We start from the raw sequence: 56,636 nt of genomic DNA on the forward strand, positions 1-56,636 counted from the left end.
GGCCGAGGACTGGTACCACAAGTCTCTGACCATCGAAGAGGAGCTCGGTAACCGGCCCGGCATGGCCACCAGCTACCACCAGCTTGGCGTGGTCGCGCAGGAGCGGGGGCTGCTGGATGAGGCCGAGGACTGGTACCACAAGTCTCTGACCATCAAAGAGGAGCTCGGCATCCGGCCCGGCATGGCCACCAGCTACCACCAGCTCGGCATGGTCGCGCAGGATCGAGGGCTGCTCGATGAGGCCGACGCTTGGTACCACCGATCCCTGACCATCAAGGAGGAACTCGGTAACCGGCCCGGCATAGCCAACAGCTACCACCAGCTCGGTCTTCTCGCCGAATCCCGGAACCAGCTCGGTCAGGCGTTGCATTGGATGATCCGGTGTGTGGCGGTGTTTGAGGAGTTTCCCCATCCCGCCACCGGCCCAGGACCGCGCGACCTCAAGCGCCTGACCGCTGAAGCCGGCCTGCCCGCGCTTGAAGCCAGCTGGGAGAAGATCACCGGCCGGCCGCTTCCCTCCGCCGTGCGGGACTATGTCCTCGCTCCCGACACATGACCGATCTCAGGAGCCAACCATGACCGACCCTGCCGCCGAAGGCGCGCGAGCCGCCGCCCATCGCCTCACCGCCCAGTACGGGCCTGGCCTCGTCACCGACGTCGAAGCCGCCCTCCACACTCGCGACGCCAGCCGCCGGCCCGACCAGTACCTCGATCCCATCTCCCTGAGCTCGCTCATCGTCAGCGTGGCCGCACTCGCCTGGACCGTCTACACCGACCTGAAGCAGAAGACCAGCACCCCGGCCGCGGACGTCGTCACCCGGACCGTCCGTACCGAGCTGCGGCGTACCCGCACGATGAGCGTTCACGATGACGAGGTCATCGCCATCACCGTCCAGGAAACACTCACCATCCTCAGCGCCCAGCCCGAGCCCCCGCACGCCCCGCAGTAGACCGGGCTGCCACCCTCGATGACCTGAAGATCACCACGACCGGCGCCGCGTCTGTCTTGCTGTTTCATAGGCGACCATCCGTGAGACACCGCACGCGGCCGACCAGGTCGAGGGCGAACACCGTTTCACCGGTGAGTGCAAACGGGGTAGGCACGCGAAACGCTCCAATGAATGGTCCCGTGGACGCTAACCCTCGCCGTTGATCTTGCTCACCGTAGGCGAACTTCTGCGATGCTCGCCGCGTGAGTGATGTTGAGCTGTGTCATCAGTTCTCGATTGGTCGCGCGAGCTGCGTCGAGATCGTCGGTGAGGTCGCAGATCTGACTACGCAGGTTTTGGATGAGTGCTTCGAGTTCGGCGACCCGGCTGCGGAGGACATGCAGATCCTCGTTCGGCTGAAGCCCGACATCCTGGGCCACCGACTGTCCGAGGGTCTTGGAGAGGCGGCTTTCCAGGGTGATGACGCGCAGGCGTAGACGGTCACTGTGCTGACGCGCGTTGAGCAGGTCGGCCTGCAGGGAGGCTGCGCTGACCGCAGGGGCTGGTCGTGCCGGAGGTATGGCGGCGGCAGTGTTCAGGACGGCCGCGTGGAGTTCGGAGTGGCGGTGGATGAAGCTGCGATGGACACCGGCGGCGCGGGCGACGGAGGAGATGGTGATGTCGGCCCCGGCCTCATGGAGGATTTGGAGTGCCTGCCGGACACGTTGCTTGCGTGTCTGGGTGTCGCGGTGCCGGGCCTTGACCAGCGGGTTCAGGGTGTCGTCGGTGGAGGTCATGGGCGCATGGTGACGTGTCGGGTGTCGGTAGGGATGGCAGGCATGCCGAGGTGGACGGTGCGGCGGGTGGAACGCACGACCCTGACCGCTTCGGCGATCTGGGCGCGCTCGTCATCGGTGAGCTCGTCCATGTGTTTCTCGACGCGGCGGATGAGTACGCGCATCGCGGTGATCTCCTCCTCGCTCGGGGCGGCTTCGGTACGCGCCCAATCAGTGAGCTCGGTGGCGGCCAGGACCCGCTCGCGATCGGCGAGCAGCCGGTCAAGGTAAGTGCGGAGCTCGGGAAGGTAAGAGGCGTCGGTGCGGAAGTGCCCGCAGCCCAGGCAGCGGAACCGGAAGGGGCAGGCGCCCCCTCCGGCCTGGACGTTGGCGGGTTCCACACAGATCCCGTAGGGGACCGAGATCTGGCCGACGCGCATCCGGGCGCGTTCGCTGTCGAGAACCTGCGCGGTCTGTCGCCAGATGCGGTTGCCGGCACCGTCGAATTGATGGGTGGCGACCTGCTCGACGGCTTCTCGGCTGCGTTTCTCGGTGATGCGGTAGTAGACCTGGGTGGAGATCGTGCTCTTGTGGCCCATGAGCTCGCGCAGCACGTCGATCGGAGTGCCGGCGTCTGCATGCCGCTGGGCGTAGGTGTGGCGGTAGACGGCCGCCACGACGTCCTCCTGCGGGAAGATACCTCCGTCGCTGAGTTGGAAAGGCGGCATGGTGTCGACCCACTCGCGGTGGAAGTTGCTCAGTGACGTGGCGCGAAGCGAGCGCTTCCCGTCGGGGTTGCGCAAGGTACCGGGAAACAGCGCCAGCTCTTTAGGCGAGGTGTCAGGGAAGGCAGCGCGGACAACTGCTTGCTGATCGAGGATGAGCTTGGCGGTGTCGTCGGCGATCGGGAGCCGCCGGTCGAGCCGGTTCGATCGTTATCTTGGGTTCTTGGCCTCTTCTCGCAGGTCAGAGCTCAGATGATCTTTTCAGGCACGTAAGGCACGTTGACCGATCTTGAAGGCATGTTGCATCGATAGCGTGGCCAGGCGTTTGGGCCGATCACGCGATGGCGGCAGAGGTCGATACCGGCGCACGGGCTGGCCGGGGTGCGGCCGTCCGGGCCGAACGCCAGCCCATACACCACGCTGTCGTCGTCGCTACCGACCAGTACGAGACCACGATCACCGAGACGGCGGCCGACGCCGTCCGGGACCACCTTCGGCCCGCCACCGCCTGATGCCTTCCCTCACTACGCCCGGTGTGCAGCCCAGCCGCGGTGGCCGACTGCAATGCCTCGAGTGCGGGCGCTGGTGTCGGTCGCTGGCCGTGCACCTCAACCAGGGTGAAGGCATGACCGCTGACCAGTACCGGGAGAAGTACGGCCTGCCCGTGACGCTGCCGCTCGCCTCCTCCGACCTGAGCGAGCTGTGGCGCGAGCAGGCCAAGGAACGGCTGAACGCGGGCGTGCTGATCTCGATGGAGGAGCAAGATCCGGCCACGCGCAGACGAGCAACCCGGACCGGCAATCGTCATACCGAGACGGCGCCCCGGCCTGGTGTGCGGACAGCGCACCAGGCCGGTTTCGTGAAGGGGCGGACGCAGGCGCACCAGAATGCCCGCGACGTCCTGTGCCGCAAGGCCGTGGAGCTCGGATACCACGATTGGGATGAGCTGATCCGGCAGACGAAGGACGTGAGCGTGTACGCGCTGGCCGAGCTCGTCGGCCGGTACCCGGGCACGGTGGCCTGCTGGCCAACCAAGATTCTCGGACAGGGGTGGAAGACAGCCGGTGGACGGCTCCGGCCCCGGCGTGCTGCGGCCTTCGCCCGGCGGGACTGGCCAGACCTTGAGACCGCGCTGGCCCAGGCCGGGACCATGAAGGCTGTGACGAAGGCGGTTCACAGCACGGCACGAGTCCTTCGTGAATGGAACAGCCACCGGGTCGGCGCTCAGCGAGACATGCTCGGCGGGCGATAACGGGTTTGCGACGTATGCGCGCTGGGCGTGGTTGTAGCCTCACGCTGGAGGAGTGACGGCCTCTCCTCCTCTGCCGGGTGAGCCACGGCCTCGGCGCTGGCCGCGGGCGCTGGCCTGGACGGCGGCCCTGGTGACGCTGCTGGCCGGCGTGGCCGGGTTCTTCCTGGCTGACCCGCTGAACCTCCCCACAGATCTGCTGGACGTTCTCGACAAGCGCGCCAGCGTGATCAGCATGGTGGCCGGGCTGCTGTTCGGTGGGCTAGGGGTATGGCTGCAACGACGTCCGCCTTCCGCTCCCGCGTCCTTACCGCCGGAACCGAGCAAGGCCCTGGAGCCAGTGGACATGACAGCGCCACGGACGCCTGCTCGACCGTTCCACCTGATGCCGCGCCCGCTGCACCTGGTCGGCCGTGATGAGACGCTGCCCAGCCTGCACGACCGCCTGACCAACGCCTCGACGTTGCCCTACTGGGTGGCGGTCCATGGCCTGGGCGGCATCGGCAAGACTAGCCTGGTAGCCGAATACAGCCACCGCTACCAGCACGAATACCAACTGGCGTGGCATCTGCCCGCCGAGGATCCCACCATGTTGTCGGCCGCGTTCGCCGAGTTAGCCGCCCACCTCGGCGTGCAGCAGGCTGACCAGGCTGATCCCGTACGTCAGGTGCACGCTGTACTCAACGCCCATCCTGGCCGATGGCTGCTGATCTTCGACAACGCGCCCGACGCCGACGCCCTCCACGGCCTCCTGCCGCCCACCGGCTCCGGGCATGTCCTGATCACCAGCCGGTCGGGAAGCTGGCCGGACCCGCACGGCCTGGAGCTGGCCGTTCTGGACTCCGGTCCGGCCACCGCCTTCCTGCTGGAGCGCAGTGGTCGCGAGGATGCGCAGGCGGCGGCCGCCGTGGCGGCCAAACTCGGCGGCCTGCCACTGGCGCTGGAGCAGGCTGGCGCCTACATGGCCGAAACCGGCACCGACCCCAGCGGCTACCTCGACCTGCTGACCCGCCACCGGCCGGCGCTGCTCGCCGAGGGCAAGCCCTGGGGTTATGCCGAGAAGGTCACCTCCACCTGGCAGGCCGCCTTCGACCAGCTCACCGGCACCCACCCGCAGGCGATCGCCCTGCTGCGGCTGCTGGCCTGCTACGCGCCTGAGGACATCCCTTACCACCGTTTGCTTGACGATCTCACCGTTGACTCGCTCGTCGGACTCGGTGAGGGCAAGGGCGCCAAGAAACAGCTGAGTCTGCTCCCCGCCGGACGCCTGCAGGTCAACACCGCGATGGCCGCGCTGCGCCGCTACTGCTTGATCAGCCGACCGCATGACGGGCTGGTCTCGATGCACCGCCTGGTCCAGGCCGTCACCCTCGATCGGCTCACCGACGGCCAGCGCAACGCCTGGTCTGCCGTCGCCAACACCATCCTGGAGCAAGCCCTCCCCGGCACACCCTACGTACCTGCCGCCTGGCCTGATTACCGGCGCCTGCTGCCGCACGGCCTCACCGTCCTGCCTCCCGGGTCTGATGCCCTCCACGAAATCTCCACGTATCTCGGCGCCGCCGGCGACTCCCGGACCGCTCGCACTTTGGCCAGGCAGCTGTGCGACCACCGCACCGAGCACCTTGGCGCCGAACACCCCGACACCCTGACCACCAGGCACAACCTCGCCGAGTGGACGGGGCAGTCGGGGGATGCGGCCGCCGCCCGCGATCAGCTCGCCGCCCTGCTCCCCATCCGCCAACGTGTCCAGGGTGCTGACCACCCGCACTCCTTGGAGACCTCGCATCATCTCGCCATCTTCACCGGGCTGGCGGGAGACGCGGCCGCCGCCCGCGATCAGCTCGCCGCCCTGCTCCCCATCCGCCAACGCGTCCAGGGTGCCGAGCACCCCGACACCCTAAGGACCCAACACGACTACGCCGACTGGATAGGGGATGCAGGGGATGCGGCCGCCGCCCGCGATCAGCTCGCCGCCCTGCTCCCCATCCGCCAACGCGTCCAGGGTGCCGAGCACCCCGACACCCTGAGGACCCGACACAATCTTGCCCATTTCACCGGGTGGGCGGGGGACGCGGCCGCCGCCCGCGACCAGTACGCCGCCCTGCTCCCCATCCGCCAACGCGTCCAGGGCGCCGAGCACCCGCGCACGTTAGACACATGGCACCAGCTCGCCTACTTCACCGGGCTGGCGGGGGACGCGGCCGCTGCCCGCGATCAGCTCGCTGCCCTACTCCCCATCTGCGAACGCGTTGAAGGCCCTGAACATCCCGAAACCCTGACCGTTCGACACGCCCTCGCCCGCTGGACGGGGCAGGCGGGGGACCCCGTCGCCGCCCGCGACCAGTACGCAGCCCTGCTCCCCGTACGCGAGCGAGTCCTGGGCGCCGACCACCCCCACACCTTGGCCAACCGACACGCCCTCGCCAACTGGACCGGGCAGGCGAGGGGCGCGACCGCCGCCCGCGACTAAATTAGGCGCCGTCCGCCGCACCAACCGCTCTCTCATCCACACCCGGGCCGGCCACAGGCTCCGCACCGATGCGCCGGCTGTTCGCCGCCGATTGCGGTAGAGCCTGTGAGAAGGTGCTTGCGACTTCGCGTGGCCACGTCGTGACTGAGGGAGCTTTTCTGATGGTTTCGGACGTCTACTTTCTCGCCTTGCATGAGCCCTACCATTCGCCGCAGCATCCAGTGGCGATCAACGCCTCGATCGTGCATGCCCGTACCCTGCTGCATTCGGCTCTGCCGCAGCCGGACGGCGCGCTCATCTACCGCTGCCTGACCGAATTCTCCGATCGCCGGCCGGGCTGCGTCGTGCCGCTGTCGACCTTGACGTTCGAGCTGGACGGTGGCCGGAGCTGGGCACAGATCGGCGACTGGGAGCAGGTCGTCGAACACCTGGTGGGACTCACGCGGGCCGGCCGCTGTGATGCGATGCCGCTTGGGCTGCCGGATGTGATGGCCGCACTGCTGGCCAACGGCCCCATGACCAGCGTCCGCTTCGGCGGCGGAGTACCCGTTGATCCAGCTGGCCGTCAGCGGCACCTGGACGAGCTCGCTGCGCTGGTGAAGCAGGCCAGCAGTCAGGGCGCGTTCTGGCCGGGAGACACCCTGGTGCCTGTGCCGAGGAGTCCGAAGACGCTGCCGTACCAGCTGTTCCGGTCGGGCTTGGCAGGGTTCAGGTTCTCTTGGCAGGGTCCCGGTTCCAGCAGCGATAAATAGGTCGAGTCGAGGAATCGCCGAATGGTCAGAGACGGTGGATGACGGGGTGTGTTCCTGGCGGGGCACGAGGGGAGCGGGAGTGTGCGCAGCCTGGGCATGAGCGATCTGGTGGGCGTCACGTGGGCGGTCATCGACTTCGAGGGGCTCACCCCCGCAAGCCGCTCGCCGGTTCCGATCGAGGTCGCCGTTGTGGCCGGTCGCCTGACCGGCGACGGCGCGTGGGTGGAGAGCGGCCGGTTCACCTCGCTGATGAGCCCGCCCGCCGACGTGCCCGTCACTGCTTTCACCACCGCCCAGAGCGGCATCACCGCGGCGATGCTCGCGGCGGCGCCGCCCGCGGACCAGGTGATGTGCGCGCTGGATGCCTGCTTCGTCGCGCCACCGTACCGGCTGGTTGCCCACTCGGCGCATACCGAGGCCACGCTGATCGGCGGCCAGCGTCGGCACTGCCCGACCGTGGCCGCGATCCCGCTGATCTGCACGGTGCGGATGGCCCGCGTCGTGCTGCCCGAGCTGGGTTCGCACACTCTGGATCGTGTCGCCAGCCGCCTGGGGCTGACGATCCCGGCCGACCGGCACCGGGCCCTGCCCGACGCCGAGCTGACCGCGCAGGTGTTCACTCGCCTGGCTGTGGAGGGCGTGCGGGCGGACCGCTGGCGCACTCTGCTAGAGCTGCAGGCCGTCGGCGGGGTGTACGTCAAACCCGAACCCAGCCGCCAGGCAGCCCGAGTGGTGCAAAGCGAGCTGTTCTGACATCGGTCCGCCAAGGACTCGACATGGTGCGGCCAGCCCGGACGATAGCGCGATCGTCCCGCGCCGGCGATGGAGCCGAAAACAGGAACCCGATCGGATCCAAAGAGATCGAGGCGTCGATGTGATCATTGCGGAAGCGCTCCTCGTGGCCGCGTCGCGACGAGCCTGGGAGTGCGCGCTCCCAAGTGGCGATCGCCAAACTCCTCACCGGCCTGTACCTGCCCGAGGAAGGGTCGGTCACCTGGGACGGCGTCGACACCGCCCACCTCGACCGCGACCGCGCCTTCGACAGCGTGGCCCTGCTGTCGCAGGGCTTCGAACGCTGGCCCTTCACCTTCTCTGAACTAAAAAATTGATCATGAAGTTGGTCAGAAGCGACCTGTTAGCGCATGGAGCGTAGGCGCCGCCTGCCCGTTTGTTCGTTTATGAGTTGCATGAAGGATCTCGCCGCAGCACTCCGCCACTTCGCCCTTCTGGCTCCACCTGCCAACCGGGCGGCCACACGTGCCTTGCGCCCATCGCCGAGGATGTCACTAACGCCCCATCGAGGTTGACAGCCTGTTCCCAGCCATCTCGTGGGAACTCGGCGATACCGCCAAAAGTCGCCTTGTCGAACGTAGTTTCGCCAGTGAAGGTGGCGCCGAGGAATCGGACTTCCTCGGCGAAAGACGCCCCGTTGAACCCCGCGTCGCCGGTGAAGGTCGCCCCGTTGAAACTGGCTGCCCCCTTGAAGGCAGCCCCGTTGAACGCCGCCGTACTCGCAAAGGTCGCTCCTTCGAACCAGGCGTCGTTCATGAAGGTCGCCCCCTCGAACTGAGCAGAGCCCCTGAAGGTCACCGCGACAATGGCGGCGGGAGCTGTGAAGGTCGCTCCGTCGAATCTCGCGCCGTTCATGAAGGTCGTCTGGACGAACTGGATGTCACTCGTGAAGGTCACCCCTTTGAACCAGGCGCTGCCTTTGAAGGTCGCGCCGCCGAACCAGGCATTAGTGAAGGTCGCTCCTTGGAACGTGGTGAAGCCGAAGACCGCCCCCGGGAACTGAGCGGCGTCTGTGAAGGTCGCTCCTTCGAACGTGGTGAAGTCTGTGAAGACCGCCCCGTTGAAGAGAGCGGGCCCGATGCGGCAGCTGCTGAGGTCAAGGTCCACGAGGGTGGCTCCGGTCAGGTCCAGGCGGATGCCGGGCCAGAAGGCGTCAGAAGGCGATGTGGCGGGTCGCCACCAGCGGCGGGCCGCGGGAGCAGGATCGCGGAGATGGGCGGCCAGAATGCGCTGGGCGGTGAGCCGGACTTGGCGTTCCTCGTGCGGATCGCGGCCTTTGGTGCTGTCCAATTTGGTTATCCCACCGATGGCCGCGCGCGGGACCGCGGGGCCCAAATCCTCGTGGTTGCCGTCCCGAGGCGGCGTGTAGGGCATGCGTAGGTAGGCGCAGATCACATCCACGATGGTCTGCCGCATTGCAGGGTTGTTCTGGGCAAGCTGTTCCAACGCATAGAGGCCAGCCAGCCGGACCGGAGCCTGATCGTGGCCAAGCTGCTCGGCTGCCTTGCCGAAGCGGTCGGTGTCATGACCGCGCTCGCCGAGCTGGAAGGTGCGTCGGGCGGTGTCGGCGTTGCGCGCGGTGTAGTAGACCGCGCCGAGGGCGGCCAGGCCGGTGGCGAACGCCAGGGTGCGGCCGCGGACCGCGTCGACCGCGGAGGCGAGCTTCTCGCCGGTCAGGCCGGTCACGCCGTCAACGTGCCCCAGCCACCAGGACGCGCCGGGGCCAAGCATCCAGCCGATCGCCGCGGCTAGCACCAGTCCAACCACGAGGACCACAATCGAGGCAGGCTTCACGTCCATACCGTGGCCCATTTCAGGTATCGCGGCCACGGCTTTCCGGCAACAGGGCGATGCGGCGCTGGCCGACCGCGCGGCGTATGGCGATAACCAGCAGATCGACCTTGTGCTGATCGATTCCAGTCACCGTCTGTCGAAGGTCGACCGGGACGCCGTCGGCCAGACTCGCGATGATGCGCAGCATGCGTTGCTCGCCTGCAGAGCAGGGCAGTGTCCCGTTATCGAGGGCGGTGATGGCGGCAGTCCAGTCGACGGTGGCCATCGGCAGGCCGTCGAACAGGCCGTGCTCGAGGGTCACGAACCGGCCGGTGAAGTCGCTGCGCTGCAGCCAGGTCTGCGCGATGAGCAACTCGGCGGCGGCTTGGAGGCAGTGGACTCCTTGGGCTTGGTGTCGCAATGCGGCAGCCAGCTCGATGGGCGGGGTCATGTGGTCCTCTTCGGGAGTACGGCGGTGCGGCCGGCGATGTCCGGGAAGGCCGGCATGCCCAGGTTGATGGTGGTCGCGCGGCGGGCCCGCTCGTCGAGCTGGGCGAGCTTGCCTTCGGCCGCGGCCAGGCTGACCCGCAGACCTTCGGCCTCGCCGAGCCAGCCCTCACGTTCAGCTTCGGCGATGCGGGCGATCAAGTTGGCGCGGATCTCCTCCAAACGCGGCCGCTGATCCGCCGAAATTCTCAAAAGTGGGCATCTGACGCAGGAGTGTTCGTGCTGGCAACTGGCCCCATAGGCGCGACCGCAGTCGCCCAGCGCGACCTTGCGGCGTTCGAAGTGCCCGAGGAACTCATCCCATTCCTCGTCGGTCGGGGTGCGGTATTCGATGCCAGGTCGCAGCGAGCGGCGGCGGGCGATGAAAGCGCGATGGCCGTTGATCGCTTCCTCGGGATAGATCGCCTTGTAACCCATGGTCGTGTTGATGTCTTTATGTCCGAGCAGGAGCTGGGCGATGTGGGGTGGCATCCCGTTGACGATGGCTTCGGTCGTGAACAGCCTGCGGAAGTCGTGGGGTGAGTAGGTGAGCGGTCGGCCGGAGGCATCGGTCAGGTCGGTGAAGAGCAGGATCTCGTTCAAGGCCCGGCGGATGGTGCCGGGCGAGATCTCTCGGATCTGGCCGCCGCTGGTCCACTGGAGCAGCAGCGGCAGGGGCGGGTTCCGGAGTTTTTCGGAGGTGTCCCAGGAGGAGACCAGGGGGATCACCCCGTCTTCGCCGCGGATGCGACAGACGATCGTGCTCAGAACATCGGCGAGTTCGGGGCTGACGACCAGCAGGCGTTCTTCGTCGGTCTTGGAGGGCGCGATGTGCAGGAGCGGGATCAGTTCGCCGGTGTTGGGGAGTCGGTATTGGGTGATGCTGTGGTGGCTGAGCTCGCGGAGTTCCTCAATCCGGATACCGGTGTGCCGAAGGATCTCGATCGTGGCCCAGCCCCAAAACGCTCGGTTCTCCTCCCTGGCCAGCTCGCGGCGGCGCCCGGTCGAGTCGAAGGAGGTCAGGGAGTCGCGGCGGCCTAAGTGGTGGCCGCGGGCCTTGGTGAAGGTCTCGCCCAAGACCGTGAAGGCCTCGCTTGGGCGGGCCTGCCGCAGAGCGGCCAGCCGTGCTTGAGCATTCCGGAGGTGCTGCTCAGCGGCGCGGACCAGGTCCGGCAGGGTCGGGAGCCGTTCTCGAGTGCGCTGATCCATGCGGGCCTTGCGGCGGGAGAGCTGCTTCTTCTGAGAGATCTCCGCCGAACTGATCGGGCAGGGCGCGGCCCAGGGCCCCCAGCGAGCCGGGTCTTCCAAGGCCCATTGAGCGATGTCGAGGTAGAAGGCTCGAACGCAGGTCAGGGAGTCGATCGCGTTCAAGCGGGGAGCGAGAGTCTCGCCGATCGTTACCTGCTCGGTGAACGTCTTGCGCGGGCACACCGCCGTCGAACAGATCCAGCGCCTCTTGCGCCACAGCAGCTCACAGCGACGCCCGGCAACCGGCAGATCCCGCGGCCGAGTGGTCACCCACTCCTTCACCCGGGTGGCCCGCACCCCGCAGCCGGGGCACACCCTCGCCCGTTCATCCATCGTCGCCAACCATACGATTGGCCCCTGACCAGCGTGTTCATCTCTTGCGATGACCTCGGCGACGGCCAGGCCATCCAAGCCCAGTAATCGGGTCGTATCGTTGACCATGCTCGCGGCTTCTCTGTCGTGATCTTCTGCGTCGACAACAGAAATGATCGACGGAAGCCGCGAGCTCCCTCAAGAGCCGACCGCACCCCAGCCACGCGAGCACGAACGGTCAGGCCTCAACCCCGATCAAGTTCGAAGAGCCGTCATGCCCCGGCGCGGGGCCAGCATTGTCCATCTTTGTGTAATACGGTGGCCTTCTCCCGAGGAGCATGGTGAGTACAGCGAAAGTCATCGTGGTGGCTCCACCCGCGGTCGCATGCGAAAATCCTGCGGAAATGCGATACGGCGGCGTCGAAAGGGTCGCCTGGCGGTTGGTGCGGATGTTGACAGCGCTCGGCTGTGACGTGGTGCCCATTGCCTCCGCCGACAGTGACTTCGGCTCCTCTGTCACCACGCGCGGATTGTCGCCGGTTCCGTCCTGGTGTCGGCCGGATCGGACGCCCCAGGTCTACGCCGAGGACACGACGGCGCTGCTCGACCGCTTCGGTGATCATGTGCGACGAGTTGTCGAGGTGGAACGGGCGGATGCGGTCCTGATGCTGGGCCCTAGCTTTCCGGTCCTGCGGGAGACGTTGACCGCCGCCCGAGCGGCCGATTCCCGGGCGGCAGCAGTCCTGCACAATGGTCCGGTTGACAACGTCGACACAATGCCATTGCTCGCCGCCGCCGATGTCACGCTCTTCTGCCTCTGTGAGGCTCAGCGCTCTTCTTTCGGCGCGTTGGCGCAGCGTATGGAGGTCGTGACAGACGGCATTCCGGTTGATGCGGTGCCATTCTCTGCAGACCCCGTGCTGACGCGAAACCGACTATCCAGTGACCCCGCATATGCCGGCCTGCACCTCCGCGCTGAGCGTCCCCTGGTTGGTCAAATTGACTACTTCCATGCGAACAAGGCCATGCTGACCACACTCCAGATCTTCCTCGACTCGGGGCTGTGGCGCACTCACGATCTGCTGCTCGCCGGCGGGCCTGGGTGGCAGTTGCCGAGCCGGTCGGACTCCGCCGAGGAGCCTTACCTGAATCAGATGCGCGCCTTCGTGGCGCGAAACGATCTCGCCGGTTGCGTGCGCATCCATGGCGAGTTGACCGGCGCCCAAGCTACTGAGCTGTACGGTGCGATGGATGTCTGCGTCAGTCCAGTACGGCTGGAGAACCAGCCGGAATCCCGGGACGCCGAGTCGTACGGTCAAGGACGTGCGATCGCTAACAGCGCTGGCACGCCGGTGCTCATGTCCACTGCCTACGATAGCTCTTTCAGCGCCCGGCCAGAGTTCCGGTTCGAAAGCGCCGAGCAGGGTGCGGAGTTGCTCGGTGAGCTTACCGTCTCCGCCGAGATGCGCCAGGAGATGAGGGCCTTCGCCGAGCGTCGTGATGCGATGGCTCCGGCCCTGGTTCGTTACGCCCAGTTCGTCGGGCTTCACCGCACCCAGGACGACGTGGCGCAGGCTGTCGCGCAGGTGGTGGACAGCGAGGTCAACCGAGGCCGGCGTTGAGTCATTGGTCGTGTGCCCTGCCGCTTGTCGCCGCCTCTCGGGCATCTCGGCCTGCTCGTGAGCTGGCCGGTGGGTCTCGGCAGGTGCCGTCGTCTCGGCTAGAGGTCGCGTAGGAGCAGCTCGATCGCCGCTGGAGTGCTCGATGCCGATTTCGGTCAGCATTCCCAGGGTTTCCTGTATTCGCAATGCTTGCCCACACCAGAGCGCAATGCGTAAAAGTAGGCATACAAATCTGGCAATCCTCGTTTGATCACGAAAATGTCATGTTTTGGGTGGTGATGGCGTCTGGCACCGGTGCTGCAGGCACCGCCGAGATCACCTTGAGGGCGACGAAACGGGAATAAAGGGCGCATATAAGGATAAAAAGGCGCGCGCCTTGCAGGCCTGAGGGGATGAGCCCACACTGTCGTCACGCCATCATTAAGGGGGCCAGCGCGTGTGGGCTCAGATATTGACTCTGGCAGGAGTCTTGATCGGCGCAAGCGTGTCCTTCGTCTTCACATCGCGTGCTGAGAAGGCGCGCAACCAAAGAGAGATGCTCATCCGCTGGGATGTTCGCAGATATGAAGCGTTTGCGGACTATATCGGTGCGGTCACCCAGATGGCCCGGGTGGCCGGCCAGCTCACTCAGGGGCGTGGTTGGGATAAGATCGCCTGCCCGGTCGACCGCGAAGCCGGACTCGCCGCGATGGATCGATTTGAGAGCACTCGCACAGCTGCGTACGAACGTCTGGTCATGCTCGCCAGCCAGGACTGCATAGATGCCGCCGACATTCTTAACAAGGCTGTTTGGCGGCTGGAGTGGATAGCGCGAGAGGCCATTAACGGCTCGACGGAGGAATGGCAGCTAGGCCTGGATGCCTACACCTCGGCGTTGGACATATTCCAGCAGGCTGCCCGGACTTGCCTGGTACTGCCCCTGGCATCATTCGCGCGGCAGATCCATCGTCCCGCGATCGAGTCTCCTTAGGTTGCTAGGGCAGAATAGCCAGACCGTCGCAGCAACATGGCGGTTGCCTACGGCTTGCCGCAACTCATTGTCCTGATCACACAGATCGGGCCGTAATCACGGTACCAAGCAGCGGACCGCGACCTCTGCGGAGCTCGACCCGTTTACGGGACGGGTTCAACCTGTCCGGGGCTTCTTCGCGCTTCTCCAGCTCAGGCGATCACGCCACTCCCGCGATCGTCGCGAAACTCGTCCCAAAATCCTCTACGGACACTCAAAGTCATGGATCTTGCACGTAGAGCGACGATCTCTGATAGCTGTGATCCATGTCTACCTGAATGCGGCGCACCGCCGCTGTCTTCACCCTGCCCCTCGCTCTGGCCGTCCTCGCCACCCCGCCGGCGCCGCTGCCCGCAGCGCTCTGGTCCCCGCGCATCCGGCCGGGCTGCCGACCCCCATCACCGCGGCGGACGCCCGGACGGCACTGGATGTCCTGCTGGTGGCAGAGCCGCGACCAATGACTGGCTACAGCCGCGCCAAGTTCCCGCACTGGAGCGGCCAAGGAGAGGCGTGCGACTCACGCGAGGTCGTGCTGGCCCGCGACGGCCAGGGCGTCGAGCGCGACGAGCAGTGCCGCGCGACGGCCGGCAGCTGGTATTCCGAGTACGACGGCCGTACTCTCACCGCCGCCTCCCAGGTCGACATCGACCACGTCGTGCCCCTGGCGAACGCCTGGCGCAGCGGAGCCGACACCTGGACCACCCCCCAGCGCAAGGCCTTCGCGAACGACCTGCAAAACCCGCAGCTCATCGCGGTCAGCGCGGCGAGCAACCGGGCCAAGGGTGATCAGAACCCCGCGCAGTGGTAGCCCACGCTGCGCAGCTACTGGTGCACCTACTCCCGGGCCTGGGTGGACATCAAACAGCGCTACGCGCTGGCCGTGACGGCCGAGGAGAAGACCGCCCTGGCTGGGATGCTGGACACCTGCCCGGCCGACGGCGCTCGCCGTGGCCGATAACACCTCTTACGAAGACCAGGTCACCGCCGGGTCCGGCGGCGTCATGACCCAGGAGGTCGGGGTGGTGACCGGTGACCTCACTATCCGCACCGAAGCCGCCGTCGACGACGCCCAGGCGGTCCGGGTGCAGGTGCAGTACACCGGAGCCGAGGAGTGGTACACCCTCACCGGAAGCCCCGTCGCACTGGCCGGCCGTTCCGCCGAGCAGGTGCATCAGGCGGCGCTACGGGCCGCCTGCGCGGGCGCGGACGGCGGAGTGACCGCCGCGCACCTGCGGTACTGACTCCCTTGCGCTGCTACGGCGCCCGCAGCCCGGATGGGCTGCGGGCCTTCGTGGGTGGATCAATGAAAACGGGCCCCCGAGCGAACGCCCTGGGGCTTTCCGGCATGAGACGGCCATCGGCCTGCTACCTGCCACCTGCTACCGGGCTGCCCAGGTGCCGTTTGGGCAGCTGCCGGAAGCAGCCCTCCCGACTGCACACCGTGAGTTGCGCATCGTGACGCTAGGTGACTATCGTTGTCGATATAGGGTCCCCGACGACAAGGAGGCGACCCGGTGTGACCACGCCCACTCGCCCGGTACGGCTCACCACGCCGGTACGGCTCGTGCTCAGCGCATTAATGGCCGCCCACGCGGAGGATCCGCCGTGGGGCTACCGGATCTGCGCCGAGACCGAGTTGGGCCCCGGCACCGTGTACCCGATCTTGGAACGCCTCGAGCAGGCGGGCTGGATCACCGGGCAGTGGGAGGCGGACACTCCGCACGCTAGGCCCGCCCGCCGGTTGTACACCTTCTCCTCCACCGGGCGGCAGTTGTACGCCGAGGCGCTGGCTCGCAGCAGCACGCGCCGTGGCGCCCTGCTTCGTCCCGCCTGGCTGCGCTCGGCGGGCTCCCCCCAATGAGGATGAGTGCACTCCTATTCGTTCGTCGACCAGACGCGTCGTCAGCGCCAGCTGGCGGCCGCGGCGCTGTGCTCGGGCGGCGCCTTGTCGGTCACCGGCGCCGTGGTTCTGATCTTCAGCTCCTCCGCCACGCTCTGGTTCGTTCTGGGCCAGGTGGCCACCGCGACGGGCGGCACCGCGGCGGCAGTCGGGGCGCTGGTCATGGTCCACGCCGACGCCCAGCCCTGGTCGCCACGCCCTCTGGCCGTCACGCGCACGCTGTGGCGGCGCTACCCGCCGCGCCAGGTTCTCATCCTTGGACTGTGTGAGATCGCCGTCCTGATCGCCGGCCCGGCGCGCCGCTTTCGCCAGCAGGAATGGCAAGCCGATCTTCGCGAGAGCCGCACACCGCTGCGCTACGCCCTCGGTCTGGTCGCGGCGAGCGTCCGCAGCAGGTTCTGCCGCTGAGACCAATATTGACCTTGCGTGCACGAACGTTCACTGTGAGAGATTGATGCTCGGGGTCGGCGGAAGGAGACGGGCGATGAGGATCGGCGTATGGGTGGTTGGTGCAGCGCTGGTGGCCTCTACCGCAGTGCTGGCGGGTCCGGCACATGCGGCATCCGGCGACCTGACATGTGATGGCGGCTACTTCCAGTTTCAGCTCCAGTCGCCGCTGAGCACCCTCGGCCAGCAGGCCTCCGCGATCGTCAGCGGAGGGCTCGTGAACTGCCACACGGCGTTGCTCTTGCCGTGACCTGCTTGTGGCGTGCACTGCCACAGGTGCACCCGAGTGCCGTTGGTGCGGGCGTTGGGCCTCTGAAACATGCCCCGGGACCACGGGTAGCCCGTGGTCCCGGGCCCGGTGCTGAGGCCCGAGGGCCTCGGCGCCGGACGTCGTTCAGGGGACGTCGACCCCGACGTGGATGTTCATGGAGATGTGGTCGCCCTCGTAGGCGGTCGTGATGCGTTCGTCGCGCCAGTACCCGCCGTACTTGAGTGCTTCGAAATGCACCTCGTGGTGCCCGCTGTCGGCCTCGAAGGTCTGCGTGACGGTGAGGTTGCTGCCGCTCCAGCGTCGATGGAAGGGCTCGGCGGCGACCTCGCGGCCGTCTTTGCGCAGTTTGAAGGCGCCTTTCATGTAGCAGTAGGTTGGGCAGTCGGAGTACCAGGCCGCACCCCAGTAGTAGAAGTAGTCGCCGGAGAGGTCGGCCCTGATGACCTTGGTGCCGTCGTCGCGCTGCTCCACGCTGACGCACAGATTTACGTTGGCCTTGGTGTAGGTGTCCTCGGATGCCATCGTCTGCGTACCACTGCTCGGGGCGCAGGCGCGGGTGAGTACGCGCTGTTGTGCCGCGGCCGGTGTGGGGGCGGCCGTGACGGCGACGACCGCCAGGGCCGCCAGGACCGTTGCGAGCGCTCGCATCCGGCGCTGCGGGTCTCCCTCGCGAGTGATGTTGCCAAGTGTGATCATTCTGTGACTTTAAGTGACGGTAGGTGGTCGCAGGTAATCTCCACTCCGGTTCGGCGAAGAGACACCTCTGCAGGATCGCCCTCCAGTCGCCCGGGCGGCGAGACCGAGGTCGAAGGGCCCCAAGGCCGGGTGTCGCCTGAAGACGGCCGACGAGGCGATGTCCAGCAAGCCGCCTTTGTGTAATCAGTCGAACGCATATAGTAGCGGGATGGGGAAATTCACAGTGAGCCACGACCTCCACGGTGAGCCGGCTGCGTTCTTCGGCTGGTTCTTCGACCGGAGCCGGGCAGAAGATCTGTACCAGGGGCATTTGGGCTACGTCGACTACAGCACTATCAGCCTTGCTGATGCTGACGGGCAGCTGACCCGCACCACCACGTTCGCCAAGCAGATGTCACTGCCCGGGCCAGTGGCAAAGCTCCTCGGCTCGGGCTTCCGCCAGACCGAGGACGGACAGTTCAACAAGTCCGCCCGCGTGTACCAGTGGAAGGTCACGCCGAGCACCATCACCGACAAGCTCCGCGAAGAAGGCACCCTGCGAGCGGAGGAACGCGGCGACGGCTGCCGCATCATCGTGGACTACGAGCTGGAAGCAAAGGTGTTCGGGGTCGGCGGCCTGCTGGAGAGCACCTTCGAGACGAACCTGCGCGAGGAGTGGGATCAGATCGCCGGTTTCTGCAACCGCCAGGCCGCAGCCTAGACATCCTCGACCGTGAGGCCAGAGCCATGGTCCGAGGGCGCCAGGCACCTGCACCCGAAGCCCTCCTGGAAACTGGGCGAAGCCCGGACCTCGGTGAGCACACTCTTGGCCGCGTCGATCAGGGGCCGTATTCGGGGGCCCGGTCGACCGGCTCCAGCCGGTCCAGTTCCCGCAGCGCGTCAATGAGAGCGGCCAGGGTGGTTTCACTTCCTGGTCTACGACGCCAAGTTCGTCCGCCGTCACGACGACGACCAGCCGTGGCTGCACGCCTTCAGCGAGGCCGGGCCGCGCGGGGAGTACGACCACCTGCGGGCCGGTCCGCCCGGCAACTGGCCCACGCCCGAGGAATGGGCGGAAGGGTTCGACCTGACCGAGGCCGATGACCGCTACTCCGAGATCAACCCCTACGACGGGCCCAAGCGGTAGGCATTGCCGAACCGCATGGGCCTGGTGATCGACATGTTCGGTAACACATGGTAACGATTCGGTGACATGTGGTACCCGGCGGGCATGCACCAGCCTTGTCGCCGCGAACAGATACGGAGATCGCCATGCGGGCAGCAACCACACGAACCCACACTCGATCCATACGGTCAATCGCCGTCGTCAAACACGGCCGTCGGCAGCGCACTGTTGACGGCCCTCATGGCCGCACCGGCCTACGCCGGCGGAACGCCGAACGTCTCCGGCAAAGCCCGCGCATCCACGGCCACCGTGGCCTCCCAATCGGGGGGCCAGGAATGGGTCCAGACCGGCCCGCTCACCTTCCTACACGCCCTCGCCGGTGCCAACAATGTCTACGAGAAGGTCTCCGAGGTCCCGGCGCTCACGATCCCCTTTCCCGGCGTGTGGGAGATCTCCTATCACGCCCGCACAGCGACCTACCCAACCGCGAACACGGGACTGTGGGTCACCACAGCGCTGTTCAAGAACGGCGCGCTCATCCCCGCAAGTGAGGCACTGTCCGGCCTCAACACCTCGAACGTCCCGGGAACCCAGAACACCATCGGGCAGACGGTCATAGAAACCTTCGCCGCCGGGGACACCGTGACGCTCCACGCCTTCCGCATCGGGCAGACCGGCACCGCCGGCGTCTACAGCAACTCCGACGGACGGACCACAGTCACGGCGCACTGGGTGAGCCCAACCTGAGCCGAACCAAAGCAACTCCCGCATTGAGGTGATCTCGCGCCGTCGGGGAAGCCGCCTCTCAGCCGTGCATGTTCTCGGAAGTTGTGGCCGTTCCGCTTCCGAGAACATGATCTTCTCGGAAGTCCAATGACCTGCGCGGACCGGCCCACTTTGGGGCTGGGGCCGGGTTCGGGAGGAGAACGCCAGGTAGAAGCTCACTTGTAGGATCCGCAGTTTCGTGTCGGATGGCAACGTCTGGACCTGCGCTTGGTGGACAGTCCGCGTGATCTGTCGGCTGTGCTGGTCCGCGCGGGCGTGTCGAATCCTCACGTCATGTCGGCTCGCTTGGAAGCTTGAGTCGAGTGGACTGAAACCCTGATCTGCCGGTCCGCCTCGGCGATCGTTATCTGGGGTTCTTTGCCACTTCTCGCAGGTTAGAGCGAGATGATCTTTTCAGGCACGTAGGGCACGTTGGCTGGCGCTGAAGGCAAGTTGCATCCAAGGCTTGTCCCGGTGTTTTGGCCGAGCTCGCGATCTGCAGTGGCGGCATCGGGTGAGGGTTGGTCTGGTCAGCGGGTGTGTCGGCGGCGGGCTGGGTCGTGCTCGGCCGTGATGCGGGCCGGAGGTCTTTTCGCCCAGGCGTACGTAGCGGCCGAGACTGGGCAGGTGCTGGTGGGGGGCTTGGCCTGTACTTCGATCGGCACGCTGCAACACAGCGACCATGTACCGATGCAAGCAAGGCGACCAGTCCCACGCCATGAAGGTGAGACGAGCCATTTTCATGGCGCAAGGTGTATGCCGCCCCGGTGAGAATCAGCGAGACGACGTAAGCCGGCACGAGGCGTAGCCTCGACGCTGTTGATGATCAGAATCGTTTCCCGGGGAGGACATGTGATCCAGTGGACCCCTCCCCGAGGCGGCAGATCGAGAAGTCACTCGCCACCGCCGCGCAGCACAAGCCGATCGCCTGGAGGCTGATCCTTCCGCTGGAGCACACCCCGCCCGAGAAGGCGTGGTTCGACGAACTCCAGGCGCAGTACCCGAAGATCCTGCTCGCCTGGCAGGGCATCGACTGGCTTGACGAGCAGCTCGCGCGCCACGTCCAGGCGCCTGGCGGTGGGTGGCGGCGACCGCGGGAGCGTGGCTGGTCGCGCTCGGCGCGTTCACGGCGGTGACCACTCCGTTGTGGCAGCCGGGTCAGCCGGGCTGGCTCATCGCCGTCATAGGGGTGCTCGGCGGTGCGGTCATGGCGGCCACGGTCGCGGCGCTCACCGGTGCCGCTCTGGTGCGCCTGCTACGCCGTGGCCAACAGCTGTAGGACGATGGGGACAGTTCCTCGTCGTGCAAACGTGAGAGCGTGTGCCGTGCACACGGCGCCGAACGCTCGGCACTCGCCGTAGGAGGACGGTACGACGACCGGCCGGGCGGCATGGCGCCTTCGGGTCGGCTCGGTGCGCTCAGTCGCTCGGAGCCACGCCGGCTGACGCGGGGTGCAGGTTCTCCACGATCCGGACGAGCGTAAGGTTTGCCGCGGTCAGCGTCCGGACCAGCTCCTCCAGCTTCTCGACCCGCCTCTTCAACGACAGCAGTTCGACGTCGAGCGCCGACGACTCCATGACCATGCGTCCGCCGATCATGATCGGCTCACCTCCATAAGACGGTACAAGCACATGGTGGGCGCCCGCAGCCGTTGTGCGACAGCGGCGAACGTCCCCGGGTGGCAGGACCAAAGACACTGGCCGCACAGATCCGGTGAGCGGATGCCCGGGGGAAAGGAGGTGACAGTGATGAGGCCGACTTGGATGGACGCCACGGCGACAGTGGTCGCCGGGGCGAATGTCGCCATCTAGGTGGAGGCATGGACGTGATCACGCAGGCCCTTTGGGGCGCTGAACGACGCCGAGGCGGCACGCCTGCCGTTCGGACAGATCGTCCGGGTCGAGGACTACATCGCCGACGGCCGGTACGTGCTGCGCGCTGAGCTGCCCGGAATCGACCCCGACAAGGACGTCGAGGTCACCATGGGTGACGGCGTACTCCACATCCGGGCAGAGAGGACCCGCAAGGTCTCCGAGGCGCACCGATCGGAATTCTCCTACGGGTCGCTGTCGCGATCGGTGACGCTGCCGGCCGCGGCCAAGACGGATGACGTCAAGGCCACCTACAACGGCGGCGTCCTGGAGGTCAGTGTGGGGCTGGCCGACGGCAAGTCTCGCAGGAAGTCCCGGACGGACCGGCCAATGGCCGGCGTAGATGAGGCGGCATCGGCCGGGGTCCGAGCACAGCCCGCTTCTGGGTACGGCCGGGCCTCACAGGCAGTGCCGGACGGCCCGTGGGTTGGTGCCGAAAGTCCCTGCCCAACGCAGGGGGCCGCGGCAAGAGTGGTGGTCATGACCATCCTGTCGCAATCCCGTTGCGGGCTCAGCGCCGTCGAAGCGGCGGAGCGGCTGGCCGCCGCCGGCCCGAACGCCCTGCCTGTGGCTCGCCACGTCTCGCCTGTGGTGTTGCTGCTGCGCGAAATGGTGCATTTCTTCGCTCTGCTGTTGTGGGGCGCCGCCGCGCTGGCCGTGTTGGCCGGGATGCCGCAGCTGGCCGTGGCGATCGCGGTGGTCGTGGTGCTCAACGGTGGCTTCGCCTTCGCCCAGGAGTACCGTGCCGATCGGGCCACGCAGCGGTTGCGGGAGCTGATCCCGGCCAACGTGGTGGTCCGGCGGGACGGCAGGCGCATGCTGATCGGCGCGGCTGATCTGGTGGTCGGGGACGTCGTGCTGCTGGAGGCGGGGGATCGGATCTCAGCCGACCTGGAGCTGGCCGAGGTGCATGCGCTGGCCGTCAACGAATCCATGCTGACCGGGGAGAGCCGTCCCGCCCGGCCACGGGAGGGTGGCCCGGCCTACGCGGGCACGTTCGTGGTCGAGGGGGAGGCCGAGGCCGTCGTGGTGGCCACTGGGGCGCGTACCCGGCTCGCCGCGATCGCCAAGCTCACCCGGGAGGCGATCAGGCCGCCCAGCCCGCTGGCCGTCCAGCTCGGCAAGATCGTCAAGATCGTCGCTGGGATCGCGGTGGCGGTCGGCACCGTGTTCTTCGGGCTGGCTGTGCTGCTGGGGATGGACCCGGGACAGGGATTCCTGTTCGCCATCGGCGTCACGGTCGCGCTGGTACCCGAAGGGCTGCTGCCCACCGTCACACTGTCCCTGGCCCGCGCCGCCCAGCGGATGGCCGCCCGCAACGCCCTGGTACGCCACCTGGAAGCGGTCGAGACGCTCGGCTCGGCCACGTTCATCTGCACCGACAAGACCGGCACGCTGACCCGCAACGAGATGACCGTGGCCGAGGTGTGGGCGCCGTCGAGCTCACCGGCCGAGGTCATGCGCACGGCGGTGCTGAGCTCCACCGGCCGCCTCAGCGGCGGCAAGCCCGTGGGCGACCCGATGGAGGTGGCCCTGCACGTCGAAGCGCTGCGTCTTGGTGCTGACGTGGAAGGGCAGGTCACCCGGCGCTTCCCGTTCGATCCGGTACGGCGCCGCGCCTCCGTCCTGGTGGACGGCGGGCTGCATCTGAAGGGCGCACCGGATGCCGTGCTGCCGCTGTGCCGGGTCGTACCCGGGGCCGATGAGGCGCTGGCCCGGATGAGCGACCACGGTCTGCGGGTGCTCGCCGTCGCGCGTGGCCGCACGGCCGAGGAGTCGGAGCTGGAACTTCTCGGTTTGGTCGGGCTGTACGACCCGCCACGCGAGGATGTGGCCGAGGCGATCGGGAAATGCCGCATCGCCGGGATCAAGCTGGCCATGGTCACCGGCGACCATCCGCGCACCGCCCGCGCCATCGCCGCCGAGGTAGGGCTGCTCGGCCCGGACGAGCTGGTGGTCACCGGGGCCGAACTGCCCGCCGACGATGCCGCACTGGGCGAGCTGCTCGACCACGACGGCGTGGTGATCGCCCGCGTGACGCCCGAGGACAAGCTGCGCATCGCCCGAGCCTTGCGCGGGCGCGGCCACGTGGTGGCGATGACCGGTGACGGCGTCAACGACGCGCCGGCGCTGCGCGAGGCCGACATCGGCATCGCCATGGGCAAGTCGGGCACCGACGTCGCCCGTGAGGCCGCCGACCTGGTGCTGCTGGACGACCACTTCGCCACCATCGTCGGCGCGGTCGAGCTGGGCCGGGCCACCTACGCCAACGTGCGCCGCTTCCTCACCTACCACCTGACCGACAACGTCGCCGAACTCACCCCGTTCGCCATCTGGGCGCTGTCCGGCGGCACCATCCCGCTGGCCCTGACCGTGCTGCAGGTGCTCGCCCTCGACATCGGCACCGACCTGCTGCCCGCCCTCGCCCTGGGCGCCGAACCGGCCAACCCGCGCACTATGCACGGCCCCGCCCGCACCGGAAACCTCATCGACCGGCGGCTACTCATCCGCGTCTTCGGCGTGCTCGGGCCCGCCCAGGCCATGGCCGAAATGGGCGCGTTCGTCGGTGTCCTGTTGCTCGGCGGCTGGCACTTCGGCACCGCCCCGAGTCTCGGCCTGCTCGCCGCGGCCTCGGGGACGGCCTTCGCCGCCGTCGTGCTCGGCCAGTTCGCCAACGCCTTCGCCTGCCGCAGCGAATCCCGCTGGATCGGGCGCATCCGCTTGCGCACCAACCCCCTGCTGCTCGGCGCGATCGCCGTCGAAGCCGTGCTGCTGCTGGCCTTCCTCGGCCTGCCGCCCGTCTCGCACCTGCTCGGCGGCGCCTTCCCACCCGCCGCGGGATGGGCCCTGGCCGCGATGGCGATCCCCATCATGATCCTGGCCGACACCGCGCACAAGGCGTGGCAGGCAAAGCGCGCGCGTGAGGACGCGGGCTCTCCGTCGGAGACGACCGGATCAGCATCTGTTATGGCGGCACCGCCGCCCGTAAGGAGGCAACTGCCATGAACCACATCGTGCTCGGCTACGACGGCTCGGACTTCTCCGTGCAGGCCCTCGACTGGGCGCTGGACGAGGCCGAACTCAGAAGACTCCCGCTGACCGTCGCCCACGCCTGGCAGTGGCCCTACGGCGAAGCCGACGAGGAGACCAAGAACCACCTGCGCAAGGCCGCCGACCACGTACTGTGGCACGGTGCCGACTGCGCCCGCGCGACCAGTTCGGTCGTCGGCATCGAGACCGACCTGCACGAGGGCCCGGCGGCACAGCGGCTCGTCGAACTGTCCAGCGGCGCCGCCCTCGTCGTGGTCGGCTCGCGAGGGCTGCACGGGTTGCCCGGGGCCCTCGTGGGCTCGGTGGCCCGATACGTCGCCGCGCACGCCGAATGCCCGGTGATCGTCGTACGCGGACCAGGCCCGCTGCCCGCCCCCGCGCATCCAGGGCCGATCGTGGTCGCCGACAAGGAACCGACCGCCTCGGTCCTGGAGTTCGCCGTCGGCGAGGCGGACATGCGCCGGCTCGCCCTGGTCACCACCGCCGAACCTCAGACCTGGCAGGAGAGCCATCCGAACGTCGCCTCCAGAGTTCAGGAAGCGCGTGAAACGCCGGCGCTCATCGTGGCCGGTCGCAAGAGGGCTGACCATCTCGGAATGATCGCCTCGCTCCTCCAGCACGCTCCGTGCCCGGTCGCCGTGGTGGGTACCTCTATGGGCAAAGGCCCTCGGGACTGAGGGTATGTCCTGTGCGCCGATCAGCCGGGGGATCAACCTGCGGGCGTGATGTGTGTGTCCGATGGTGGCCCATTCCGGTGCAGTGCGCGGGGGACAGCTAGTTCGAGACCGTCGAAATCGGCGCTGAGAAGAATCACGCGGGGCTGTTTCGCTCACCGGAACAGTCCCGTTGAACGAAACCGGACATTGGCCTGATTATCACCCAATGTCCCTTATTTACCCGTCGTCGTCTCCCCTCCCCGTCTCCGATGCCGACGGTGAACCCCAGCCGGTGGCGATCGCCTCCCCGGCCGAGCCCGACGGGTCGGCGAACAGCGTGCTGGGCAAAGTGCGGCTGATCCTTGAGGCGTTCGGCCCGGATGACGAGAGCCTCGGCCTGTCCGAGATCGTCCGCCGCACCGGCGTCGCCAAGGCGTCGGTCCACCGGCTGGCGCAGGAACTGCTGCAATGGGGCCTGTTGGAGCGGCGCGGCTCCGAGTACTGGCTGGGCATGCGCCTGTTCGAGATCGGGCAGCGCGTGCCGCGCCAGCGGATCCTGCGTGACGCGGCGCGGCCGTTCATGGAGGACCTCTACCAGGCGACGGGCGAGACCATCCATCTGGCGGTGCTGGACGGGCTGGAAGTGATCTACCTGGAGAAGGTGTCCGGTCACGGCCAGGTGTCCAGGCCGTCGCGCATCGCCGGACGCATGCCGCTGCACTGCACGGCGACCGGCAAGGCCCTGATCGCCTTCGGCCCTGGGGCGCTCTTCAGCGACGTCGTGGCCACCTCCCTGGCGCGCGTGACCCCCCGTACGATCACCGCGCCCAAGTTGCTCGCCCAGGAGATCCAGCAGGCGCGCAAGGTCGGGTACGCCATCGAGCGGGAGCAGACCCGCGTCGGCTACCTCAGCGTGGCCATCCCGCTCACCGGGGCCACCGGAACGGTGGTCGCGGCGCTGTCGGTGACGGCGCCGACCTTCCGCGCCGACGTCAACAAGTACGTGGGGCTGTTGAGCATGGTGAGCAGGCGCATCACGAAGTCGATCATGGTCGCCGACGGCGGCAGAAGCTGACACCGGCCACGAAGCGCCCTCGACCGGCCAGGCTCATCAGGGCCGCAGGTTACGAGGCGTCCTCGACCGGCGGGTCCGTCAGGAACATCGTCACGATCTCGGCCACTTCCGCGGCTTTGTGCTCCATGAGCGGGATCATGCCGCCGTCGACCACGGCCGACGTCACGCTCAGCGCCCCGGTGAGGTTCTCCCGGAGCGGGGCCATCGCAGGCAGCGCGAACGGGTCCGCCGCGGCGCCCAGCAGCAGCACGGATGTCTTGACCGAGCCGATCTTGTCCTCCATGTAGTACCGCGCGCACGCCCGATGCCCCTCCGCCGGATCGACTCCAGGGGCCAGTGCGTCGTGGACGAACCGGTCGAGCAGGCCCGTGGCCGGGTCGGGATAGTACGGCTGCCGCAGCCGCCACAGCGTCAGCAGGTGGTCGCCGCCGGGGGAGTGCACGGCCTCGTCCACCCCCGGACCGTCCGCGTGGGACCGGCGGAATCGGGAGTCGGTCCACGGAGTCGACGACAGGACGAGCAGCCCGACCCGCTCCGGCGCGGACGCCGCCAGCTCGACGGCCACCACGCCCCCGGTGTGGTGGCCCAGGACGTCGGCGCACTCGATGTCCAGGGCGTCCAGCAGGGCCAGCGCGCCCGCCGCGAAGAGCTCGATCGTGTGGGGTGCCGGGGCCTTCGCGCTGGCCCCGAAACCGACCATGTCCATGGCGATGACGCGCCGGTGCGGCGCCAGGAGGGGGATCAGCTCCCGGAACTCGTCCCAGGACCTGGGGGTCTGATGCAGGAGCAAGAGAGGGCGGCCCGCGCCCTGCTCGGCGTAGTGCAGCTGGCCGAACGGCGAGTCGGCGTACCCGAATCGAAGGGGCGGCGTAATGTCCAAAACGTCCTCTTATGTCGGCCGGAGGTAAGGTTGGCTTTCCCATCCGGAGTCTTGCCGGGCGCATCGGCGATCACTACCGGAGGGGACCGGTGACCGGACCGGCGTGAAGGAGTCCCGATGTCGTCACAGATGTTCGCTGAGGCGTCCGGCTCCGGCGATGGCGCGGACTATCCCAACTCGGTCCTCGGCAAGGCCCAGCTCCTGCTGGGCGCCTTCGAGTCGGGGGCCTTCGAGCTCCGGCTCAGCGAGCTCAGCCGGCGCTCAGGGGTGCCGAAGGCGTCGGCGTACCGGCTCGCGCAGGAGCTGGTGCAATGGGGGCTGCTCGAACGCAGGGGGGACGTCTACCAGCTCGGCATGCGGGTCTTCGAGCTGGGGCAGCGGGTGCCGGTGGCGGCGGTGCTGCGCCGGGTGGCCCGGCCCCTGCTCATCGACCTGTTCGCCGCCACCCGGGCGACCATCCACCTGGCGGTCCTCGACGGCGGCCATGTGCTGTACGTGGAGAAGGTCGCGGGGGAGGCGAACGTCCACACGCACTCCCTGGTGGGCGGGCGGCTGCCCGCGTCGTGCACGGCGACGGGGAAGGTGCTGCTCGCGACGTGCCCCGACAGGGAGGAGCGGCTCCGCCGCCTCGCGCTGACCGGCTGGCCCTCCCTGACGCCACGGACGGTCGGGTCCGTCGAAGACCTGCGGCGGCAGCTTGAGGTGGTCCGGCAACGCGGTTACGCGGTCGAGACGGAGGAGATCCTGCTGGGGTTCGGCAGCATGGCGGTGCCCGTCGCGCTCGCCGACGGAACGGTCGTCGCGTCGGTGTCGGCCGCGGCACCGGTGGCGCGCCTGGTGACCAGGCGGCTGCTGCCCGAACTCCGCTCGACCGCCGCGGGCATCGCCCTGGCCATCGACCGCCGGACATGACCTGGCCGAGGCCGAGGACTTCTCGGCCTCGGAGGCTCAGGCGACGCGGTCCCGGCCCGGCCTCGCTTCAGAAGAGCTCAGGCGACGCGGTCCCGGTCGGCGGCGAGTTGGAGGGCCACGTCGATGATCATGTCCTCCTGCCCGCCGACATACCCCGCCTCGCCGACCCGCTGCAGGATCTCGTGCGCGGGCACATCGTACCTCAGCGCGGCCCGCTCGGCGTGCAGCAGGAAGCTGGAGTACACCCCGGCGTACCCCTGGGTGATCGCGGAGCGGTCGGCGAACGGCAGGCGCGGCAGGAACGGCTTGACCACGTCCTCGGCGGCGGCGAGCGCGCCTTGAACGTCCACGCCGGTCGGGACGCCGAGCCGTTCGAACGTGGCGACCAGCACCTCGGTTGGCGCGTTGCCCGCCCCGGCGCCGAGCGCGCACAAAGCGCCGTCGATCTGGCGGGCGCCGTTCTGGGCGGCCAGGACCGAGTTGGCCACGCCGAGAGATAGGTTCTGGTGGCCGTGGAAGCCGACCTGCGCCTCGTGGCCGATCTCGGCGACCAGCGCGCTGACGCGCGCCTGCGCCTCGCCGAGCACGAGGGCGCCGGCGGAGTCCACCACGTAGACGCACTGGGCGCCGCCGTCCACCATGATCCGCGCCTGCCGGGCCAGCTCGGCCGGGCCGACGCGGTGCGACAGCATGAGGAAGCCGACGGTCTCCATGCCCAGCTCGCGAGCGGCGGCGAAGTGCTGGAGGGAGACGTCCGCCTCGGTGCAGTGGGTGGCGATCCTGGCCACCGACGCGCCCGCGCCGTGCGCCTGCTTGAGATCTTCCACCGTGCCGAGGCCGGGCAGCAGCAGTACGGCGATCTCGGCGGAGACCGCCTCGTCCACCGCGGCGGCGACCAATTTGATGTCGTCCTCGAGAGAGAACCCGTAGTTGAAGGACGAACCGCCGAGACCGTCACCGTGCGTGACCTCGATCACCTCTACCCCGGCCTGGTCCAGGGCGTGGACGACACCACGTACCTGCTCCTCGGTGAAGCGGTGGGCCATGGCGTGGCTGCCGTCACGCAGTGTGGAGTCAGTGAGCCTGATCTTGTCGCCAATACTCTTGTCGGTCACGCGGAGACCTTTCCGAGCGCGAGCTGCTCGCCCACGCGGGCGGCCGCGGCGGTCATGATGTCGAGGTTGCCGGCCCACGCCGGCAGGTAGTCGCCGTTGCCGCGCACCTCCAGGAACACGGCCACGCGGGCATGACCGTTCCAGACCTCGCGCGGGCCGTCGAACTGGGGATCGGCGCGCAGGGCGTAGCCGGGCACGTACGCGGCGACGTCGGCCACCATCGCGTGGATCGAGGCGGCGATGGCGTCGGTGTCGGCGTCGGCGGGGATCGCGCAGAACACGGTGTCCCGCATGATCATCGGCGGGTCGACCGGGTTGAGAATGATGATCGCCTTGCCGCGGTCCGCGCCGCCGACCTGTTCGACCGCGCGGGCGGTGGTCTGGGTGAACTCGTCGATGTTGGCCCGGGTGCCCGGCCCGGCCGAGCGGGAGGCGATCGAGGCGACGATCTCGGCGTACGGCACCGGCACCATGCTGGAGACCGCGTGCACGATCGGGATCGTCGCCTGCCCGCCACACGTGATCATGTTGAGGTTGGGCACGTCCGACAGACCGGCCAGGTTCACCGGAGGGCACACGAACGGTCCGGCGGCGGCGGGCGTCAGGTCGATGGCCTTGATCCCGGCCTCGGCGTAGCGCGGGGCGTTGGCCAGGTGCGCCTTGGCCGAGGTGGCCTCGAAGACCAGGTCCGGCAGCCGGTCCTGGGCCAGGAGCCAGTCCACACCGCCCGCGGAAGCCTCGACGCCGAGGGCGCGGGCACGGGCCAGGCCGTCGGAGGCCGGGTCCACCCCGACCATGGAGTGCACGTCGATCGCTTCGCTGCGCAGCAGCTTGACCAGCAGGTCGGTGCCGATGTTCCCGGGGCCGACGATGGCGGCGCTCAGCCTGGTCAAGCGATCTCCTCCTGGAAACGGGCGGTCACGGTGCCGATCCCGGCGAAGGTGGCGCTGACGATGTCCCCAGCGGTGACCGGGATGGCCACGGTGATCGAGCCGGGCAGGACGACGTGTCCCGCCTCCAGGGCGACACCCTGCTCACCGAGGGTGTTGGCCAGCCAGACCAGCGCGTTGAGCGGGGAACCGAGCACGGCGCCGCCCGCCCCCGTCTGGACCAGGTCGCCGTTGCGGTGCAGCAGGCAGCCGGCCAGCGCCAGGTCCACGGTCTCCAGCCGGATCGGGCGGGTGCCGAGCACCACGCCGCCGCTGGAGGCGTTGTCGGCGATGGTGTCGGCCAGGGTGATCCGCCAGTCCGCGATCCGGGAGTCGATGATCTCCAGAGCGGGCAGCAGGAAGTCCACCGCCGCGACGGCCTCGGCCGTGGTCACCCCGGGCCCGGACAGGGGGCGCTTGAGCACGAAGGCGATCTCCGGCTCGATTCGCGGCTGCAGGAAGCGGCGGGTGTCGATCGGGGCGCCGTCCAGGTGGAACATGGAGTCCAGCAGGTGTCCGTAGTCGGGCTGGTCCACGCCGAGCTGGCGGCGCATCGCCGCCGAGGTCAGGCCGACCTTGTGACCTTTGACGACCGCGCCGTCCGCGACCAGGGCGTCGATCTGGTGGCGCTGGATGGCGTACGCGTCCGCCACCGACAGCTCCGGATAAGTGGTGGTAAGTGGCTGGATCGGGTCGCCGGTACGGTACGCCGCCAGCAGATCGGCGGCGGCCTTCTCCACGGAGCCTGGCTCCACAATCGCTCCTCTCGCAGTTCTTGACATGGGTCGTTCAGAAGTGCCGACGCGGCCGGAAGGGGGCCGCGCCGGCGGTGGGCGTCAGCCCTGGGTCTGCGAGGGGAACGTGCTGTGCATCCAGCGGGCCGACACCTGAGCGCTCTCGTAGGGGTCGGCGATGTCGGGACGGTCCACCTCGACCATCAGCCACCCGTCGAAGTCGCCGGGCAGGTTGCCGATGATGCCGGGCAGGTCGAGCTCACCCCGGCCGGGTTCGACCCACAGCCCGGCGAGGACGGTCTGCTGGTAACCCCAGTCCTTCTCGCGCCCTTCGGCGGCGACGCTGAGCCGGCAGTCCTTCACGTGCACGAACGGGATCCGCTCGGCGTAGTCCTTTACGAACCGGCCGACGTCGGCGCCGGCCCACGCCAGGTGCCCCGTGTCGGGCAGGAAGCCGAGCCGGGACGCCGGAATGGCGTCGAGCACCGCCCGGCCCTCCTCCTCGGTCTCGATCCAGGTGCCGACGTGCGGGTGCAGCGACGGCCGGACGCCCTCGGCGACCATGGCGTCGGCGATCCGTCCGATCAGCGCCGTCACCGCCTCCACACGGGAGTCGTCGGCGTCGTACGCCTGCGCGGGGTGCGCCACCCGCGGCTTGTCCTTGCCCATGCCCATGCCCAGACCGATCTCGGTCAGGCCGAGCCGGGCATGCTGGCGGGCGGTCTCGGCGGCACCGGCCACGACGTCGTCCTCGGTGCCGTCCCTGCCGTCCGAGCGGCAGACGAAGTAGCCGGGAGCGAGCGTCAGGCCGGTCTCGTCCAGGAGCGCCTGGTACTGCTCCACGGTCCAGCCGGCCGGGACCTCCGCCATGACGACGTCGAATCCGGCCTGCTTGATCAGGGACAGCCGCTGCTTCGGCTCGGGCGCGAGGGACGGGTCCAGCCATCCGTCGGCGCTGGCCATCCATTGGATCGGGTTGAGCGCGATCTTCGGTGTGCCGGACATATGGCTTCCTTTCAATAGATGGGGGGTCAGGATGTGGGGGCGAGTTCGCCGGCGAAATGGCAGGCGGCCCGCTGGCCGGTGGCCGTGAGGGTGAGCTGAGGGTCGACCTCGGTACAGATCGTCCGCTCCGGGTTCGCCAGCGGGCCGATCGGGCACCTGGTACGGAACCGGCATCCGGAGGGCGGGTTCGCCGGGCTGGGCAGATCACCGGGCAGCACGATGCGCTCGCGCGAGCGCGCCGAGACCGTGGGGACGGGCGACGACGACAGCAGGGCCGCGGTGTAGGGGTGCTGCGGGTTGCCGTAGACGTCGGCGGCGTCGCCGTGCTCCACGATCCGGCCGAGGTACATCACCGCGACGGTGTCGCTGAGGTGACGCACGACCGACAGGTCATGGGCGATGAACAGGTAGCCGAGCCCGAGTTCGTTCTGCAGCTTCTCCAGCAGGTTGATGATCTGCGCCTGGATCGACATGTCCAGCGCCGAGACCGGCTCGTCGAGGATGAGCGCGCGCGGCTGCCGGGCCAGCGCGCGGGCGATGCCGATCCGCTGGCGCTGGCCGCCGGAGAACGCGTGGGGGTAGCGGTCGAGGTACTCGGGGCGGAGCCCGACCTGCGTCATCAGGGATCGCGCCTCGTCCTCGCGCTCCCGCCGGCCGATGCCTCTGAACGCGAGCGCCTCGGCCAGCGACTGCCGGATGGTGCGGCGCGGGTTCAGCGACGCGTACGGATCCTGGAAGAGGTACTGCACCGAGGAGCGGACCCGGCCCAGATCCTCCTCGCCCAGCCCACTCACGTCGGCGCCGTCGATGAGGATCGACCCGTCCGCGACCTGGTTGATGCCGACGATGCTGCGCGACAGCGTCGACTTGCCGCAGCCGCTCTCGCCCACGAGCCCGAGCGTGCGGCCCTGGTGCACCGTCAGGCTCACCGAGTCGACGGCGTACACGGGTGGCTCGCGGTGGAACAGCCCGCGCCGCCGGGATCCGACGTCGACCTTCAGGTCCCGTACCTCCAGCACGGCCGTGGCCGCAGGGGGAACGGCCTGCTCGGTCTGTACGGTGACGGTGGGTTCGTCCTCCACAGGCGCGGCGGGTTCGTTGACCGAGATGTCCACGGCCCGCTGGGCGACGAAGCAGGCCGCCGCCTGACCCGCGTCACCGATCTGGAGCAACGCCGGTGGCTCCTGCTCGCAGGCTTCCTCGGTGAAACGGCACCGAGGGGCGAACGGGCAGCCGGGTGGCGGCGCGGCGGGGTCGGGCGGCGCTCCCGGGATCGCGGGCAGCGGCCGGCCGATCCGGTCGTCGTCGAGGCGGGGCATGGCCGCCAGCAACGCCGCCGTGTAGGGGTGGCGCGGACGCTCGAAGACCTGCTCGACGGTCCCCTTCTCGACCGTGCGGCCGCCGTACATGACGACGACGTCCGTGCAGAGCTCGGCCACCACTCCCATGTCGTGGGTGATGATCGCGATGGCGATGCCCAGCTCGGTGCGGAGCCTGGCCAGCAGGCGCAGGATCTGCGCCTGGATGGTGACGTCGAGAGCCGTGGTCGGCTCGTCCGCGACCAGCAGCGCGGGGTCGTTGGCCAGGGCGATCGCGATGACGACGCGCTGGCGCATGCCGCCGGAGAACTGGTGCGGATAGTGGTTGATCTTCGTCTGGACGTCGGGGATGCCGACCTGCTCCAGGAGTTCGATCGCGCGCTCGCGCGCCGCCCGCTTGTCGACGCCGTGTACCGTCATGGCCTCGACGATCTGGTCGCCCACCTTCATGACGGGGTTGAGCGCGGACTGCGGGTCCTGGAAGACCATCGCCACCTTGCTGCCGCGCCGGCGCCGCATCTCGCGTTCGGGCAGCGTGAGCAGGTCCTCGCCGTCGAAGCGGATGGAGCCGGCGACGACCTCGCCCGGCGGGCGGAGCATGCGCATGATCGATCGGGCCGTCACCGACTTGCCCGAGCCGGACTCGCCGACGATGCCCAGCACGTCGCCCGGGTAGATGTCGAAGCTGACGTCGTTGACGGCCTTGACGCCGCCCTTCTTCAGGCGGAACTCCGTACGCAGGCCCTCGACCCGCAGGAGCGGCATGCCCTTGCCCGTCGCCGGCAGCGGTGACTCGGTGGTGTTGGGGGAGGTCATCGGCGGTTCACCGCCTCGTTGAGCGCGTCCGACAGCAGGCTGAAGCCGATCGCGAGCAGGAGAAGGAGCAGGGCGGGGCCGATGATGTACGTCGGCGCCTGGGTGACGAAGCGCAGGCCGTTGTTCAGCAGCACGCCGAGCGAGGGCGTCGGCGGCTGCACGCCGAGGCCGACGATGCTCAGTCCGGCCTCGATGTAGACGCCGACGACCATCCAGACGGCGCCGTTGACGACGATCGCGTCCATCGCGTTCGGCAGGACGTGGCGGACGAGCAGCTGCCGGCGCGAGACGCCGATCACCCGGGCGGCCAGGACGTACTCCCTGCTCTGCTGGCTCAGCCACGCGCCGCGGGCCAGGCGCCCGGCGGTGGGCAGGCCGCTGATCAGAATCGTCAGGAAGAGCGCCGGCCAGCCCGGCTGGAGGATGGCGACCAGGCAGATCCCCAGGATCAGGCCGGGGAAACCGATGATCACGTCGAGCAGTCGCTGCACGGCGGCGCCCAGGCGTTCGGAGATCGCGCCGGTCAGACCGAGTAGCGTGCCGATCGCCATGCTGAGGGGGACCGCGGTGAGGATGAGGCTCAGGTCGATGCGCAGGCCGTAGACGCTGCGGACGAAGATGTCCCGGCCGAACTCGTCGACGCCGAAGATGTGCGCGCCCGACATCCCGGTCAGCGACTGCGGGCCCTGCTGGTCGTAGCCCCCGGGGAACAGCACGGGCGCCAGCAGGGCGGCCAGTCCCAGGAGGAGGAGCATCGACAGCCCGACCACGCCCTTCGGTGTACGGAAGGCGGACAGGTAGCGAGCCAGGGTCGGGTTCAGCCGACGGCGGGCCTGTGGCGGCGCCGCGTCGGAGGTGGTCAGGGGAAGGTCTGCCATCCCTACTCTCCCAGTTTGATGCGCGGGTCGAGGGCCGCCAGGACGACCTCGGTGAGGATCTGACAGATCACCGCCACGAAGACGATGGCGAGGATCAGTACCTGCAGCACGGTGAAGTCGCGGGTCTGCACGCTGGAGACGGCCAGCTGGCCGAGGCCGTTGCGGTTGAAGATCGCCTCGATGATGACCGCGCCGGCCAGCAGGTTGCCCACCTGGAGCCCGACGGCGACGACCGCCGTGCCCACGCTGTTGCGCAGCACGTGCCGGACGGTGATCCGCGCGGCCGACGCGCCCTTGCTCAGCGCCAGGTCGACGTAGTCCTCGTTCTTGGCGGCGAGCATCTCCGCCTGCAACAGGCGGGCGACGACCGCCGCCGAGGGCAGGGCCAGCGCGATGGCCGGCAGGATCAGGAACTGGAAGCCGATCACCGGATCGTCGACGAAGCTGACCTCGCCGCTGACGGGCAGCCAGCGGTTCAGTACGCCGAAGACGAGGATCAGCGCCAGCCCGGTGAGGAACGACGGGATGGCGACGAAGAAACTGTTGATCAGGTCGAGGCCGGCCCGCGCCCAGCGGCGTCTGGCGGAGCCGACCAGGACTCCCAGGAGCGTTCCACCCAGGATGACCAGCAGCGTCGCGAACACCGACAGCTCCACGGTGCTCTTGAGCCGGTCGCCGATCAGGCTCGCGACGCTGCGGTGCAGGAGGTAGGACTCTCCGAGGTCGCCCTGGAGGAGCCCGGCGATCCAGTCCCAGTACTGGAGCACCAGGGGCCGGTCCAGCCCCAGCTGCTCCCGGATCGCGGCGATGGTGGCCGCGGTCGGATCCGTGCCGGCGAGGGTGACGGCGACATCCCCCGGTGCCAGGCGAGGCAGGGCGAAGGCGACGATCGAGCTCGCGAAGAGCACGAACACCAGCGATGGGATCTTGCGTATCAGGAACCGGACCATCGTCTCGATACCGCCAGTCGGTCTAGAGGTCGATTACTTGGACAGCCAGGCCCGGCTGATGTCGAGGAAGCCCATCTGGGTCGGCGCGAGGCCGTTCAGGGCGTTGGAGCGCACCGTGAGGGTGGGGCGCGTGATCAGCGGGAGCACGAACGCCTGGTCGGCGAAGTAGGCGCTGTAGTCGTGGAGCGCCTTCTGCTGGTCGGGCGTGGTGCTGGCGGTGGTGACCGCCTTCACGAGCTTGGTGTACTCGGGGCTCTTGAAGTGCGAGACGTTCTCGTCCGCCAGCAGCTCCGGGCGGCTCACGACGGCGCTGGCCGGCGAGAGGCCGTTGCTGTTCATCATCAGGAAGGCGGGCGTGCCCATGTCCTTGGCCGCGACCTTGGCGTCATAGTCGGCCGTGGCGATGACCGGCTTGGCCTCCAGCCCGACGGCGGCCAGGTTGTTCTTGACGATCTGGAAGACTCCGGTGGCCTCGGGCGTGTTCAGCATGGTCACCTCGAACGAGGTGCCCGCCTTCACACCCGCCGCGGCCAGCATCTGCTTGGCCTTGTCCGGCTGGTAGGTGTACTGCTTGGTCTGCGCGGCGTCGTAGCCGATCGTGGAGGGCCGCCACGGCAGGTTCGTCGCCTGGGCCTGCCCGCCTTCGACCTGCTGCACGATGCGGTCGCGGTCGATCGCGTAGTGGATCGCCTGGCGCACGGCCTTGTTGTCGAACGGCGGCTTGGTCACGTCGAACCCGAGCGGGATCGCCGCGCCGCCGGAGGACACGAGGGAGAAGCCCGGCTGCTGGCTCAGGCTTCGCGCGTCCAGCCCCGCCAGGCCGACGCCGTACTGGACCCGGCCGCTGCGGATGGCCGCGACCATCGCCGTCGGGTCCTTGATGAGGTTGACCTCGATGCTGTCCAGGCGGGTGTTCTGGACATCGCGGTACTTGGCGTACTTGGTGAGCTGGAGCTTGCCGCCCGGGGTCCACGACTTCCACTCGAAGCGCCCGGTACCGTCCACCTTGGTGCCGGCCGCGTAGTCGGCGTAGGCGTCCTTGTTCGGGATCGGCATCGTCTCGAAAAGGTCGAAGATGTTCGGCAGCGGCTGCTTGAAGGTGAGCGTCAGCTCGTAGTCGCCCTTGGCCTTCATCTCGGAGATCTGCGCGGCGATCGACTGGTTGGCCGCCCCGGTCTTCGGGTCCTGGACCTTCTCGATGGCGAAGGTGACGTCGGCCGCGGTCAGCTTGCGGCCGCTGTGGAAGGTCACGTCGTCACGGAGCTTGATGTCCATGCTCTTGCCGTCGGGAGCCAGGGTCCACGACTTGGCCAGGACACCGTTGGGCTGCCCGGTCTTGGTATCGATAAGGGTCAGCGTCTCGAAAACGGCGTACTCCCACAGGATGTTGCCGAAGGAGGTCTTGAGGAAGGAGCCCGGCTCGGCTTCGGTGGTCTGCCCGACGACCAGGTTGCCGCCCTGAGTGGCCGGGCCGGCGGAGGCGGAGTTCCCCGGGGCGCCCTGGGTGGCGGCGCTGCACGCGGCGGACGCGAGCAGCGCCGCGCCGGCAGCGCTTGCTGTGAGCCGGCGGCGCCAATTCGTCACTGACATCGATACTCCTCGAGACGTTCTGGGGGGTGTGTATGCCGGGGTGTCGGGAATTGTACAGTCGGCCCGATTTGTCCCCTGGCGAGGAGCATGGTTCGCGACTCAGACAGGCACAACCCGCCGCTTTTAGTTTTGTTCCCGTCATAAAGGGAGCGTTTTCGGTACGGCCACGCCATCCGTAGCCGAGGACGGCCGAGATGATCACCAGGTGCCGAACGGGTGTCGGCAGCGTGATCGCCAGGCATTCGCACCGTCGCGTCACCGTCCTTCAGGTGGTGGCCTCACACCCTAGGACCGGAGGATTCCGACGTACCCCCGCACCGGTTCGCTCACCGGAACAGCCCATCCGTGGTCCCCGCCCCTGCTCGCCGGTTCACTGACCGAGACGGGGCGCCACGCCGGTCGGCCGGAGCCGGGTAGCCTCCGGGATCATGCCTCTGACATACGCGTTCATCGAGTACGGCGGTCCGGACGTCCAGCGTTTCCTGGACGTTCCCGCGCCCGAGCCGGGCGAGGGCGAGGTGCTCGTCGAGGTGCGCGCGGCCGGCGTCAACCCGGTGGACTGGAAGGTCCGTGAGGGCATGCACCGTGCCTTCCTGCCGCTGCGGCTGCCCGCGACCCTCGGCCGCGAGGTCGCGGGGACCGTGGTGCGGACCGGCCCCGGAGTGGCCGGCCTCGCCGCCGGTGACCGGGTCTTCGGCAGTACGGTCGGCGGCAGCGGCGGGTACGCCGAGCTGGCGCTGCTGCCGGCCGCCAAGGCGGCGCGCATGCCGGACGGACTGTCGTTCACGGACGCGGCGGCGCTGCCGATCGCGGCGGGCACCGCCTATGAGAGCCTCGCCGAGCTCGGCCTGGCTCCGGGGCAGAGGCTGCTGATCCTGGGCGCCGGTGGGGGAGTGGGCACGATCGCGGTCCAGCTCGCGGCCATGGACGGAGTCGCCGTCGTGGGCACCGCGAGCGCGGCGAAGCGCGCGTTTCTCCTGTCCCTCGGCGCCACAGCGGTGGCCTATGACCGCGACGACGTCGCCGATAGGCTCCGCGATCTACTTCCGGCGGGCGCCGACGCCGTGCTCGACCTGGTCGGTGGTGACGCGCTGACCGGCGTGGCGGGCGTGATCACCGAACGGACACGGGTGACCACCGTGGCCGACGAGAAGATCGCCGCCCGCTTCGGCGCGCGCCCGCTGAAGCGGACGGGTGGTACGGGGACGCTGCCGGCCTTGGCCGAGCTCGTGGCCGCCGGGAAGCTGGATCCGTGTGTCGGCCGGGTGTTTCCGCTGGCCGAGGCGGCTGAGGCGCTGGCGCTGGTGGAGTCCGGCCACGTGTCCGGCAAGGTCGTGCTCGACGTCGCCGGGCATCGCTGAGACTCACTTACGCTTTCGCCGGCGGCTCGTTGAGAGTCGTGCTCACCACTCCGCGCAGAGCCGTTCGGTCGCGCGGAAGGCGAGGGCCATGATCGTCAGGACCGGGTTGACGCCGCCGTTGGTGACGTGCACCGAGGCGTCCACGACGTAGAGGTTGTCATGGCCGTGGACCCGGCCCCACCGGTCGACGACCGACGTCCGCTCGTCGTCGCCCATCCGGCACGTGCCCGACTGATGCTGTCCGCCGTGCAACGCCAAGGGAACCGGCCCGCTCCACGTCCGGCGCGCGCCCGAGGCGACGAGCCATTCGCGGGCCCGTTCCCGGAGGTGGGCGGCGGTCCGCAGGGTCTCGGGATGGGTCGTGCCGGACAGGCGGGCGACGGGGATGCCCCAGCGGTCGCGTACATGGCGGTCGAGCCGGGTCCGCGCGTGCGGGCTGGGGATCTCCTGGACCGGCCCTCCCACACGCATGACACGCCGGTAATTGTCGCGCATGTACCGCTTGTTGAGCGCGCCCCAGCGGGGCAGGTCCGGCGGCAGGTTCCGCGCCCAGAAGGCGATGGGCAGCACCGTGAACTCGTCCGCGAGCATCGCACCACCGACGACGCCGTCGTTGTGATGCGCGAGGTCGAGCGTCGCGACCGAGACCCCGGGGCCGCGTCCGTCGTGCATGGGCTCGTCCATCTCGGCCAGCGCCCACACGTAGGCGTGGCCCTGCAGATGTCGCCCCACCTGATCGTGGTTGTTGCCCAGCCCGTACGGCTCGCGCCGGGTCGGTGAGTTCTGCAGCAGCCGGGCGGTCTCGATCGCGCCGGCGGCGCAGACCACCACCTCGGCCTCGACCACGTGACGTGCTCCCGAGCGGTCCACCCAGCGGACGCCGGTGACGCGGCCCCCAGCGTCGCAGATGACGCGTTCGGCGACGGCCTCCGGCTGCAGCCGGGCGTGGCCGGTGGCGAGCGCGCGGCGCAGGACGGTGTTGTGCGAGCCGTTCTTGGCGTCCACCGGGCAGGCGAAGCCGACGCAGTGCTGGCAGCGGGTTCAGGCGGCCCGCTCGGCGTACGGCACCGAGTTGATCAGCAGCGGCACCGGCAGCATGTCCCAGCCGAGGGCGGCCGCGCCCCGCCGCAGCGCCCTGGCCTGCGGGCCCTCGGGAAGCGGGGGCATCGGGTATGCCTTCGCGCGCGCCCAGTGACGGCTGCTCGCCGCGTGGTCGCCGCACACCCCGATCTCCCATTCGGCGCGCTCGTAGTGGGGTGCCAGGTCGTCGTAGCCGATGGGCCAGTCGGCGAGGCTGCTGCCCGCGGGGACGCCGTACGTGCCGGCCATCGTGAAGTCGGCGGGCAGGAAGCGCCACGCCTGGGCCCCGTAGAGCCGGGTGCCGCCGCCGACCAGCGTGGCGTTGCCGTGGAAGCCCGGCTCGTGTGCTCGTACCAGCTGCTCGCGGCCCGTCATGTCGACGGCGACGCGTGGGCTCCCCTCGAGGTCCGGTCCGGACCGGTGCGGATAGCGGGCGATCCGGTGATTGCGCAGGTGGTCGCGGCCGATCTGCTCGTAGGTGAGGTCGCGACCGCGCTCCAGGACGAGCACCCGCTTGCCCGCCTGAGCGAGGACCACGGCGGCCACCCCGCCGCCGGCGCCCGACCCGATCACCACCGCGTCCACCCGCTCGCCCCGCCCGGCGTCTTCCCGCATCAGTCGCTCACCTCGAACCCGATCAGCACCGCGACCGCCGGCATCAGTCGCTCACCTCGAACCCGATCATCCGCCATGAGACGGCGTCGTGGTTGCCGCCATTGCCCGGATCGCCGTAGAAGCCCTCCATGACGTGCTCCACCACCGTGCTCACGAACGCCGGCGCGTCGAACGGCCACGGCGTGCGCGTCTCCCCGGCTTCGACGGCGCGCAGCAGAGCCTCCCGCCGGTCGGGTTCGAGCAGGCCGAACCGCACGCCGTACGTCTGGCCGGCCTCGGCGTCGAGGGCGTCGAGGCCGGCGCCGTAGTACGCGCGCAGACCCGCCAGGTCGCGCCCGAACTGCCCCTCGAGGTAGTCGAGGACACCGGCCTCGACGCCGCCCGGATGCTCGTCGGCGGGGACGATCGTGTCGACGACCGCGCTCAGGGTCGCGACCTGTAAAGCGGTCAGGTCCGCCATCACGGTCAGCTCTCGAAGCGGCCCGCCGGACGCTCACACGTGCTCTCCAAGGTGACGACCTGCGCGGATCCGTCGATCGCGGACAGCGCCTCGAGCACGTGGAAGGCGAACGCGGCGTTGGCGCGGTGCGGGCCGCCCTCGATCGCGTCGGCCAGATCCCGTACGCCGAGCCCCCGGCGGGCCTGCTCCTTGGTGCCGACCGCGCCGAACAACTCCACGACCGGCGGCAGGACGGTCCAGTCCGCCTCGCCGTGCCGCCGCACCCGGACGTCGCCGTCGAAGTGGTTGGGGTTGGGCACCGACAGCGTGCCTTCGGTGCCGTAGATCTCGATGGCGGGCAGATCGCTGTCCCAGACGTCGAAGCTCATCAGCGTCGTGCCGATGACCCCGGAATCGAAGACGAGGACGCCTGAGGCGTGGGTGGCCACCTCGACGTCGATGTGGTCCACGGCCCGGTCCGGCGCGGTCACCGTGCGTACGGGGGCGCCGATGCGGGCGGCCCCCGCCACGGACCTGATGGGGCCGAGCAGGTTCACCAGTATGGCGAGGTAGTACGGGCCCATGTCCAGCACCGGGCCGCCGCCGGCCTGGAAGAGGAAGCGCGGGTCCGGATGCCAGGTCTCGGCCTTGCTGTGCCGGATGAACGCCGACGCGCCGATGGGCTCGCCGATCAGCCCGTCGTCGAGCGCCTTACGCGCGGTCTGGCTGGCGCTGCCGAGGAAGGTGTCCGGGGCCGAGCCCAGAACGCGCCCGCTGGCCGCGGCCGCCGCCAGCACCGTCTTCGCGTCGGCGACGGTCGTGGCGATCGGCTTCTCGACGTAGACGTGCTTGCCGGCGTCGAGCGCCCGCATGATGGTGCTCGCGTGGTGCGCCGGCGGGGTCAGGTTCACCACGATGTCGATCGAGTCGTCACCGTAGAGCTCGTCGGCGTCCCCCCACCCCGGGATGCCGTGCTCGCCGGCGGCCCGCTTGGCCCGGTCGACGTCGATGTCGCCGACGCGGACGATCTCGAGCTCCGGGTAGCGGGCCATGCCGGTGACGTACCGGCCGAAGATGTTGCCGCTGCCGAGGATGCCGATGCGGTGGTGTGTCGCCATGTTTTCGCTGTCCTTCCTTAGGGGATTCAAAGGTGCCTGATCGTGAGGGCCTGCCTCACATGCGTGCTGGGGCCCGCTCGACCACGGTCCAGGCGAGGCTGTCGTCGGCACGCAGCACCGCGTCGATCAGGTGCGCCGAGCGGACACCGTCCGCGGCCGTCGGCAGTCCCTCCACCTGGTGGCCGGCCATGGCCGAGTAGGCGTCGTCGACGAACGCGCGGAAGCAGTCGCCGTACCCCTGGGAGTGTCCCGACGGAAGCGTGGCCAGGCGGCGCTGCTCGGCCGAGCCCCGGCCCGGGTCCCGTACGACCAGCCGGGCGCCGTCGGCGTCGCCGAGCCATACCGACTCGGGGTTCTCCTGGTCGAACACGGCGCTGCCGTCCGCGCCGTCGAGCTCGAACCAGAGGCGGTTCTTGCGTCCGGCGGAGACCTGTGACACCGTCAGCGAGCCCAGGACCCCGTCGGCCGTCCGCAGCAGGACGGCGGCGACGTCCTCGGTCGAGACCGGCCGCAGTCCGTTCGTCCCGCTCTCCGGACCGTCCGGACTGCTTGTTCCACTGTCCGGACCATTCGCACTAAAAGTGTCGCCGCTGCCCGCCGGGCGCGCCGGGATGGTGACGCCGAGCCGGGCCGTCACCTCGTGGAACCGTACCCCGGCCACCCACTCGACGAGGTCGCACCAGTGCGACCCGATGTCGGCGAAGGCGCGGGAGGGCCCGCCCCGCGCGGCGTCGACGCGCCAGTTCGTGGTGCCGGTGTCGAGCATCCAGTCCTGCAGGTAGCTGCCGTGCAGGAGTTGCCAGGCGCCGAAGTCGCCGCTCATCCGGCGGGCCCGGATCTCGCGTACCAGGGGGTGGTAGCGGTAGACGTACGGGACGGCGAGCGTCCGGCCGGTCTCGGCGGACACCGCGGCGAGCCGCTCGGCGTCGGCGAGCGACGTCGCGATCGGCTTCTCGCAGATCACGTGCTTGCCGGCCCGCAACGCCGCCGCCGCCTGGTCGGCGTGCAGCGCGTTCGGCGTGCAGATGTGCACCACGTCGACCGCGTCATCGGCGAGTACGGCCGCCAGGTCCGGGTAGCGCGCCGGGACGTTCCACTCGTCGGCGAGCGCGGCCGAACGGCTCGGGGTGGAGCCGACGACGCCGCGCACGGTCGCGCCGACGCCGCGCACGGCCGCCGCGTGTACCGAACCGATGAAGCCGGCGCCGACGATCACGGCTTGAATATGCGGATGCGCCACGTTCAGACCTCCGGACAGGTGTATTGCCGTATAAGAGCATGATTGAGGCCATTGACAGCCACAAGATGCCGTCTTTAGTTTCGTCGCATGCAAAAAGACGACGAGCACGGGCCGACACCTGTGGCCATCGCGCTGCGCAAGGTGCTCCGTATGATCGCCACCGGCGAGGCGACCAGCCGCGCGGCTATCGCGCGGCTCACCGGCCTGGCCCGATCGACGGTGAGCCAGCAGGTGGACAGGCTGATCGAGCTCGGCATCGTCGAGGAGACCGAGTCGAGCCAGTCCGTACGCGGGCGGCCGCCACGAGCGCTCACCATCAGCCCGCGCGCCGGCACCATCGCCGTGGCCGACGTGGACGTCTCCGCGACCCAACTGGCGATCGCCGACCTCAGCGGCACCGTCATCGCCCGCGACACCGTGGACATGTCCGTCGACGGCGGTCCCGAGAAGCTGCTGGCCGTGGTGTCCGAGCGGCTGCGCTCGATGCTCGACGAGCACGACCATGATCCGGCTCGGGTACGCCACGTCGTCGCCGGCCTGCCCGCACCGGTCGACTTCCAGCGCGGCTGCGCGGTACGCCCGCCGATCATGCCCGGATGGGACGCCTACCCCGTCGGGGACTACCTGCGCGGGCAGTTCGGCGCCGCGGTCACGGTGGACAACGACGTGAACCTGATGGCCCTGGGCGAGGCGACCCAGGAGATGGCCGACACGCCCCTGCTGTTCATCAAGGTCGCCTCGGGCATCGGCGCCGGCATCGTGACGGCCGACGGCTCGGTACATCGCGGCGCCGACGGCGCGGCCGGCGACATCGGGCACATTCGGGCGCCCACGCGCCGCGACGTCGTCTGCAGATGCGGCAAGACCGGCTGCCTGGAGGCAGTGGCCAGCCATCGCGCGGTCCTGACCGACCTCGGCATCACGCCGTCCTCGTTCGACGACCGGCTGCACGCCTCGCGCGAGCTGGCCCGCCTGGTCGCCGACAGCGACACCAGCGCACTGCACCGCATCCGCCAGGCGGCCACCGACATCGGCGAGGTGGTGGCGATGCTGATCCACACGCTGAATCCGCGCACGCTGGTGCTCGGCGGCCCGTTGAGCGAGCTGCAGGACGAGATCCTGTCGGGGGTACGCGCCGCGGTGTACGAACAGGCGTTGCCGCTGGCCACGCGCAAACTCATCATCATGCCGAGCCAGCTCGGCGCCGACGCGGGGATCTTCGGCGCGATCGCGCTGGCCAGCCGGGAGGCCTTCAGCCAGGCGGGGGTGGGCCGCCTGCTCGCCGAGGCATGACCGCCCGTAAGGTGTCCGGGCTCATGCCGCTTTGGCCGCCCGATCGCGCGGCGGCTCGGCTAGGCCGATGCGCCGATCATGTCCCTGGCGCCCTGTCGGTCGGCGGCTGCCGGCTCTGTGGCCGGCCCATGGCCTGGAACTCGGGATGCCCGGCCAGATAATCCGGTCCATACAGCAGGTACGCCAGTACCACGCAGTGCCACGGCGCCCAGGGACCGGACAAGCGCAGCGGATCCTCTCCCTGAAGCAGCACCGTGAACGCATAGCCGCTCGGCGCCGGCCACAGCTCCATGACCCAGTCAAGCGGCCAACCGCGCCACTGGTTGCCCATGAACGCCAGGACGCGCTGATTGGTCACCAGAGTCTGCGCCCAGCCGAGCGGCCGCCACTGTTCTCGCGCCTGTCGCTCTGCCCGCGCCCGCCGGATGGAGTTGCCCACCAGGTTGGCCGCGAACCCGGCCGCCATCACGGCTGGATGGCCGAAGACCATGCGGTTCTGCTCGTAGGTGACGTCCATTCCGCACCAGGTCTCGTGCATCAACTGGGTGTCGCCGTGGACCACCTCGTAGGCGTTGAGCCGCACGTTGCCGGCGGAGAACGTCGGTAACGGACTTCCCGCCAGTACGGAGGCGCGCAGGACGCAGGAGTCATGCCAGCCCTGCGCGGCCGCGGAATCTGGAGATGGATTCACCGGTTCCTCGCTATGTCGATAGATGATCAGATGAAGCCGTCGAAAAGCACCTGCGGAAGCCCGGCGACGAAGGCGCTGAAACCGCCATCGCGATCTCTTCACTCCGCCGGACGGCTGTGCTCCCAGGCGATGGTGAACAGCTGCGACGCGTAGTCGTACAGCACCCCGGGCCGGTGGGCGACGATGCACGGCGAGTTGCGGCCGTGCTCGGCGGGGCGGTACACGGTGAGGTAGACGACGTTGTCGGTGATCACGATGCGGTGGAGGTTCGGCAGGTCGTAGAAGCGCAGCGAGATCGGTCCCCGATGCCGCGTGACCTCGCTGACGTACGCGGCGTTGATCCGCACCTGGTCGGCGAGCAGACCGGGGGAGAAGCCCAGGTCGGCGCGGCGCAGGTCCGACTCTCGCTGTGAGATCCAGTAGTCGTTGCCGCTCGTGGTGTCGGGCAGGAGCACCTGTACGGACGTCAGGCCCTTGCCCGCCGCCTCCCAGACCGGGGCGAAACTGTCGCGCGTCAGCTCGTTGCCCCGGCCGGCGAGGACGCGTACCCATCGCGCGCGGCCCAGCTCGGCCGCCAGATCCTGCGCGGCCAACTGCTGGCGCGGGAGGACGTGGAGCTCTCCCAGACCGGTCAGATGGGCCAGGACGATGGCCGGCCATCGGCGGGAACGCAGGGAGAAGGCCCAGCCGCCGACGATGGTGAGCGCGGTCGCGAACATGGAGCTCACCACGCCGAGCACGAACTCCGCCATGACGTCACGTGCTCGCGGCCGGCAGGTAGGGGAGCAGATGGCGCAGGGTGAGCGCGGCGTGCCGGGCGGCGAGGTCCTGGTGGTCGTCGTTCTTGCCCGCGCTGGAATCGTCGGAGATTCCGCGTACGACGACCCAGCCGCGGACGATCTGGGGGCCGTCCTGCTCGTGGAAGGCCTGGGTCAGGCCGCCGGCCTCCATGTCCACGGCGAGGATCTTGTCGTTGTACGCCTTCAGATACCGGATGATCTCCGACTCGGCGTCCGCGATGACGGCGTCACCCGAGCCGATCGGGCCGGGCAGCACCTGGAAGTGACCTGAGCCGTCGAGAGAGGGGAACTTGGCGGGCTCGCCGTGGGCGGTGAAGAAGGAGTTGACCGCGTGCCCCGTCGCGGCGGGCGCCTTCAGCTCCTCCCCTCTGCGCCGCCGCCCGTGAGGGGTCTCCTTGCGCAGGTCGTAATAGATGACTCGGGTGGTCACCACGACGTCGCGCACTTTGACGTCGCGGTGGATGCCGCCGCCGATTCCCGCCAGTACGACAATGGCCGGGTTGTAATGCCGCCGGAGCTGCTCGAAGGCGACCACGGTCGAGCGCTGCCCCTGCTCCAGGGCGCGGATCGCGACGATCCGGTGGTTCGTCCCCTGAGCGGCTACGGTTCCCTCGAAGAAGGGCAGCGAGCTGTCGGAAACCTGCCGCAGGCCGAGCACTTCGTGGACCGCGCCGGCCTCCTTGCCGAGTATGGTGATGACCCCTACGTCGGCTCGCCTGGCGGATGTCCGGTTCTTTTCGCGGACGGTGACCGTCGCTCCGTCCCCGACGGCGGATTGCCGGATCTTCATGGAGCCGCCGTAATTGATGACGCCGCTGTTGCCGGTCATCATTCGCCTCCCTCGTGCGCCGAGGATTGCTCGGCGTTCTTGTCTGGTTCGCGGCTGTCCGCGCGTACCCGGGCGTTGACGCCCACCGCTGACTGCTTCATTTCGACCTTGCCGCCCATGTTCAGGACGCCGGAATTGATGATGCCGATGGCCCGCCTCTTGAACGCGGAGGTGTCGATCTTGTGGTCTTCGAGGAAGTCCTCGACGGCTTTCAGCAGGCGTTGCTCGATGAGTTTCATGTGGTCGTGGATCGTGACCTCGTCCAATTGCGACTGTCGCCACGGAGTAGATTTCTCCTGTCTGATGCTGAGCTGGGCGCCGATGGCCATTCCGCGACGGGGTTTGAGCAAGCGGTTCTTCCTGGCTCTTACGGCTCCGATCAGGAGCGCGGGCGCCTGGGCCAGACTCCGCACGGCGGCGACCCGGTCGGGGAGAACGCCCAGCTCGCGCAGCGCGGACCGCAGAACCGCGGTCGCGCCGCTCTCGGCGAAGGCGTTCAGCACGTGATATTCGCTGGGGGTTCTGGTCAGTGCGCAGGCGGCGAAGTCGAGGCTCAAGGCCTTGCCTTTCACCGTGACTCTGACGAAGACCGTCGTGACTATTTCACCGGTCAGGCTCGCGCCGATCTCCAGGAAATGGTGTTCGGCCCCGTAGGGGGCGTCGATGATGCTGTTCATCTTGTGCCGGTCGGGTAACTCCCGCAGCCACTCGGCGTGCGGTGGCACGTCGGACTCGGCTATGTACACGCGGTCGTTGACCGTGAATCCGCTCAACGCGTTGGGATCGTTGGCGTCGCCCATGGGCGCCATGGCCTTTTTCAGATGGTCCACGAGTTCGTGCGCCTGGAAAGCGGGGCCGGCGTACTCGCGCTCCTCCATCGACCTGTGCTCCATGGCGTCCACGACGTTCATGGCCTCCAGCAGCTGAATGGTCAGCGGGGGAAGCCATCGGTGCACGAGCGTGCCGCTACCGACGAAGGGACTCTGATCCTCGTCGATCAAATCCCAGGCCGGTCTCTCCTGTTCCTCTTCCGGGTCCGGTGGTGAAGGTCTGCGGTAGACGACGTACGGGTGCGATTGCTGCTCGGAGATCGCCCGCAGCCGCGGAGAGAGCCTCGCCGGGAGCAACGAGACGGCGTGGTACATGCGGTTGAGACATATCTGATGCGCGGCGCCCCTTCCTCCCACCACGACGGCGATCGAGAGGAGGAGGAGTCCCGCCGTCCCCGCCGTCTCGCCCAGCGGAGCATCGGAGAGTGAGGCGGCCAGGAACACCACGACGATCAGAACGACGCACCCCATGCCGCACAGGCGCAACAAGCGTTCGTGCTGGCGCAACTCCTCGCCCTCGCTCCGCCACCTCGCCCGTCGCAGCCAGTGGTCCGCGATCTCCTTGGCGCGAAGGGGGAGCACCACGAGCGCGCTCCTGAGGAACAGGCGGCCCGACCACCAGAACGCGAGCACGCTGAGGACGACGATGGCGGAGGCGGGGCGGATCATGAGTCCGGCCGTGAACACCGCGAGGACGCCGAGATGCTGCGCCGTCTCCAGCCGCCACGCCAGCCAGGCGTGCCCGACGACGGGCACGAGGTCGAAGCCGTACGAGGGCGCGACCATGTGACGGGGGTCGTTGTGGACCTTGCGGAGGACGACGGTCCGTAGCTCGGGATCGAGATACACGCCTGTGCACAGATGCCTCGTTGCCGCGTCCTGGCGCAGGGCTCCCGCGTGATCTCTCCCGGATCTGCTCATACCGCCCTCATTTCTAGTTAAGGTCTACTTGACCATAAATGGTGGCGGGTATTGGGTCAAGGTGACCTTAGATATTCTGTGAGCGTGGTGAACCGGGCATCAAAGCATGACGGGACGGTGTCCGCGGCGGTCACCGTGGACTTGGTGATCTTCACGGTGCGCGATGCCAGCCTGCGTGTCCTGCTGATCGAGCGCGGAAAGCCGCCCTTCGAGGGTGGGCTCGCCCTCCCCGGAGGCTACGTGCGGGTCGGCGAGGACCTCGACCAGGCCGCGCTCCGCGAGCTGGCGGAGGAGACGGGCGTCGACGGCCGCGGCCTCTACCTGGAGCAGCTGCGCACGTTCGGGGCCCCCGAACGCGATCCGCGCGGCCGGACCTTCACCGTCGCCTACCTCGCGCTCGGCCCCGACCTGCCCGCGCCGGTCGCGGGCACCGACGCCGCGACCGCCCACTGGGTGCCCGTCGAGACCGCGCTGGCGTCCGAGCTGGCCTTCGACCACCTGACGATCCTCAAGGAAGGGCTCGACCGGGCCCGCTCGAAACTCGAATACACGACGGCGGCGGCGGCGTTCTGCCGCGAGCCCTTCACCATCGCCGACCTGCGGCACATCTACGAGGTCATCTGGGGGTTCCCGCTGGACCCCAGCAACTTCCGCCGCAAGGTGACCAAGGCGGCCGACTTCGTGGTGCCTACCGGAGAGTTGAGCACGCCCGAGATCGGCCGGCCCGCCGCGCTCTACCGCCGGGGCGCGGCCGCGCTGCTGTTCCCGCCCTTGCCGCGGTCGGGCGACGTGGATCGCGACGCCTACCCGTCAACGGTCACCGCCTGACCTGCCGTCCACGACGACCCGTCGCGCGCCGTCCGTCGATGCGGCATGGTGGATCCCGTGTCTCCTGAGCGTTCGCCGGAGACTCGCCCGCCGGGGGAGGCGAGCTCGGATCGGCTGCGAATATCGTTCCGTACCGCGCGTGAGGCGGCCGCGGTGCTCCGCGGTGCCGAGCGCGGCCGCGAGGTGGTCCGGACGATCCGGCCAAGAGGAATCTCCGGCCTGATCCGCGAGCGGGCGCCACTGTCGATCATCCTGTACGCGGCCTCGCGCGAAGGGCGGCTCGTCTGGCAGGGATCGGACGCCTTCGCGCTGCTGGAGCCTCCTCGCGGTGAGCGGGTCACCGGCCGGCCGGGCGGGCTGCTGCGCCTGGTCGGCAAGCACTGGGACCTCGTGCTGTTCATGGGGCCTCCAGCGGTGTCGCTGGCCCTGGCGGCGCTGATGGTGCCGCTGGGCGTGACCTGGCACTGGTATGCCGCGTGGCTGATCGGGCTGCTGCTTCCGGCGCTGGTGGCGCTGTACGTCACCGTCCTGATGGGCGCGATGATCTGCACCATGACCGTCAGGTGGCTCTTGGACCTGCCGGTCCGCGGTCGCCGGGAGCGGTGGGCGGCCGGGGAGATGATCTTCCATTACTGGTCCATGCCGCTGTGCCACTGCGGCGACGCCACCGCAGCGCCCGCGCTGCTGGGTCAGGTCACGGAGCGGCTGCGCGTGCTGGTGCGGGCCCAGGTCGTACGGGCGGCCGGGGATCTGGGAGCGCGTACGGGGATCGTCGAGGTCAACAGGCCGCTGCTCTGCCTTCTCAACGGAGCGACGACCGGGGCGATGCGCGAGACCATAACGGCGACCGCGGGCGCGAGCACCGCCGGGGTCACCTTCCTCGCGACAGGGTCGGCATCGGACGTGGAAACGCCCAAGACCGCCAACCCCGCCCCCGGATTCGGCCTCTACCTCCTCGCGGTCGCGGTCATCGTGCCGGTTCAGGCGTACTTGCTGGCCGGCTGGGAGCGGACGGAGTGTGCTTCCGACTGCGCGGGCAGGCCCGCGAGCTACGGCACCGCCCTGCGCTGGCTCGCCTGGCGCCTCATCGGTGGCAACCCCGCCGATGTCGTGCCCGCGACCACCCAGGGATGGGTGCTCGGGTGGCTCAACACGATCCTGGGGATCATGGCCGTGCTGCTCTTCGGGGTCACGATGTGGCGAGCGGCGGCGATGCACAGGGAACGAGTGGACAACCTCCGGAAGGAGACGAGGTCGGTGCTGGGAACATCAACTGTCCTGATCATGGTCGCCACGCCCGAGGAGAAGCAGGCCGTGATCGAGGCCGTCACCGGCGTCACGGGAACGACCCCGCAGCGTCGCACCTTGGAGTATCACACCGCGTTCGAATTGGGCGTGGTGAGCCGCGCCCGGGTGCTGCTCGCGCAGACTCAGCCTGGGTCCACCAATCCCGGCAGCGCCACCCTGACCGCCCAATCCCTGATCGACCAGCTCAAGCCCGACTACCTGCTGCTCACCGGCATCTGCTTCGGCCTGCGCGAGGGCAAGCAGCGGCTTGGGGACATCCTGGTGTGCACCCAGTTGCGGATCACGGATTACAAGAAGATCGTCGAGCCCACGCCCGGGACCCCGGTCGAGATTCCGCGAGGCGAGCGGGTGGCCCCGTCGGTGACGCTGCTCGACCGATGCCAGAACGCCAGATTGACACAGGACGGCCCCAAGATCCACTGTGGTCCGCTCCTCTCCGGGAACGTGCTGCTGAACTCGCCGACAGCGCGCCGGCGCATGATCGAGGCGGAGCCCGACGCGATCGGCGGCGAGATGGAAGGGCTGGGCGTCTACGCGGCGGCGGCCAAGGACAAGGTCGACTGGATCGTGGTGAAGGCCATCTGCGACTGGGGGATGGCCAAGGACGACGACTGGCACGAGCGGGCGGCGCGCAATGCGGCCGAGTTCGTCCGCGACGTGCTGCGTACGGGCGGGCTGGACCGGTCTCCCCGTCGATCCTGAAGCTCGCCCCATTTAGGGTCAGCTTGACTTAAAGCGGTCGGCCGCGATATGGTCCAAGTGACCTTAAGGTGGGGTCTTGATCGTCAGGTGACATGCGCGCGGTCGCTCTCGCGTTTTAGGTGAATCGCACGTATATCAAAGCGCTTCCTTCTCGCGAAATATCACTCCATCTGGCATACAGCGTCATATCCTGCATTCCCCGCGCTCTGTCGTGATGGAGGTCAGTGATGTTCGCAAATCGCCCCGGTCTCCCGGGGAATTCTCCGGGACGGCTGCCCGGCAGTGGGCGTGGGGACCTGTCGGGCAGTTCGGGAAGATTAGCCGGAATTGCCGTAGTTGGGGTGCTTTTCCTGACTGTTGTCGGGGCGGGGGTGATCTGGTACCTGAGTGGGCGGGGCGATTCGCTGGAAGACGCCACCCTGGCCGGGGCGCGGCAGACCAAGGGCGTCGTATGCCTGGATGTGGCCGGTGACTTCTCCGCCTCGATGGACGACAGCGTCGACACGCGGAACTCGGCGCTGGCCTTGCTCAAGCCCTTCATGGCCCGGGAGATGCGGCCGGACGATCTGCTGACGACGGTCAGGTTCGCCAACACGGCCTCGTTGACCCTCGCTCCTACTCGGGCGGCAGACCTCACGCGGGCCGCCGAAGAGCTCGGGAACGTGGAATCGGGCCAGTACACGTACTTCATCCCCGCGATCAAGGCTCTCGATAGCGGCCACGACGAGGAGGGCGGCGCCTGCGCCAGGCGGGTCCTCGTCGCCATCACGGACGGTGAGTTCGCGGATGACATGGACCAGCTCGTCCCGCTCGTCCGCCACTTCGATGGGGTCTACCTGGCCGTGCCGGACCAGCCCTCGGGCTACCGGCCGAGACGCTTCGCCGCCGACGCCAGGCTGGCCGCGGTCGTCACCGAGGGCTTCGACGACGCCGAGGCGCTCAGCCTGCTGTACGGAGAGGCGCTCGCCGCGGCCACCGGCCAACGGCTCGCGCATCGGTAGCCGAAAACCGGAATTAAGCACGCGCCGAATCTGGATAAGGTCGGTGACCAAATACCGTTTTAATCGAAAATCGCATCCTTTATTGGTATTCACTGTGCGGCGCGGCCCGATACACTCTGGTTCACGAATTTCCCCGTCCCCCTAGCAAACGGAAACTCGTTATGACAATCCCCCCATCCGACCCAGAATCTCCTGAAATAAGCACTATGTCGGATATCGGCCCAACTGCGGCCGCACTCGAACAGCTGTCCGCGGAAATCAGGGCGAAGTTCAAGCATGACCATGACCGTGCCGTTCATCGGGAAGAGATCATCGACCGGCTCTTCGAAGAGAACAAGGCACTCCGTCATGGTCTGCTCCAGGAGGCGCTGGCACCGGTGCGGGCCGGCCTCTACCGCCTGTACGACCTGGCCGACCGGGAAGCGGCCAGGCTCCGGGGGACGCCGGGCAATGATCGCCACGTCGGCTCACTCCTGGAGGCGATCGCCGCCGAGGTGGCCGAGGTGCTGGCCAGGACCGGGGCCGAGCTGATCGAGGTCGAGCCCGGCGACCCGTACGACTCCGCCAGGCACCGGGCGACCAGGGCGGAGCCGGGGCCGGACGGTCAGGTCATGGCGGTGCTCTCGGCCGGTTTCCAGCAGGGAGAGCGAGTCCTGCGCAAGGCCGACGTGGTGGTCGGCCGCGCCGTCGACGCACAGCCGCAGGGGGCGGCGGAAGAGCAGAGGAAGGACGGATAGATGGCCGTATACGGGATCGACCTCGGCACCACCTACTCATGCATCGCCGGCATCGACGAGGTCGGCCGGGCGGAGGTGCACCGCAACAGTGAGGGGGTCGACACCACGCCCTCCGTGGTCTTCTTCGAGACGCCGGACAACGTCGTGGTCGGCCAGGAGGCCAAGGACAGCGCGGTCGCCCAGCCGGACCTCGTGATCAGCCGCATCAAGCGCGACATGGGTCACGAAGTCACCAGGACCCTGCACGGTCGCGCGTACTCGCCGGAGGAGATCTCGGCGTTGGTGCTGCGCAAACTGGCCGAAGACGTCAAGGTCGCGACGGGCAAGACCGTGTCCGACGTGGTGATCACGGTCCCGGCGTACTTCGGCGCGGCCGAGCGCGAAGCCACCAGGAAGGCCGGCCAGATCGCCGACCTGAACGTGATCGACATCGTCTCCGAGCCGATAGCCGCCGCGATCACCTACGGTGTGCTCAACCCGGAGGAGGATTGCCACATCCTCGTCTATGACCTGGGCGGCGGCACGTTCGACACGACCGTCATCACTCTGCGCGGCGGCGACATCGAGGTCGTGTGCACCGACGGCGACCACAGCCTCGGTGGCGCCGACTGGGATGACCAACTGGTCGAGCACCTGGCGGACAGCTTCAAGCGGGAGCACCCCGACGTCAGCGATCCGCTGGACAGCAAGGCCACCGAGCAGGACCTGCGCAAGATCGCGGAAAACCTCAAGAAGACCTTGTCCACCCGGGTCAAGCAGAACGCCCGAGTCATGCACGAAGGGCGCGCGACCACGGTGGAGTTCACCCGGGACGCCTTCGAGGCGCTCACCCGGAACCTGCTGGAGCGCACCGTGGCCATCGTGCGGCGGACGCAGGAGACGGCGCGGACGAAGGGGGTCGCCGCCTTCGACCACCTCGTGCTGGTCGGCGGCTCGTCGAGGATGCCCGCGGTGGCCGAAACCCTGCAGAAGGAACTCGGACTGACGCCACGGCTCCAGGACCCCGACCTGGCGGTGGCCAAGGGCGCGGCCCTCTACGCGTTCGAGGAGACATATCGCCGGCTGCTGAGCTCGGGGGATCGGGCCAAGGCCGAGACGATGGCGCTCGAGGCGGGGCTGTCCGGCACGCAGCGGCAGCAGATCGAGGGCCGGACGATCAAGACGGTCGCCTCGCGGGCCTTCGGCATCGTCTCGACGGAGGGCGAGTCCCGGCGGGACTACGTCACCCACCTCGTGCACGCCAACGACTCACTCCCGGCCGCTGTCACCAAGCGCTTCGTGACCCTGGACGACGGCCAGGAGACCGTCGCCATCCAGGTGATGGAGCAGGCCGGCAGCCTCGAGTCCCGCGAGGTCGACGACAACGACAAGATCGGAGAGGGCGACCTGCGCATCCCCCCGGGCAAGCCCGCGGGCTTCCCGATCGAGGTGACCTTCACGCTGGACACCTCTGGCCTGCTGCACGTCACGGCCCGGGAGAACGAACGAGGCGAGCAACTGGACCTCGACATCCAGATCGGCGGCATGTCCGAGGAAGAGGTCGCCTCGTCGAGGGCCTCACTGTCCCAGATCCGTGTGGACTGATCCATGCCGTTCGAGGAGGCCAGATATGTCCGGGAGGTGCTCGATCCGGCCCGGCAGGCCGGTGGCGCCCCCCCGGTGGACCTGCGGCAGCGCTACCAGGTCACGGAGGACATGAGCGCCGCCGAGGTCACCGAGACCGTCCGGCAGGTCCGGCAGTGCTGGCGGCGTTCGCGGCAGATGCTGAAGTTCCGCAAGCTGATCGACGCACTGGAAGCCGATCACGCCAAGAACTACACCTCGATCTTCCAGGCGGCGGCGGACGGTGATCGCGGCCCGCTGCACGCCGAGATCAAGCGGTCCGCCGAGCGCGACAGCAAGCGCCTGGCGGATGTGCGGCAGCGGCTGGACGACGCGGCGGGAAAGCTCCGGCTGCTGCCGCCCGGCGTCGTCGCGGGCATCGCCACGTCGGCGGGGCTCGGCGCCCAGGACGCCACCGGCCTGGCCGCCGCGCTGGGGATCGAGGTGCGCGAACCCGACCCGCTGCCGCAGTCGCCGCCGTACGCGGCCTACGCCCAGGTCCGCGCGGCGCTTGACACGTTGGACGAGCGCCACCTCGCCGGGTACGTCTTCCCCGACCGCCGCACCGGGATCCGGGTCATGGGCGAGATCCCAGGCATCCTTGATCGGGTCGCCAAGCTGGAACAAGACGCGCAGCGCAAGACCCGGGGCCCGTGGACGGTGAGCGCCGACGTGATCTTCAGCGCCCTGCGCAACACTCCGGACCCCGCGGCGCTCCTGCTCTACGACACCGTCGCCAGACTGCGCGAACGCGTCCGCGAGCATTCGACCGACCACACGCTGATGCGGCACGCCACCGACGACCTCGGCCTCGATCCGGATGACGCCAAACGGCTGGTCTTCGCGATCCGCCAGGAGAGCGGCGTGTCGGGCGGCCCGGGCGGTCGGCTGCGCGAGCTCATCGACGCGGGAAAGATCCAGGCGGCCGTGGACTTCGTCGAGGCGCTCCCGGCCGAGGCGCTGAGCGGCGAGACGGCCGAACTGGCGTCGGAGGTGCGCGCCCGGCTGGCCAAAGCCATCCGGCTGCGCGACGAGGCACGTACGGAGGCCGATCCCGACCAGGCGTGGATCATGATCGAGGACGCCCTGCGCCGCGCCCCCGACCTCTCCGGAGCGCAGGATCTGCTGGCCGGGCTCCCGCCCCGGCCGCCGGGCCAGGTGCGGGCGCGCCTGCGGGGCGAAGTGGTGGCCATCACCTGGGAGCCGTCACCGTCCAGAGCCGGCGACATCGACTATGAGGTGTACCGAAACGGTGTTCCCTTCGCCCAGGCGACGCGTCCGAACGCCTCCGACGCACGGCCGCCGGTGAACACGCCCGTGATCTACTCGGTGGCGGCCCGCCGCGGGGAGGCCTCGTCGGCCCCGGTCGACTGCGCTCCCTTGACGCTCCGGCCCGAGCCCGAAGACCTGCGGCTGACCGCCGTGGATGGCGTCGTCACCGGTCAGTGGCGCACCCCGGCTGAGGTGTCGAGGGTCGTCGTCAAGCGTGACGGCAGGCCGATACCCGTGGAAGGCTCTGGTTTCCGCGATCGCGACGTGCGTAACGGCACCACCTACGACTACCTCATCGCGGCCGTCTATCCCGATGGCCGGGGCGAGGTCACCACGCCGGGGTTGCGGCGCGCCGTCACGCCCCAGGCGAGGCCGGTGCCGGTCGCCGACTTCACGGTGGAATCCGCCCTGGGCGGTCATGGCGAACTGCTGATCCGCTGTGCCGAGCCGCCGTCGGGCGTGCCGCAGTTCATGATGCTCGCGGCGGAGCCCCGCTGGCCGTACGGGACGGTCGTCTCCCTCCAGGAGGTGCGGGCGGCGGGCCAGGTCCTGTCCGCCACGCCCACACGGGACGGCTACCTGCTGGGCTCGGCCCAGGCGTCCGGCGTGCTCCTGGCCGTCACGGTCGCGGGAGACAGCGCGACCATCGGCGCGTACCGCGAGCACGTCAATCTGACGTCGCCCCGGCGGGTGAGCGCGGTGCGTCGCGGCGGAACGGTTCACATCGGGCTGGAGTGGCCGAGCGACGTGCCGGAGATCGAGGTCACGTGGGGTACGCGGCGCCTGGTGGTCTCGTCGGCCGCCTACCGGTCTCAGGGGGGCATCCGCCTCGACATCCCCGAGGGAGAGGCGCCGGAG

Annotated in this window: 55 protein-coding genes and 1 pseudogene (1 of these 56 running past the window's edge); 30 read left to right on the forward strand and 26 right to left on the reverse strand. The window is 68.9% G+C overall.

From position 1 onward, the window contains the following. Positions 1–556 (forward strand): tetratricopeptide repeat protein (locus tag AB0B64_RS38755; RefSeq protein ID WP_358184085.1); only part of this gene is annotated, 556 nt, incomplete at its 5' end. 19 nt (positions 557–575) lie between these two features. Beyond that, positions 576–950, forward strand: a complete 375-nt coding sequence (locus AB0B64_RS38760) for a hypothetical protein (RefSeq protein WP_357954385.1) — start codon at positions 576–578, stop codon at positions 948–950. A gap of 209 nt (positions 951–1,159) precedes the next feature. Here the strand turns inward: AB0B64_RS38760 and AB0B64_RS38765 are convergent, their stop codons facing one another. Further along, complete coding sequence (locus AB0B64_RS38765) at positions 1,160–1,726, reverse strand: hypothetical protein (RefSeq protein ID WP_357954383.1); 567 nt, start codon at positions 1,724–1,726, stop codon at positions 1,160–1,162. Then, the gene (locus tag AB0B64_RS38770; protein WP_357954381.1) at positions 1,723–2,508 is read right to left on the reverse strand and encodes a hypothetical protein; all 786 of its coding nucleotides are present in this window, start codon (positions 2,506–2,508) and stop codon (positions 1,723–1,725) included. The genes AB0B64_RS38765 and AB0B64_RS38770 overlap by 4 nt, the downstream gene beginning before the upstream one ends. 433 nt (positions 2,509–2,941) lie before the next feature. Between AB0B64_RS38770 and AB0B64_RS38775 the strand changes: the two genes are divergently transcribed. The 5 genes from AB0B64_RS38775 to AB0B64_RS38795 all read left to right on the forward strand — a co-directional run bounded on the left by AB0B64_RS38775 (position 2,942) and on the right by AB0B64_RS38795 (position 8,013). Further along, positions 2,942–3,682, forward strand: a complete 741-nt coding sequence (locus AB0B64_RS38775) for a MucR family transcriptional regulator (RefSeq protein WP_357954379.1) — start codon at positions 2,942–2,944, stop codon at positions 3,680–3,682. Between the two features lie 52 nt (positions 3,683–3,734). After that, positions 3,735–6,152, forward strand: a complete 2,418-nt coding sequence (gene fxsT / locus AB0B64_RS38780) for an FxSxx-COOH system tetratricopeptide repeat protein (protein ID WP_357954377.1) — start codon at positions 3,735–3,737, stop codon at positions 6,150–6,152. 161 nt (positions 6,153–6,313) lie between these two features. Then, positions 6,314–6,904: a hypothetical protein gene (locus AB0B64_RS38785; protein ID WP_358184090.1), complete on the forward strand. Its 591-nt coding sequence runs from the start codon at positions 6,314–6,316 to the stop codon at positions 6,902–6,904. Positions 6,905–6,985: 81 nt separating this feature from the next. Next, positions 6,986–7,657 (forward strand): 3'-5' exonuclease, encoded by a 672-nt coding sequence (locus AB0B64_RS38790; RefSeq protein WP_357954373.1) that lies wholly within the window; start codon positions 6,986–6,988, stop codon positions 7,655–7,657. A 185-nt stretch (positions 7,658–7,842) separates the two neighbouring features. Beyond that, a complete protein-coding gene (locus AB0B64_RS38795) occupies positions 7,843–8,013 on the forward strand; it encodes a hypothetical protein (protein ID WP_357954371.1) in 171 nt (56 codons plus the stop codon). 67 nt (positions 8,014–8,080) lie between these two features. On the opposite strand, the gene AB0B64_RS38800 is transcribed toward AB0B64_RS38795, so the two are convergent. From AB0B64_RS38800 to AB0B64_RS38810, 3 genes are read right to left on the reverse strand one after another with little or no spacing between them, the layout of a single operon-like run. Beyond that, positions 8,081–9,496: a pentapeptide repeat-containing protein gene (locus tag AB0B64_RS38800; RefSeq protein WP_358184093.1), complete on the reverse strand. Its 1,416-nt coding sequence runs from the start codon at positions 9,494–9,496 to the stop codon at positions 8,081–8,083. 13 nt (positions 9,497–9,509) lie between these two features. After that, on the reverse strand, positions 9,510–9,920 hold the full coding sequence (locus tag AB0B64_RS38805; RefSeq protein ID WP_357954368.1) for a hypothetical protein: 411 nt from the start codon (positions 9,918–9,920) through the stop codon (positions 9,510–9,512). Then, positions 9,917–11,536 carry a tyrosine-type recombinase/integrase gene (locus AB0B64_RS38810; RefSeq protein ID WP_357954366.1) on the reverse strand — a complete coding sequence of 540 codons (1,620 nt, stop codon included), beginning with the start codon at positions 11,534–11,536 and terminating at the stop codon, positions 9,917–9,919. The genes AB0B64_RS38805 and AB0B64_RS38810 overlap by 4 nt, the downstream gene beginning before the upstream one ends. A 383-nt stretch (positions 11,537–11,919) precedes the next feature. Between AB0B64_RS38810 and AB0B64_RS38815 the strand changes: the two genes are divergently transcribed. The 7 genes from AB0B64_RS38815 to AB0B64_RS38845 all read left to right on the forward strand — a co-directional run bounded on the left by AB0B64_RS38815 (position 11,920) and on the right by AB0B64_RS38845 (position 16,743). Then, the gene (locus AB0B64_RS38815) at positions 11,920–13,137 is read left to right on the forward strand and encodes a hypothetical protein (RefSeq protein ID WP_357954364.1); all 1,218 of its coding nucleotides are present in this window, start codon (positions 11,920–11,922) and stop codon (positions 13,135–13,137) included. A 469-nt stretch (positions 13,138–13,606) separates the two neighbouring features. Continuing rightward, complete coding sequence (locus AB0B64_RS38820; protein ID WP_357954362.1) at positions 13,607–14,107, forward strand: hypothetical protein; 501 nt, start codon at positions 13,607–13,609, stop codon at positions 14,105–14,107. A gap of 496 nt (positions 14,108–14,603) precedes the next feature. Further along, positions 14,604–14,954 carry a DUF1524 domain-containing protein gene (locus AB0B64_RS38825; RefSeq protein WP_357954360.1) on the forward strand — a complete coding sequence of 117 codons (351 nt, stop codon included), beginning with the start codon at positions 14,604–14,606 and terminating at the stop codon, positions 14,952–14,954. Positions 14,955–15,093: 139 nt separating this feature from the next. Then, positions 15,094–15,387, forward strand: coding sequence for a hypothetical protein (locus tag AB0B64_RS38830; RefSeq protein WP_357954358.1), 294 nt, complete (start codon positions 15,094–15,096; stop codon positions 15,385–15,387). A gap of 275 nt (positions 15,388–15,662) precedes the next feature. Further along, positions 15,663–16,007 carry a helix-turn-helix transcriptional regulator gene (locus tag AB0B64_RS38835; RefSeq protein WP_357954356.1) on the forward strand — a complete coding sequence of 115 codons (345 nt, stop codon included), beginning with the start codon at positions 15,663–15,665 and terminating at the stop codon, positions 16,005–16,007. 6 nt (positions 16,008–16,013) lie between these two features. Beyond that, positions 16,014–16,454, forward strand: a complete 441-nt coding sequence (locus AB0B64_RS38840) for a hypothetical protein (protein ID WP_358184096.1) — start codon at positions 16,014–16,016, stop codon at positions 16,452–16,454. Between the two features lie 76 nt (positions 16,455–16,530). Beyond that, a complete protein-coding gene (locus AB0B64_RS38845) occupies positions 16,531–16,743 on the forward strand; it encodes a hypothetical protein (protein WP_357954352.1) in 213 nt (70 codons plus the stop codon). A gap of 144 nt (positions 16,744–16,887) precedes the next feature. Here AB0B64_RS38845 and AB0B64_RS38850 read toward each other — a convergent pair whose 3' ends face one another. After that, a complete protein-coding gene (locus AB0B64_RS38850) occupies positions 16,888–17,460 on the reverse strand; it encodes a hypothetical protein (RefSeq protein ID WP_357954351.1) in 573 nt (190 codons plus the stop codon). Between the two features lie 223 nt (positions 17,461–17,683). Between AB0B64_RS38850 and AB0B64_RS38855 the strand changes: the two genes are divergently transcribed. The 4 genes from AB0B64_RS38855 (at position 17,684) to AB0B64_RS38870 (ending at position 20,609) form a co-directional block, all read left to right on the forward strand. After that, entirely contained in the window at positions 17,684–18,160 is a 477-nt protein-coding gene (locus AB0B64_RS38855) for a DUF2505 family protein (RefSeq protein WP_358184099.1), read from the forward strand. 645 nt (positions 18,161–18,805) lie between these two features. Continuing rightward, a complete protein-coding gene (locus AB0B64_RS38860; RefSeq protein WP_357954347.1) occupies positions 18,806–19,312 on the forward strand; it encodes a hypothetical protein in 507 nt (168 codons plus the stop codon). An 878-nt stretch (positions 19,313–20,190) separates the two neighbouring features. After that, the gene (locus AB0B64_RS38865; RefSeq protein ID WP_357954345.1) at positions 20,191–20,466 is read left to right on the forward strand and encodes a hypothetical protein; all 276 of its coding nucleotides are present in this window, start codon (positions 20,191–20,193) and stop codon (positions 20,464–20,466) included. Beyond that, positions 20,463–20,609: a hypothetical protein gene (locus AB0B64_RS38870; RefSeq protein ID WP_357954343.1), complete on the forward strand. Its 147-nt coding sequence runs from the start codon at positions 20,463–20,465 to the stop codon at positions 20,607–20,609. Before AB0B64_RS38865 ends, AB0B64_RS38870 begins: the two co-directional genes overlap by 4 nt. Positions 20,610–20,748: 139 nt before the next feature. On the opposite strand, the gene AB0B64_RS38875 is transcribed toward AB0B64_RS38870, so the two are convergent. Next, positions 20,749–20,928 (reverse strand): hypothetical protein, encoded by a 180-nt coding sequence (locus AB0B64_RS38875; RefSeq protein WP_225296999.1) that lies wholly within the window; start codon positions 20,926–20,928, stop codon positions 20,749–20,751. 330 nt (positions 20,929–21,258) lie between these two features. Between AB0B64_RS38875 and AB0B64_RS38880 the strand changes: the two genes are divergently transcribed. The 3 genes from AB0B64_RS38880 (at position 21,259) to AB0B64_RS38890 (ending at position 25,983) form a co-directional block, all read left to right on the forward strand. After that, positions 21,259–24,207, forward strand: a complete 2,949-nt coding sequence (locus AB0B64_RS38880; RefSeq protein WP_358184102.1) for an HAD-IC family P-type ATPase — start codon at positions 21,259–21,261, stop codon at positions 24,205–24,207. Then, positions 24,204–24,929, forward strand: coding sequence for a universal stress protein (locus tag AB0B64_RS38885; RefSeq protein ID WP_357954339.1), 726 nt, complete (start codon positions 24,204–24,206; stop codon positions 24,927–24,929). The genes AB0B64_RS38880 and AB0B64_RS38885 overlap by 4 nt, the downstream gene beginning before the upstream one ends. A 205-nt stretch (positions 24,930–25,134) precedes the next feature. Then, entirely contained in the window at positions 25,135–25,983 is an 849-nt protein-coding gene (locus AB0B64_RS38890) for an IclR family transcriptional regulator (protein WP_358184105.1), read from the forward strand. Between the two features lie 49 nt (positions 25,984–26,032). Here the strand turns inward: AB0B64_RS38890 and AB0B64_RS38895 are convergent, their stop codons facing one another. Then, positions 26,033–26,863 carry an alpha/beta fold hydrolase gene (locus tag AB0B64_RS38895; RefSeq protein WP_357954334.1) on the reverse strand — a complete coding sequence of 277 codons (831 nt, stop codon included), beginning with the start codon at positions 26,861–26,863 and terminating at the stop codon, positions 26,033–26,035. Between the two features lie 117 nt (positions 26,864–26,980). Here AB0B64_RS38895 and AB0B64_RS38900 point away from each other — a divergent pair, with 117 nt between their 5' ends. Then, on the forward strand, positions 26,981–27,775 hold the full coding sequence (locus AB0B64_RS38900) for an IclR family transcriptional regulator (RefSeq protein ID WP_357954332.1): 795 nt from the start codon (positions 26,981–26,983) through the stop codon (positions 27,773–27,775). A 77-nt stretch (positions 27,776–27,852) separates the two neighbouring features. On the opposite strand, the gene dmpG is transcribed toward AB0B64_RS38900, so the two are convergent. The 8 genes from dmpG to AB0B64_RS38940 all read right to left on the reverse strand — a co-directional run bounded on the left by dmpG (position 27,853) and on the right by AB0B64_RS38940 (position 37,111). Then, complete coding sequence (gene dmpG, locus AB0B64_RS38905; protein ID WP_358184108.1) at positions 27,853–28,890, reverse strand: 4-hydroxy-2-oxovalerate aldolase; 1,038 nt, start codon at positions 28,888–28,890, stop codon at positions 27,853–27,855. After that, a complete protein-coding gene (locus tag AB0B64_RS38910; RefSeq protein WP_358184111.1) occupies positions 28,887–29,783 on the reverse strand; it encodes an acetaldehyde dehydrogenase (acetylating) in 897 nt (298 codons plus the stop codon). The genes dmpG and AB0B64_RS38910 overlap by 4 nt, the downstream gene beginning before the upstream one ends. Continuing rightward, positions 29,780–30,574, reverse strand: coding sequence for a 2-keto-4-pentenoate hydratase (locus AB0B64_RS38915; protein ID WP_357954326.1), 795 nt, complete (start codon positions 30,572–30,574; stop codon positions 29,780–29,782). The genes AB0B64_RS38910 and AB0B64_RS38915 overlap by 4 nt, the downstream gene beginning before the upstream one ends. 81 nt (positions 30,575–30,655) lie before the next feature. Next, positions 30,656–31,558 (reverse strand): sugar phosphate isomerase/epimerase, encoded by a 903-nt coding sequence (locus AB0B64_RS38920; protein WP_357954324.1) that lies wholly within the window; start codon positions 31,556–31,558, stop codon positions 30,656–30,658. Positions 31,559–31,584: 26 nt separating this feature from the next. Further along, positions 31,585–33,693 (reverse strand): ABC transporter ATP-binding protein, encoded by a 2,109-nt coding sequence (locus AB0B64_RS38925; protein ID WP_358184114.1) that lies wholly within the window; start codon positions 33,691–33,693, stop codon positions 31,585–31,587. Further along, positions 33,690–34,571 (reverse strand): ABC transporter permease, encoded by an 882-nt coding sequence (locus tag AB0B64_RS38930; protein ID WP_357954319.1) that lies wholly within the window; start codon positions 34,569–34,571, stop codon positions 33,690–33,692. Before AB0B64_RS38930 ends, AB0B64_RS38925 begins: the two co-directional genes overlap by 4 nt. Before the next feature lie 2 nt (positions 34,572–34,573). After that, positions 34,574–35,521, reverse strand: coding sequence for an ABC transporter permease (locus tag AB0B64_RS38935; RefSeq protein WP_357954316.1), 948 nt, complete (start codon positions 35,519–35,521; stop codon positions 34,574–34,576). A 33-nt stretch (positions 35,522–35,554) separates the two neighbouring features. Then, positions 35,555–37,111 carry an ABC transporter substrate-binding protein gene (locus AB0B64_RS38940; RefSeq protein WP_357954314.1) on the reverse strand — a complete coding sequence of 519 codons (1,557 nt, stop codon included), beginning with the start codon at positions 37,109–37,111 and terminating at the stop codon, positions 35,555–35,557. Positions 37,112–37,539: 428 nt separating this feature from the next. Between AB0B64_RS38940 and AB0B64_RS38945 the strand changes: the two genes are divergently transcribed. After that, on the forward strand, positions 37,540–38,472 hold the full coding sequence (locus tag AB0B64_RS38945; RefSeq protein ID WP_358184118.1) for an NADP-dependent oxidoreductase: 933 nt from the start codon (positions 37,540–37,542) through the stop codon (positions 38,470–38,472). A 42-nt stretch (positions 38,473–38,514) separates the two neighbouring features. Here the strand turns inward: AB0B64_RS38945 and AB0B64_RS38950 are convergent, their stop codons facing one another. The 6 genes and pseudogenes from AB0B64_RS38950 to AB0B64_RS38975 form a co-directional block, all read right to left on the reverse strand. Beyond that, the gene (locus tag AB0B64_RS38950) at positions 38,515–39,156 is read right to left on the reverse strand and encodes a GMC family oxidoreductase (protein ID WP_358184426.1); all 642 of its coding nucleotides are present in this window, start codon (positions 39,154–39,156) and stop codon (positions 38,515–38,517) included. 36 nt (positions 39,157–39,192) lie between these two features. Continuing rightward, a pseudogene (locus tag AB0B64_RS38955) lies at positions 39,193–39,495 on the reverse strand (GMC family oxidoreductase N-terminal domain-containing protein); the annotation flags it as partial. Between the two features lie 18 nt (positions 39,496–39,513). Beyond that, positions 39,514–40,167, reverse strand: coding sequence for an NAD(P)-binding protein (locus AB0B64_RS38960; RefSeq protein WP_358184121.1), 654 nt, complete (start codon positions 40,165–40,167; stop codon positions 39,514–39,516). A gap of 43 nt (positions 40,168–40,210) precedes the next feature. After that, complete coding sequence (locus AB0B64_RS38965) at positions 40,211–40,627, reverse strand: gluconate 2-dehydrogenase subunit 3 family protein (protein ID WP_357954309.1); 417 nt, start codon at positions 40,625–40,627, stop codon at positions 40,211–40,213. Positions 40,628–40,632: 5 nt separating this feature from the next. Further along, the gene (locus AB0B64_RS38970; RefSeq protein ID WP_357954307.1) at positions 40,633–41,724 is read right to left on the reverse strand and encodes a Gfo/Idh/MocA family oxidoreductase; all 1,092 of its coding nucleotides are present in this window, start codon (positions 41,722–41,724) and stop codon (positions 40,633–40,635) included. A 55-nt stretch (positions 41,725–41,779) separates the two neighbouring features. After that, positions 41,780–42,940, reverse strand: coding sequence for a Gfo/Idh/MocA family oxidoreductase (locus AB0B64_RS38975; RefSeq protein ID WP_358184124.1), 1,161 nt, complete (start codon positions 42,938–42,940; stop codon positions 41,780–41,782). A gap of 111 nt (positions 42,941–43,051) precedes the next feature. Between AB0B64_RS38975 and AB0B64_RS38980 the strand changes: the two genes are divergently transcribed. Further along, the gene (locus AB0B64_RS38980; RefSeq protein WP_358184127.1) at positions 43,052–44,257 is read left to right on the forward strand and encodes an ROK family transcriptional regulator; all 1,206 of its coding nucleotides are present in this window, start codon (positions 43,052–43,054) and stop codon (positions 44,255–44,257) included. A 76-nt stretch (positions 44,258–44,333) separates the two neighbouring features. On the opposite strand, the gene AB0B64_RS38985 is transcribed toward AB0B64_RS38980, so the two are convergent. From AB0B64_RS38985 to AB0B64_RS39000, 4 genes are all read right to left on the reverse strand, one after another. Continuing rightward, complete coding sequence (locus AB0B64_RS38985) at positions 44,334–44,948, reverse strand: hypothetical protein (protein WP_357954303.1); 615 nt, start codon at positions 44,946–44,948, stop codon at positions 44,334–44,336. A 98-nt stretch (positions 44,949–45,046) separates the two neighbouring features. Continuing rightward, positions 45,047–45,700 carry a hypothetical protein gene (locus tag AB0B64_RS38990; RefSeq protein WP_357954301.1) on the reverse strand — a complete coding sequence of 218 codons (654 nt, stop codon included), beginning with the start codon at positions 45,698–45,700 and terminating at the stop codon, positions 45,047–45,049. Positions 45,701–45,704: 4 nt separating this feature from the next. Next, complete coding sequence (locus AB0B64_RS38995; RefSeq protein ID WP_358184130.1) at positions 45,705–46,580, reverse strand: hypothetical protein; 876 nt, start codon at positions 46,578–46,580, stop codon at positions 45,705–45,707. After that, positions 46,577–48,328: a hypothetical protein gene (locus AB0B64_RS39000; RefSeq protein WP_358184133.1), complete on the reverse strand. Its 1,752-nt coding sequence runs from the start codon at positions 48,326–48,328 to the stop codon at positions 46,577–46,579. Before AB0B64_RS39000 ends, AB0B64_RS38995 begins: the two co-directional genes overlap by 4 nt. A 78-nt stretch (positions 48,329–48,406) precedes the next feature. Between AB0B64_RS39000 and AB0B64_RS39005 the strand changes: the two genes are divergently transcribed. From AB0B64_RS39005 to AB0B64_RS39030, 6 genes are all read left to right on the forward strand, one after another. Continuing rightward, positions 48,407–49,156 carry an NUDIX domain-containing protein gene (locus AB0B64_RS39005; protein ID WP_358184136.1) on the forward strand — a complete coding sequence of 250 codons (750 nt, stop codon included), beginning with the start codon at positions 48,407–48,409 and terminating at the stop codon, positions 49,154–49,156. A gap of 57 nt (positions 49,157–49,213) precedes the next feature. Then, entirely contained in the window at positions 49,214–51,166 is a 1,953-nt protein-coding gene (locus AB0B64_RS39010) for a 5'-methylthioadenosine/S-adenosylhomocysteine nucleosidase (RefSeq protein WP_358184139.1), read from the forward strand. 341 nt (positions 51,167–51,507) lie between these two features. Beyond that, the gene (locus AB0B64_RS39015) at positions 51,508–52,167 is read left to right on the forward strand and encodes a hypothetical protein (protein ID WP_358184142.1); all 660 of its coding nucleotides are present in this window, start codon (positions 51,508–51,510) and stop codon (positions 52,165–52,167) included. A gap of 206 nt (positions 52,168–52,373) precedes the next feature. After that, positions 52,374–52,904 carry a nucleotide exchange factor GrpE gene (grpE, locus tag AB0B64_RS39020; RefSeq protein ID WP_357954290.1) on the forward strand — a complete coding sequence of 177 codons (531 nt, stop codon included), beginning with the start codon at positions 52,374–52,376 and terminating at the stop codon, positions 52,902–52,904. After that, a complete protein-coding gene (locus AB0B64_RS39025; protein WP_357954288.1) occupies positions 52,905–54,488 on the forward strand; it encodes an Hsp70 family protein in 1,584 nt (527 codons plus the stop codon). It abuts the gene before it with no gap. Positions 54,489–54,491: 3 nt separating this feature from the next. Beyond that, positions 54,492–56,636, forward strand: partial view of a hypothetical protein gene (locus AB0B64_RS39030; RefSeq protein ID WP_358184145.1) — the 5' portion only. Its footprint extends 378 nt past the window's final position; the window shows 2,145 of its 2,523 coding nt (coding positions 1–2,145); it begins with the start codon at positions 54,492–54,494; its stop codon lies off the right edge, out of view.

This window comes from Nonomuraea sp. NPDC049129, from assembly GCF_040648495.1.
Lineage (GTDB): Bacteria > Actinomycetota > Actinomycetes > Streptosporangiales > Streptosporangiaceae > Nonomuraea.

Bases quoted from the DNA above. Each gene is read 5' to 3' on its own strand.
- AB0B64_RS39000 (WP_358184133.1), bottom strand. From the start codon at position 48,328: ATGAGCAGATCCGGGAGAGATCACGCGGGAGCCCTGCGCCAGGACGCG.
- AB0B64_RS38960 (WP_358184121.1), bottom strand. From the start codon at position 40,167: ATGCGGGAAGACGCCGGGCGGGGCGAGCGGGTGGACGCGGTGGTGATC.
- AB0B64_RS38815 (WP_357954364.1), top strand. From the start codon at position 11,920: ATGCGATACGGCGGCGTCGAAAGGGTCGCCTGGCGGTTGGTGCGGATG.
- AB0B64_RS38785 (WP_358184090.1), top strand. From the start codon at position 6,314: ATGGTTTCGGACGTCTACTTTCTCGCCTTGCATGAGCCCTACCATTCG.
- AB0B64_RS38940 (WP_357954314.1), bottom strand. From the start codon at position 37,111: ATGTCAGTGACGAATTGGCGCCGCCGGCTCACAGCAAGCGCTGCCGGC.
- AB0B64_RS38965 (WP_357954309.1), bottom strand. From the start codon at position 40,627: ATGGCGGACCTGACCGCTTTACAGGTCGCGACCCTGAGCGCGGTCGTC.
- AB0B64_RS38945 (WP_358184118.1), top strand. From the start codon at position 37,540: ATGCCTCTGACATACGCGTTCATCGAGTACGGCGGTCCGGACGTCCAG.
- AB0B64_RS38990 (WP_357954301.1), bottom strand. From the start codon at position 45,700: ATGGCGGAGTTCGTGCTCGGCGTGGTGAGCTCCATGTTCGCGACCGCG.
- AB0B64_RS38800 (WP_358184093.1), bottom strand. From the start codon at position 9,496: ATGGACGTGAAGCCTGCCTCGATTGTGGTCCTCGTGGTTGGACTGGTG.
- AB0B64_RS38890 (WP_358184105.1), top strand. From the start codon at position 25,135: ATGTCCCTTATTTACCCGTCGTCGTCTCCCCTCCCCGTCTCCGATGCC.
- AB0B64_RS38805 (WP_357954368.1), bottom strand. From the start codon at position 9,920: ATGACCCCGCCCATCGAGCTGGCTGCCGCATTGCGACACCAAGCCCAA.
- AB0B64_RS38810 (WP_357954366.1), bottom strand. From the start codon at position 11,536: ATGGATGAACGGGCGAGGGTGTGCCCCGGCTGCGGGGTGCGGGCCACC.
- AB0B64_RS38765 (WP_357954383.1), bottom strand. From the start codon at position 1,726: ATGACCTCCACCGACGACACCCTGAACCCGCTGGTCAAGGCCCGGCAC.
- AB0B64_RS38950 (WP_358184426.1), bottom strand. From the start codon at position 39,156: ATGGACGAGCCCATGCACGACGGACGCGGCCCCGGGGTCTCGGTCGCG.
- AB0B64_RS38925 (WP_358184114.1), bottom strand. From the start codon at position 33,693: ATGACCTCCCCCAACACCACCGAGTCACCGCTGCCGGCGACGGGCAAG.
- AB0B64_RS38995 (WP_358184130.1), bottom strand. From the start codon at position 46,580: ATGATGACCGGCAACAGCGGCGTCATCAATTACGGCGGCTCCATGAAG.
- AB0B64_RS38885 (WP_357954339.1), top strand. From the start codon at position 24,204: ATGAACCACATCGTGCTCGGCTACGACGGCTCGGACTTCTCCGTGCAG.
- grpE (WP_357954290.1), top strand. From the start codon at position 52,374: ATGTCGGATATCGGCCCAACTGCGGCCGCACTCGAACAGCTGTCCGCG.
- AB0B64_RS38935 (WP_357954316.1), bottom strand. From the start codon at position 35,521: ATGGTCCGGTTCCTGATACGCAAGATCCCATCGCTGGTGTTCGTGCTC.
- AB0B64_RS38775 (WP_357954379.1), top strand. From the start codon at position 2,942: ATGCCTTCCCTCACTACGCCCGGTGTGCAGCCCAGCCGCGGTGGCCGA.
- AB0B64_RS38920 (WP_357954324.1), bottom strand. From the start codon at position 31,558: ATGTCCGGCACACCGAAGATCGCGCTCAACCCGATCCAATGGATGGCC.
- AB0B64_RS38875 (WP_225296999.1), bottom strand. From the start codon at position 20,928: ATGATCGGCGGACGCATGGTCATGGAGTCGTCGGCGCTCGACGTCGAA.
- AB0B64_RS38850 (WP_357954351.1), bottom strand. From the start codon at position 17,460: ATGATCACACTTGGCAACATCACTCGCGAGGGAGACCCGCAGCGCCGG.
- AB0B64_RS38980 (WP_358184127.1), top strand. From the start codon at position 43,052: ATGCAAAAAGACGACGAGCACGGGCCGACACCTGTGGCCATCGCGCTG.
- AB0B64_RS38760 (WP_357954385.1), top strand. From the start codon at position 576: ATGACCGACCCTGCCGCCGAAGGCGCGCGAGCCGCCGCCCATCGCCTC.
- AB0B64_RS38930 (WP_357954319.1), bottom strand. From the start codon at position 34,571: ATGGCAGACCTTCCCCTGACCACCTCCGACGCGGCGCCGCCACAGGCC.
- AB0B64_RS39025 (WP_357954288.1), top strand. From the start codon at position 52,905: ATGGCCGTATACGGGATCGACCTCGGCACCACCTACTCATGCATCGCC.
- AB0B64_RS38900 (WP_357954332.1), top strand. From the start codon at position 26,981: ATGTCGTCACAGATGTTCGCTGAGGCGTCCGGCTCCGGCGATGGCGCG.
- AB0B64_RS38845 (WP_357954352.1), top strand. From the start codon at position 16,531: ATGAGGATCGGCGTATGGGTGGTTGGTGCAGCGCTGGTGGCCTCTACC.
- AB0B64_RS38825 (WP_357954360.1), top strand. From the start codon at position 14,604: ATGACTGGCTACAGCCGCGCCAAGTTCCCGCACTGGAGCGGCCAAGGA.
- AB0B64_RS38860 (WP_357954347.1), top strand. From the start codon at position 18,806: ATGGCCGCACCGGCCTACGCCGGCGGAACGCCGAACGTCTCCGGCAAA.
- AB0B64_RS38970 (WP_357954307.1), bottom strand. From the start codon at position 41,724: ATGGCGACACACCACCGCATCGGCATCCTCGGCAGCGGCAACATCTTC.